This is a genomic window from Bifidobacterium sp. ESL0745, assembly GCF_029433335.1.
Lineage (GTDB): Bacteria > Actinomycetota > Actinomycetes > Actinomycetales > Bifidobacteriaceae > Bifidobacterium.
The window spans coordinates 865,070-922,740 of the sequence record NZ_JAQTHX010000001.1; the positions used below are offsets into that span (position 1 = coordinate 865,070).

The following is a 57,671-nucleotide window of genomic DNA, read 5'->3' on the forward strand; positions in this document are numbered from 1 at the left end:
GACCTGACTGTCAAAATCCCCATGAGCAACGGCGTCGACAGTCTCAACGTGGCCGCTTCAAGCGCCGTCGCCTTCTATGCGACGAGAGTCAAGCAAAACTAGACGTTTCAGTAGTCCTCGGGCGTTTCACGTCGGCTCAATCCGATACAGTGATGGGTAGAAAAGGTCGTGCGCAAAGGTGAACTTCTCGCGGCCGTACAGGTGGCGTGAGAACGGTTCACATTGCATCTGTGCTGGGACCGGAAACCGAACCGGCCGCCCGGACGCGGCACCGGAGGGGGTAGGAAATGGCGAAGAATCCTAAGGTATTGGCAATCGTATTGGCGGGCGGCGAAGGCACGCGTCTGATGCCCCTGACCCGCGACCGCGCCAAGCCTGCGGTGCCGTTCGGCGGCGTCTACCGACTTGTCGATTTTCCCCTGAGCAATCTGGTCAATTCCGGCTATTCGCAGATCGTCGTATTAACGCAATACAAATCACATTCGCTGGATCGGCATATCTCCAAGGTCTGGCGCTTCTCACCCTTGCTCGACGCCTATGTTTCCCCGGTTCCTGCACAGCAACGCCTAGGCAAGCACTGGTATTTGGGTTCGGCGGACGCGGTCTACCAGACCATCAACATCATTGAGGACGAACAACCCGACTACGTGGTCATCGTCGGAGCCGACCACGTCTATCGCATGGACTTCGGCCAGATGCTCAAGCAGCATATCGAATCCGGTGCTGAATTCACTGTCGCCGGCATTCGCCAACCTCTTGCGGCTTCACGTCAGTTCGGCGTCATCGACGTCGACCCGGATCATCCACACATGATTCGCGGTTTCAAGGAAAAGCCCGAGACCACCGAATCAATGCCCAGCCACCCCGACCAGATCCTCGCTTCCATGGGCAATTACATCGCCAACACCGATGCGCTTTTCGCAGCGCTGGCGGAAGATGAAAAGGCCGAAGATACCAAACATGATATGGGCGGCGATATCGCCCCTTACTTCTCCGAACGCCATGAGGCTGGCGTCTACGATTTCAGCGAGAACGAGATTCCCGGAGCCACCAAATACGACCGGGCCTATTGGAGGGACGTGGGCACCATCAGGCAGTTCTATGAGGCCCACATGGATCTGATCGAGTACAATCCGCCGTTTAACCTCTACAACCAGGATTGGCCGATTTATACGCTTTCCGGCAATATGCCGCCGGCTAAATTCGTTCGCTCGGAAACCAATCGCATCGGCAGGGCCACCGAGTCCATCATCTCACCGGGCGTCATCGTTTCGGGCGGCGACGTGCAGCATTCGGTGCTTTCGCCCAACGTCCGCGTCAATTCGTGGTCGCAGGTCGTCGATTCCATCCTTTTCGACGGGGTTATCATCGGCCGCCGCGCCCGCGTCTGCAAGGCCATCCTTGACAAGAACGTCATTTTGGAAGAGAACGCAACCGTGGGCATCGACATGGAGCACGACCTCGCCCGAGGATTCACCGTCAAGGACGGCATCACCATCGTTCCGAAACGCACTGTTATTAAGGACTGAACACAGACAAAAAGGTGTTCTATCATCTCGCCTCAGCGATGCGAATAATTGTTTTTTGACATGAGCTGAAAACTGTGCCGAAAAACAGCCACTCAAATTTCTTTACCGACGGTTTTCGGCACAGTAAGTTTGTTATACCGAAAAACCGTTCATTAATGTCAGCTCAGTGAACTATTTTCTGTATCCAGAATAGTAAAAGCTGAAAACCGGTCGCTGATGACCAAACGACCATATTGAGAAGACTGAAGTAAACCTTGTCAGTACTTCGGCATGTTGTCGAAGTTGAAGCCAATGGCTTCAAGCTGTTCTCGGCCCTCAGGACGAATCATGTCAAGCGTCCAACGCGGTTGCCATGTCCAATCGATACGGAATTCCTCTACAAGTCCAGCCAATGTCGAAGCGCACTCGTCCTCAAGCAGATCGGTCAGCGGACAAGCTGGCGTGGTCAGCGTCATCGTGATGATGGCACGTCCCTTTTCATCGATTTCGATGCCATAGACCAAGCCCAGATCGATGACGTCGATGCCCAGTTCGGGGTCGATGACCTGATGCAATGCCTCGCGCACGTCGGCAGCGGTTGCTTTACCGATGTCGTTGAAGGAGGTCAGCGGGATACCCGTCTCTTCGTCTTTGACGGTGTTGCCAGCAGACCCTGTGGGAGCCTCGGCCTTTTCGGAAGTCGCTTCATCCTGCTTATCAAACTTATCGAGTGAACCCACCGCACTCGGATTGGCGACAGCTGCCTGGCCCTTTTCCTCGCTGCCAAGCGCTTTGACCGCCGAATCAAGAATCGACGACTGCGGCGTGGGAACGAGATTGTCTTGGCTTTCCATATTGCCTCCTGTGCGGTGAAACCACCATTATTATGTCATGTATTCAGTGCGATTGACACAAGCGGATAGCGTAATCACGCCACCTGGCGAATCACAGCCACGACATTCAGTTTGATGCATGCCTCTTGTCCATCAGGCATATGCCAATGATCAACGCGCGCGTCGGTTTATCACATAGTCAAAGCTACTTATCCGCCGCCAACGCCTTGGCCAACGAATCCTTGAGACCAGCCCAGCCCAGCAATGCGCATTTGATACGCATCGGGTACTTCGAGACGCCTTGGAACACCACGGCATCGCCCAGAGCCTCTTCGTCGGCGTCATTATCAAGACCAGCACCGCGTGATTTCATCAGCTTTTGGAAGACGCCCTCAAGCCGCATGGCCTCGTCAACCGTCTTGCCATCGACCAAGTCGACCATCATCGACAGGCTGGCCGTGGAAATGGAGCAACCACTGCCGTCCCACACCAAACGTTCGATCTTGTGCGGCTCCGACTCGGAGACTTCGACATGAACAGTCACCTGGTCGCCACAGGTCGGATTGAACTGGTGGGACTCCCCCGGCGTGCAGTATTCGTGGCTGGCACGCACAGTCGTCTCGCCGGTATCGTTGGTGCCGTCGCTCGGCTCCTTGGTCACGTCCGCGGCGAAATGCTCCTTGCCATGCGGATGTTTTGACGCGTCCAGGATGACCTCCTGATACATCTGTTCGAGATCGTCCCCGCTCATACCAAAATCACTCATTGCTCACACCTCAAAGAACGAACGGACTTTACCGGCCGTTTCGACTAGTTGTTTGGCTTCCTCGACGGTATTGTACACGCCGGTCGAAGCACGGCTCGATGCGAAGAGGCCGAAATGACGATGTACGGGCTGGGCGCAATGGTGACCAACACGCACGGCGACGCCCTGTGCGTCGAAGAACTGGCCAACATCATGGGGATGCACGCCTTCGACATCGAACGACACTGTGCCGATACGATCCTTGTTCTCTAACGGACCAAGCACACGGAAGCCAGGGACATCGTTCAACTTAAGGAGCTCTGCAGTAATAGTCTTTTCGTGAGCCTCGACGTTTTCCATCCCGATTTCACGCATCCAATCGGCGGCGACACCTGCGGCAACAACCTGAGCGACAGGCTGGGTTCCGGCTTCAAAACGTGCTGGTGGTTCCATATACTCCGCCGGCTTGTCCATCCAGGCGAGTTCGACCATCGACCCACCGAAACTGGCCGGCGGGAGGGCTTCCAGGAACTCTCGCTTGCCGTACAAGAAGCCGACGCCGGTAGGCCCATACATCTTGTGCGCGCTCCAGGCGGCGAAATCGACATCCATCTTGTGGAAATCGATTTTCAGATGCGGAACAGACTGACAAGCGTCGAGGATAAAGATGGCACCGACTTCATGCGCCCGTTTGATAATGGGTTCAATATCGGTGATGGCCCCGGTGACGTTGCTGATATGCGTAACCGCGACAATCTTGGTGCGGTCGGTGATGACCTCATCGGCGGTATCGGAACGAATACGTCCATCATCGGTCAGGTCGAACCACTTCAGCGTGGCGCCGGTGCGATAAGCCAATTCCTGGAATGGCAGCAAAACTGAATGATGTTCGGCTTTGGAAACGACGATCTCGTCCCCCGGCTTCAAAGCAAACCTCTTGGCCGCGTCCCCGCCGCGTCCCAGCGAGGCATTGCCAAAGGCGGTGGCCAGCAGATTGAGCCCCGCGGTTGCACCGGCAGTAACAACGATCTCTTCCTGCCCTTCAACAGAGTTGGCACCAACCAACTTAGCAACCTTGGCACGAGCCTCTTCAAAGGCAACAGTGCTACGAGCAGCCAACTCATGCGCCCCACGATGCACCCCGGCATTGATGGTCTCGTAGAACCGACTCTCGGCATCAATCACGCACTGCGGCTTCTGCGCAGTAGCCGCAGAGTCAAAGTACACCAGCTGATGTCCATGGACCTCCTGCCCCAAAATAGGAAACTGCTTCCGCAACTCCAAAAAATCCACCATCATTGCCTCTCATACTCATTTAATTCTATAAAGCTTCGACTCCCGTGGTGGGGAGGGATATACGATGTCCGACACACGCTCTGGGCTTTGGCGTTAAGCGTTCAGTCCAGTGGATTGAACGTAGCCAAAGTGAGCGCAAAACCCGAGCACGAAAGTAAAATCTCCAGATTTTACAGGCCAAGTCTTTACGGTCTGACATCGCATATCCCTCCCCACCACTCATTACGTATCCAACTCAACAATAGTCAAAAAATTCTGACTGAACAGAAATTTTTCTTAGCTATCAAAATTGCTAAACCACGCTGTAACCGTACAGGCGAAGCCTGCAGATTTCGATACTCGATGTATCGAAATCTTCCAAAGCCCTAAAAAAATAACCTGCCAAACAAACGCAACATAAGCGGATTGGGAAAGAATGCCTTGTTGAGGAGTAAAGCTCGGCCTACCGGCCTTGAGGGTTCCGAAACAAGACATTCTTTCCCAATCCGCGACCAACCGACAAAAGCAAGTTAGCTACGAAATGTAACTAGTCATCAAACTAAATCAAGCAAGCGCCGATTCCGTAGACCCCTCCGGCAGATACTGATCATATCCAGTCTCTTCGAGTTCATCCGCCAGCTCAGGCCCGCCAGTCTTGACAAACCGTCCGCCAGCGAAGACATGCACAATATCCGGCTTGATATACTTCAAAATGCGCGTGTAATGCGTAATGAGCATAATCCCGAGTCCGGTGTTTGCCTTGGCGCGGTTCACACCTTCGGAGACAATGCGCAGCGCGTCAACGTCAAGGCCTGAATCGGTTTCATCCATGATGGCGAACTTGGGCTTCAAAAGCTCAAGTTGCAGCACTTCGGCACGCTTCTTCTCGCCGCCGGAGAAACCTTCGTTGACGGAACGGGAAGCGAACTTCTTGTCCATTCTGAGGTTCTTCATCGCGTCCTGCAGTTCCTTGGTCCAGGTGCGGATGGCCGGAGCCTTGCCGTCGACCTCGGTCTTGGCGGTGCGCAGGAAGTTGGTCATCGATACGCCCGGCACTTCCACCGGATACTGCATGGCCAGGAACAGGCCGGCCTTCGCGCGCTCGTCGGGCTTCATCTTCAGCAGGTCCTCGCCGTCAAGCAGGGCCTCGCCGGAATCGACGAAGTACTTCGGGTGGCCGGCCAGCGTGTAGGCCAGCGTGGACTTGCCGGAACCGTTGGGACCCATGATGGCATGCGTTTCGCCGGAATTGACGGTCAGGGTCGCACCCTTCAAGATCTGCTTGCGGCCTTCCTTGGTCTCCACCGATGCGTAGAGATCCTTGATTTCCAATGTTGACATTACTTATCCTCCAATACCGCTTGCATGTCGGCACTTTCGCCGCGCGCGAGCCTGCGGTCAATGACATTCATAAGGTGTTCGGCGATGCTGGGCACGCCTATTTGTTCGATCAGATCAGCGAAGAAACCACGAACTACCAGCTTGCGGGCCTCGGATTCCGTGATGCCACGCGACTGCAGGTAGAAGAGCTCTTCGTCGTCAAAGTGGCCGACGGAGCTGGCGTGGCCGGCACCGATGATGTTGCCGTTCTCGATTTCGAGGTTGGGCTCGGAATCGGCCACAGGACCAGGTGTGAGCACCAAGTTACGGTTGAGTTCGTAGGAATCAGTGTTCGGCGCCTGCGGCTGGATCAGCGCGTTGCCGACCCACGTCGAATGTGCGTCCTTGCCATCCAAAGCACCCTTGTAGACCACGCGGGACTTACACTCCGGATAGTTGTGAACCACCATCGTGCGATGTTCCAGATGCTGGCCGGCCTCGGCGAAGTAGATGCCGAGCATGTTGAGGTCGCCCTGAGGTCCGCCGAATTCCTGATCCATGCGCAGACGCACGACGTCGCCACCGAGGGTGACCACGGCGTGGCGAAGCGAGGCGTTGTCGCCGACGTGGATGCGCTGGTTGCCCACATGTTTGGAGCCCCTGTCCCATTCCTGCACGAAGGTCGTGGAAACGTGGGAGTCCTTGCCGGTGATGATTTCGATGCCCTCGGCAAGACGGGCCAGACCCTGATGACGTACGACGATATCGGCGTGCGTACGGTCGGCAATCTGAAGCACAAGATGCAAAGAATCAAGGTCCGTGCCATGACCTTCGACTTCCACCAGTACCGGCTGATCAAGCTCTCCGGAGATGGAAACGACGACGGTTTTGCTACCACTGTTCCATTCGACGGCCGAAACACGGTCATTCGGCTTCATCACAGTTCCTGAAGGAGCCTCACTACGGTCAATGACCGACTTGGTCACTTTGCTGTTATCAATCGGCGTTCCGTCAATATTACTGACGGTTACCTCAGTCTCACCACTTGGGGTGAAGACGCTGAAGAACTCCTCGATACGTTCGAGCGGCGTATAGCGCCAATCTTCCTGCTTGCGCGTCGGCATCTTGAAGTCCTCGACCTCGAACGAACGACGCTCATTGTCGGCGCTGGACGGCATGGCCGCCGGCATCGCGTAGGGATCATTGGGATCCGCCACTGGAATATTCACTTCTTTTTCGGCCATCGATCAGCCCACCGATCCTTCCATTTGCAACTCGACCAGCCTGTTGAGCTCCAACGCGTATTCCATCGGCAGTTCGCGGCTGATTGGCTCGACGAATCCTCGCACGATCATACCCATGGCTTCCTTCTCCTCCAGCCCTCGGCTCATCAGGTAGAAGAGCTGGTCCTCGGAGACCTTGGAAACGGTCGCCTCGTGCGCCATCGTTACGTCGTCCTCGCGGATGTCGACATGCGGATAGGTGTCGGAACGCGAGTAATCATCGACCAACAGTGTGTCGCAGACCACCGAAGAGCTCGATCCCTTGGCACCGTCAATAACCTTGACCAGGCCGCGGTATGCGCAACGTCCGCCGCCGCGCGAAATCGACTTGGCGACGATGGTGGAGCTCGTGTGCGGGGCAAGATGGATCATCTTGGCGCCGGTGTCCTGATACTGTCCTTTTCCGGCGAAGCTCAGCGACATGGTGGAGGCCTTGGCGTATGGCTCGGCCAGGATGCAGGACGGGTACTTCATACTCGCCTTGGAGCCGATATTGCCATCGACCCATTCCATGGTGCCGCCCTCTTTGACGTAGGCGCGCTGGGTGACGAGATTGTAAACGTTGTTCGACCAGTTCTGCACGGTCGTATAGCGCACGCGGGCGTTCTTGCCGACGATGATCTCGACGTTGGCCGCATGCAGCGAATCCGTCGCGTAGATCGGGGCCGTGCAGCCTTCGACGTAGTGGACGTAGGAGCCTTCCTCGGCGATGATCAACGTGCGTTCGAACTGGCCCATGTTCGGCGTATTGATACGGAAATAGGCCTGTAGCGGGATATCGACGTGAACACCCTTGGGAACGTAGACGAACGAGCCGCCGGACCATGCAGCCGTGTTGAGCGCCGCGAATTTGTTGTCATCATAAGGAATGACGGTCGCGAAATATTTCTTGACCAGATCCGGATACTCGCGCAATGCAGTATCCGTATCGGTGAAAATCACGCCTTCCTTCTTCAGGTCCTCCTGAATGGAGTTGTAGATGACCTCGGACTCGTACTGCGCGGCGACACCGGAGACCAGACGCTTCTTTTCTGCATCGGGAATGCCCAACTTATCGTATGTATTGCGGATATCTGTGGGCAGGTCTTCCCAGCTCTTGGCCGGCTTGTCGATTGGCTTTACATAATACTTGAAATCATCGGCATCGAAATCGGAAAGATCCACGCCCCACTTGGGCATGGGCTTTTCGATGAACGAACGATAACCCTTCAAGCGCATATCGAGCATCCACTGCGGTTCGCCCTTATCGGCGGAAATGGCGCGAACGACGTTCTCGTCAATGCCCTTCTTCGCAGCTTCACCGGCCGCATCGGAATCGTGCCAGCCGTAGTTGTACTCGCCGAATTCCTGGATGATCTCGTCATCCTTTTTGATCTTATCCTCGTTGACACGTTCACGATCAGCCACATACTGGCTCATCTCCGTATCAGACGCGGCGTTTGGTGTTGGTTTTTCTGCCACCGTACGCTGCCTCCCATCATTGACTACACTCAATATAAACGTAACAGAATCGGACTTTTATTACTAGGGTTGTGTAAGAAAGAACGCCGACAACGAAAGTGATTTAATTCACAAGTGTTACATATTGACGATTTCTGCATCATTACACCGATTTGGCTTTGGTACAGGTTTTCCTGACCTGCATCCTACTTATCTTACGTATAGCAGAAAACCCCACCGAGGCGGGGTCTTCTTACGTTCGATTTTGCAGCAACAATAAGCAGCATCACCAACCGATGATGACACTCGGCTCAATTATTGCCGCAGGGGCAGGCTCAGTCCTGTTCAGACTGGCTCTTGCGGGCCTCCTGATGATCGAGCGCGGCCTTCACCAGACCCTGGAACAGCGGGTGCGGCTTGGTCGGGCGGGACTTGAACTCGGGATGCGCCTGTGTGCCGACGTAGAACGGATGCACGTCCTGCGGCAGTTCGACAAACTCAGTGAGCTCGCCGTCGGGGCTTTCGCCGGAAATATCGAGCCCGCCTTCGTGCAGACGGTCCTTATACGCCACGTTGACCTCGTAACGATGGCGATGGCGTTCGCTGACGTGAGTTGTGCCGTACAGCTTGGCGACAAGCGAACCTTCCTTGAGCACAGCCGGATAGGCGCCGAGACGCATGGTATGGCCCATATCCGAATTCGCGAGGATATCCTTCTGCTCTTCCATCGTGGCGATGACCGGGTTCTTGCATCCGGGCTCGAACTCGGAGGAATCAGCATCCTCAAGTTCCAGCACGTCACGTGCATACTCGATGACCATGCACTGCAGGCCGAGGCACAGGCCCAATGCGGGCAGCTTGTGCTCGCGGGCGTAGCGCAGTGCGCCGATCTTACCGTCGATACCGCGCACACCGAAACCACCGGGAACGATGATGCCGTCCATGTCACGCAGCTCAGCATCAGCACCAGCTTCGGACTCGCACAGGTCAGCCGCGACAAGCTTGACGTTGGCCTTGGCATAATTGCCGAAGCCACCGGCCTTGACGGCCTCGATGACGGAAAGGTAGGCATCGGGCAGGTCGATGTACTTGCCGACGATGGCGATGTTGACCTCTTCTTTCGGATGGTGCACGCGCTCGAGCAGATCGTCCCATTCGGCCCAATCCACATCGTGGGCGGACATCTCAAGGAATCGGACCACATAGGAGTCAAGGCCCTCATTGTGCAGGATCTTCGGCACGTCGTAGATGCTCGGGGCATCCACGCAGTTGACCACGCCTTCCTCATCGACGTCACACATCAGGGAAATCTTGTCCTTGATGCCTTGGTTGAGCGGGCGGTCGCTACGCAGCACGAGCGCGTCAGGGGTGATGCCGAGCTGGCGCAGGGTCATCACGGAGTGCTGAGTCGGTTTGGTCTTCAGCTCATGGGCGGCCGGCAGGTATGGCACCAGGGAGACATGCACGAACATGCAGTTGTGCGGGCCAAGTTCACGCTTGACCTCACGCGCCGCCTCGAGGAACGGCTGGGACTCGATGTCGCCGACAGTGCCGCCGATCTCGGTGATGATCACGTCGACATCATCCGCGGCCTGGGCGCGCATGCGACTCTTGATCTCATTGGTGATATGTGGAATGACTTGCACGCACTGGCCGAGATATTTTCCGGCGCGTTCCTTCTCAAGAACGGACTGGTAGATCTGACCGGTGGTGACGTTCGCTTTCTGAGAAAGGAAGACGTCGAGGAAGCGCTCGTAATGGCCGATATCCAGATCGGTTTCGGCGCCGTCTTCGGTGACGTAGACCTCGCCGTGCTGGAACGGGTTCATTGTACCCGGGTCAACGTTGATATAAGGATCGAGTTTCTGCTGCAGAACGCGGAGACCACGGCTACGGAGAAGGCGACCGAGAGAAGATGCTGTCAGGCCCTTACCAAGGGAAGAAACAACGCCACCGGTGACGAAAATATGCTTGGTGACATGTCCATGGGAATTATCATTTTGTTCTCTTGCCATGGAACTTCAGCCTATCAGCCTCTATTGACTCGGCGTGTTCGTAGGCGGGGATGAATGTAATGCTTTTATCGCGCCAGTAGATGAGCCACGGCATCGAGGGCGAGCTTATAGCCGTAAAAGCCCATACCGGTGATGGTACCAGTGGCGACAGGACTGATAACGCTGTATTTGCGGAAGGAATCGCGAGCCGACGGGTTGGAGATGTGCACCTCCATCAGTGGCAGGCCGGCGTCCGTGACCATTTTGGCGGCGTCGGAAAGACCGTAGCTGTAATGGGTGAACGCGGCAGGGTTCATCACCACAGGGGTCTGCTCGTCAACGGCCTGGTGCATCCAGCCGATGACTTCGGCCTCATCGTCAGACTGGCGCACTTCGACCTCCAGGCCAAGTGTCTTGCCCCATCCGGCACAGTCTTTGCGCAGGGTTTGCAAGTCCTGATGGCCGTACACGTCGGGTTCACGCACTCCCAGACGTCCGAGATTCGGCCCGTTGACGACGATTACCTTGGTCATTTGTTGTGTCCTTTTGTGTGATGTGGAGTAAATTTGCCAACACAAGTCGGCAAATGGCTTTTTAAGAACCTTGATATTCCGCTGATCTTTAAAACCTATTTACAGACTTGTGCATCGTTCAACCGCGAATGCGCTGGAACGCCTCGACGAGCGCATCCATCGGCGGATCCTCGAGGTGCATCGGATGACCAACACTGTCGAGAATGACGAAGCGCAGCGTGTTGCCGCGTGCCTTCTTATCTTTGTGCATCAACGCCAGCACCGAATCCCAATCGCCGCCATTCCAGGAAATCGGCAGGCCGAGCGAGGAGAAGATCGAACGATGAAGATCGACGGTTTCCTGATCAATGTGGCCGAGGATACAGGAAAGTTCGGCGGCGTAGACGCAACCGACAGCAACGGCGTTGCCATGACGCCAGCGGAAATTCTCCAGTTTCTCGATGGCATGGGCCAACGTGTGCCCGTAGTTGAGAAACTCTCGCAGGCCGGCTTCCTTCAAATCGTTGGAAACGTGATAAGCCTTGACGCGAACGGTGCGCTCGATGAGTTCGGCGACCACATCCTCAAGCGGCGAACCAAGGAAATCATCACCGTTGAAGTTCCTCAATTCCTCGGCGTGTTCCTGCAAAATGTCGAGAATCTTCGTGTCACGGATGAACCCGGATTTGGTGACCTCCCCAAGTCCCTCGGTAAAGATGTCGCGCGGCAACGTCTTCAACGTGCGCAAATCAGCGAGCACGCCGGCTGGCGTATAGAAGGAGCCGACCAGATTCTTGCCCTCGTCGGTGTTGATACCCGTTTTGCCGCCTGTCGAGGCGTCAACCATCGCCAGCAGCGAGGTCGGGCAGTTGACATAACGGATGCCGCGCATCCAGGTGGCCGCGATAAAACCGGCCAGATCGGTCGCGGCTCCTCCTCCGAGGCCAACGATGGCGTCGGAACGGGTGAAGCCAATCTCACCGAGCCGCTTCCAGATGGTTTTGGCCACGTCGATGGTCTTGCCTTTTTCCGCGTCAGGAATGACCATATCGTAGACTTCATAGCCAGACTGGCGAAGCAGGGCTCGTGCTTGATCGGAGTGACGCTGCACGGGTTGGGTATGGATCAGCGCGACTCGCAGTACGTCATCTCCGAGCATTTCCGGCAAACGGTTCAATGCGCCTTCACCGATGCAGACGTCATAGGGCTCAATGCCCGAACCAGTGACATGAACGATACGTTCCTGAATCATATTGCTCAGCTTCCTTGCCGCCACGCGCGGCGTCGAACCATGGGTGTGCACATGCAGATTGGAGATTTTGCGGAAAACGGGATCACGTTCCTCATAGAGCTTCATCCAGCGTTTGTTGGCGTCACCGTTAAGCATCGGCCGGTTGCCACTGCGGGAAGCCCGTTCCATCGCCTCATGCGTGTCTGCTTCCAGATAGACAAGCTTGCCACCGTCGGCAATGTAATCGGCCAGTACTTCGCGCGTCGATTCCGTCATCGGCGCCCCACCGCCAAGCGCGAGCAGCCCGTCAAATGAGACCAGCAAGTCGGCAATGACATCGGCTTCCAGCTCGCGGAACGCAGGTTCCCCGTATTTTTCGAAATATCGGGGAATCTTCATACCGGCCTCGTGCTCAATCTCGATATCGGCGTCGGCGAAATCAACATCGAGCATCTGCGCCGCCTCACGCCCCACCCGTGTCTTACCGGCACCGGGCATCCCGATGATGACGGCAAGCGGACGATGACCACTCATGATTGCCACACCTTGTCTCTCTGCATTCCGCATTTTCTCTTTCGTATCGAGTCTCGCCTTCGCCGCAATCAAACCCTGCGGGTTCCGGCGAAATGTAGATCAGCGCATGTGCTCCGGCCAGGAATCGAGATAATTCTGGGCATTGCGACGAGTCTCTTCGACACTGTCACCGCCGAACTTTTCAAGCACGAACTTGGCCAGCGTCAGGCGCACCATGGCCTCGGCTACAACGGAAGCAGCCGGTACCGCGGTGGTATCGGAACGCTGGTTGATGGCCTTGGCCTCTTCACCAGTTGCGACATCCACGGTACGCAACGCCCGCGGAATGGAAGGAATCGGCTTCATCGCAGCCCGTACACGAATCGGCTGCCCGTCGGACATACCGCCTTCAGTGCCGCCGGAACGGTTGGAATAGCGCCGGATATGACCGTTGTCATCCACGAACATCTCGTCGTGGGCCTCGGAACCAAATCGCTCAGCCTCAAGGAATCCATCGCCGACCTCGACACCCTTCATGGCCTGAATCCCCATCAATGCACCTGCCAACGCGGCATCAAGCCTGCGGTCGCTTTCCACATACGCGCCCAACCCTGCAGGCACGCCGTAGGCAATGACCTCCACCACGCCGCCCAGCGTATCGGCACGGGACTTGGCCTCGTCAACCTTGGCCATCATGCGCTTTTCCGCGTCCTTGTCAAGTGTGCGCACCGGCGAAGCATCAAGCGCCCCGATATCGGCGGGCGTCGGCAGCGTACTCGTATCAGCTTTTTCACCGCCCAAAGCAACCACATGGGCGACCGTGCGGATGCCGACTGTCTGCTCCAGGAATTTGGCAGCAACCTCACCCAAAGCCACACGCGAAGCCGTCTCACGGGCGCTGGAACGCTCAAGCGCATTGCGGGCGTCGTCAAAACCATACTTGCGCATGCCGGTAAGGTCGGCATGACCGGGACGCGGACGGGTCAGCGGTTCATTGCGTCCGGTCGGAGGCAACTCGTGATCAAGCGGATCCGCGCTCATGACTTCGGTCCACTTCGGCCATTCGGTGTTGGCAATCTCGATGGTCACGGGCGATCCCAGCGTCTTTCCGTGACGAACCCCAGTCAGCAGCCGCACCTTGTCCTGCTCGAACTTCATGCGCGCCCCACGGCCGTATCCCAGACGACGCCGCGCCAACGCATCCACGATATCCTGCGAGCGCACTTCGACGCCGGCCGGAAGCCCCTCAATCATCGCGACCAACGCCTCACCGTGCGACTCCCCAGCCGTCTGCCAACGCAACATGCCTACTCCTTGTCGAACCTTGACGAACCACCTTGAAAACCTTGAATTTTTCGCTTTTCGCGCTTTCCATTCGTCAAATAATGGGTTTATCAACTATCTTACCGATATGGCCTACATTGCTGTACTGCCGAGTCTGATCTGCGGACTGGCGCTTGCGCTCGAAGACATCCGCCGTTTTCGCGTGCCCCGAACGTGGGTGGCGACCGGAGTGTTGACGCAGCTGGCAGTCTTCCTTGCGTTTTCCGTCTTCGAACACAATCCCGCCAAAGTTCTGCTGCCCCTAGGATATGCATTATTTTCCGCTGCTATCCAGTTCTTGCTTTCGCGCTTAAAGCCGGGCGCCCTGGGCTTCGGTGACGTCACCGCATCGTTCCTGACTGGCCTTGCCATAGGTTCATTCGGCCTCATGCCCTATCTCTATTGGTGGCTTCTCATGGGCGTCCTAGGCCTGCTCTGGATCCCCCTCTACCCCAAACTCGTCAAGCCCTCAACCTCTAAGCCCTCATCCTCTCCCTCATCAAAGGCCCCGTTCGTCCCCGTAATCGTAACTTCCGCAATTATTGCAGCGTTTTTGTCCGTTTTATAGTTCGCTTCGCTTCATTCATTATTTAGCTTACGTTCCGAGGTTGGTCGCGGGTTTGGCGGGATATACAATGTTCTGGACACTCAAGGCCGTTCGGCCAAGCCTACGCCAGAACATCGCATATCCCGCCAAACCCGCTTATGTTGCGTACAAAAATATTCTTAGATTTCGTTAAGATTCCCAGCTTACATGAGTGGATTTGGGGGAATATGCGATGCTGAGGCGTAAAGCTTGGCCTACCGGCCTGGAGGGTGCCGAAGCATTGTATATTCCCCCAAATCCACGACCAACCGCCTAAAGTAACTTGGTCACAAACCACACCACGAACTAAACAAATAACTCAGTTGGCACCAGGATTTTGGGTCTTGTATTCCTGACGAATCTGGTTGAATTCAGCTTCGGTGGCGACGAACTTGGTCTCGCCGGTCTGCAGGTTCGTAGTGACGAAATAAAGCCAGTTGCCGGGGGTTGGGGCCATAGCGGCATTGATGGCATCGTCTCCGGGCGAGCTGATCGGGGTGGGCGGCAGACCTTTGTTGATGCGCGTATTGTAATGATCAGCCGGGTCGTTCAACATGGCGTTGGTCAATTGGCTCGGTTTTACATTCGCGCCGTAGGCCACCGTCGAATCCATACCCAACGCCATGCCCTGAGCAAGACGGTTGAGAATGACACGCACGACCTTGCCGTAGTACTCCGGTCGGTTCACTTCGGATTCGGCGATCGAGGCCATATTGAGGATGGTTTCGCGTTCCGGGCCCGCCGGAACCTTCAGGTCATTGAGCTTTGCGACGCGTTTGTCGACAATCTGTTTGAGGATCGAAGCGGCGGTGCTACCCTTCTTTTTCACATCGTAAATGCCGGGTTCCAGCCAACCTTCGAACTTGCCACCGGCTTCAGGGGGCAGAATACCCTGACCGCCGCCGTTGACCACGGCATCGAATTGGGCTTGGTCAATGCCGGAAAGCTGTGCGGCCTGGGCTATGACATCCGCGCTGCGCTCCCCGGACTTTACTTCAAGGAATCCAGTGGCCTTGGTCTTGTCAGAAAGAATTTTCACCGCATCCACGGAAGTCATGTGCTTTTTGAGCTCGTACATACCCGGATAGAGCGTGCTGTTATTGGCGGACACCGTGCTGGCAAACGTATCGGCGTTCTTGACGACATTCGCCTTGACCAGGTTCTTGGCGATCGAGGCAACGCCTTCGCCCGTATCGATGGTGAACCATACCTTGCCGGTTCCCGGCCCCGGATAGTCGGTTGAGACACTCTTGGAATCGTCACCGCCAAAATGACGGGCAACGGCTCGAATGCCGAAGAACCCGCCACAACCCACAATCACAATGACAACGGCCACAATGGCCGCAATAATCAAATGCTGGCGCCGTTGACGCTGCTTTACAAGCCTCCGCTCACGCATTTCATGGCGGGATTTCGGAGGCTTGGGTGGTTCACTTGAAGGCTGGTCATCAGTGCCAACCCACTCGGCGTTGGTGTCGAAAAGCTCGTTGAAGTCTTCGGGCATGAATCCTCTCTCTGTCCTGGAGCGTCAGTTACGCCCGTCCAAAGCCGACTGAAGAATAACAACCGCCGACTGCTGATCGACCACCGGCCTATGGTTTCTGCTCTGAACGCTGGCTTGGCTTAATTGGTGGTGTGCGCTCACCGTAGTGAGACGTTCGTCCTGAAGTACTATTTCAGGAACCTTGCCTATTTTATAATCCTCGCTCTGGACGGCCATTTCAAGCCGTTTGGCAAGGTTTGCAGCCCAACGCCTGGCCTTTTTGGCGCTTTTGCCCGCCTCTCCGCTCAGCAGCAAAGGAAGACCGACAACCACCCGATCAATGTCGGTATGATCGTCGATAAAATCCACCACTTCGTCCAAGGCCCGGAACGAATCACCATTGGACTGGATGTTGCCTTCGGGATGGGCAAAGGAGAGCTCAGGGTCGCTCAAAGCCAAACCGACCCTGGCATCTCCCAAATCCACGCCCAACCACGTCATAGAAGGGTTCAGTCCTTGCGTACGGCCTGACGCAGGGATTTCAGCGCCTCGTCGATCTTGGAAGCATCGGCACCGCCGCCCTGTGCGAAGTCCGGCTTGCCGCCGCCACCGCCGCCAAGCACCTTGGATGCCACACGCACGAGGTCTCCGGCCTTGAATCCGGCCTTGCGTGCGGGATCGTTGGTGGCCACCGCGACCATCGGCTTGCCCTGCTCATTGACACCGGAAAGCGCGATAACCGCCGACTTCTTGTCACCAAGCTTGGCACGAATGTCCATTACGGTCTTGCGCAATGCGTCAAAGGAACCGAAGTGACCGACGTTGGAAGACACCAGTTCCACCGGGGCATCGTCATCCGCCTCTGCCTGTGCAATAAGCGCAGGCACCGCAGCCTCAAGTTGGGATTCATACAGCGAGTTCAGACGCAGATCGGCTTCCTTGACCTTGTTTTCAAGGGCGAGCACGCGGTCGCGCAGCTCTTCGGGACGGACCTTGAGCTCATCGGCCAAGCCGGAAACGGTCTTGTGCTGCTTGTCGTTGAATTCGTAGGCTTTCTTACCCATGAACGCTTCGATACGACGGACGCCAGAACCAACGGAAGACTCGGAAGTGATGACAAATTCGCCGATTTTGCCGGTGGCATCAAGGTGAGTGCCGCCACAAAGCTCACGACTCCACGCGTCCTCCCCAATGGTCACCACACGCACGCGGTCGCCGTATTTTTCGCCGAACAGATGCATGGAACCAAGCTTGATGGCTTCCTTGTAGTCCATTTCCACCATCGTGACCGGCAGATCGTCGCAGGCGCGTTCGACGACGCGAGCCTCGACCTGGTCAATCTGTTCGCGGGTCATGGCGGTAGGCCACTGGAAGTCGAAATGCAGGTAATCGGGGGCCACGAGCGAACCACGCTGGGTCGCCTGCTCACCGAGCACCTCGCGCAGGGCCTTGTGCAGCATATGCGTGGCAGTGTGGGAACGCGCCAAGCCACGACGACGTTCCTCGTCGATGGTGGCGTTGACGTTGTTGCCGACGCTGAGCTTGCCCTCGGTAAGTCTGCAGCTGTGAACGATCAGGTCCTTGATGGGCTTCTGCACATCGTCGACCTCAAGCACCGCGCCATCGTCGGAAATCATTTCTCCTTCATCGGCAAGCTGACCGCCTTGCTCGGCATAAAACGGGGTACGGTCGAGTACGATTTCGACGTTGGCCGGGCCTTCTACACTCGTTACGCTGCCCTTACCTTCCTCGAAAATGCCCAGGATGGTGGAACGGCTGGAATGATCCTTGTAACCAAGGAATTCAATCGGATTCTTAAGGGTCTTCTTGAAGTCGTCGTAGACACTGACATCCACATTATGGCGCTTCTTCAGGGCATCGGCGCGGGCACGGGACTTCTGTTCGTCCATCAGCTCGTGGAAGCCTTTTTCATCGACCTTGACGCCCTGCTCACCAGCGATCTCGAGGGTGAGTTCGATTGGGAAACCGTAGGTATCGTGAAGCGTGAAGGCGTCCTTGCCGGAAACCTCACCGTCTTCGGACTTCTTGGCCTTCTTGACGGCGGTATCGAGAATGGTCGTACCGTTTTCAAGCGTGCGGCGGAACGCATCCTCCTCACCGTATGCGGCTTCGGAAACGTCATGGAACGTGTCGTTCAGTTCTGGATAGCTAGGCACCATCGCGTCCTTGGAAACCGGGAAAAGCGTGGGCAGCACCGGCTCGTTGACGCCGAGCATCTTCATCGAACGCACGGTACGACGCAACAGACGGCGCAGCACATAGCCACGGCCAACATTGCTCGGGCGCACACCATCGCTCATGATCATCAGCGCAGAACGCACATGGTCAGCCACGACGCGGAAGCGGACATCGGATTCCTGGTCCTCGCCGTATTTGTGGCCGGAGATCTTCTCGGCGGCTTCGATGACCGGATAGATTTCATCGGTTTCGTAGATGTTCTGCTTGCCCTGAAGCAAATAAGCGACACGCTCAAGACCGGCACCGGTATCGATGTTCTTGTGCTCGAGCTCGCCGACGATGTGCAGGTCCGTCTTGGACTTGACGTTGTCGACGGCGTAGTTCTCAAAAACCAGATCCCAGATCTCGATGTAACGGTTGTCGTCGGCGCTGGGACCACCTTCCTTGCCATACTTCGGGCCACGGTCGACGTAGATCTCGGAGCAGGGGCCGCCGGGGCCGGGGCCGCCGGTGGTCCAGAAGTTGTCTTCCATGCCAAGGATCTCCATGTGTTCGGGATCCATACCCTCATTGACCCACAGGGAACGTGCCTCATCGTCATCGGTATAGGTGGTGACCCAAAGCGTTTCGGGGTCGAAGCCCAGGCCGCCCTTGTCCTGCGGAGTGGTTAGCAGATCCCACGCATAATGAATCGCCTCAGCCTTGAAATAGTCACCGAAGGAGAAGTTGCCAAGCATCTGGAAGAAGGTGCCGTGACGAGTGGTTTTGCCAACCTCGTCAATATCAAGGGTGCGCACGCACTTCTGGTTGGAGGTCACCCGTTTGCTCGGTGGGGTCTGTTCACCCAGAAGATAGGGAATGAACGGCACCATGCCGGCAATGGTGAACAACGTCGTTGGATTCGGTGAGATCAATGACGCGGAAGGAAGAACCAGATGGCCCTGCTTTTCGAAATACTGTTGGAACCGACTGGCGATTTCAGAGGTGCGCATACTTGCTGCTGCTCCTTGCTTAGTTTGCAACACATTTGTTGCGATTCAATATTTTAAGATAAAACTAAAACTATTTAATTTGGAACCTTCTCGATTCCTTGCCGTTCACATTGGCCTTTAGACCGCCCTTTAATCGAACGTTTTTGCGATCTGTGTAGCGAATCCATTGCCATCGAATCTGTGTCCGATTACCAACATCAGGAATCAGATGAGCTTATCGGCGTATTGGGCGTTGAGCTCCTCTTCTCGGGCAATACGAGTGGCGTTGAACTCGTCAAAAAGGCCGCGCAATGAACGCTGCATCACATGATCCTGATCGGGGCCAAGCACGAACTGTCGTGCCTTATCCGGCGTATTGGAGCGAACATAGGCCTCGGCCTTCGAAACAGCCACCACACCGATGACCACGCCAAGCGATACCCAGAAAATTCGTTTGACCATCGTTACTCCTTGCCGCTTTTCGCCTTGTAGGCTGCAGCCTTGGGCTTTTCAGCAGCATTGGAAGCCGCACTTTTCTCATGCATGAAACTTTGTGCGGTTGATTTCAGCGCGTAGAAGGACGACGCCAATTTGATGACCGGTTTGCCCAAGAACGATCCGTAAAGATCGGTCAATGCGCCGATATTGCCGGCTGTGGTCGAAGCGGCCGAGGAAATCTTGTTGACATCCTCAAGCGACTTGTTGACCTGGCGGACGGTGGTCACGCCTTCGTCAAGCGCCGGGATGGCATGATCACCAGAATCCTTGACGGTCTGCGCAAGCTGGTCAAAGAGCTTGCCCAGCCTGATGAGCGGATAAATCAGGAACCCCGCCAGCACAGCGAATGCTATGGCGGCGATAAGCCCTGCGATGTCCCCAATACTCATGTAAGCCTCTTTCCGATACAGTCCCTTGACATTTCAGCCATAATAAAGTCCAAGGTTACCCAACGCCCGCGACGCTGAATCCCAGGTTCATTGATTGTAGGAAACGACGGTTACCGCCGTTTCGATTGGCTTGCTGGTGTCGAAATCGAGCGAGGTGACGCTGCCGTTCGCCGGACGTTCGGAAAGGTCATAACCTGGTCCGGCAAAGCGATGCATCAGGCTCAAAAGCGTATTACCGTGCGATATCTGCAGGATGTCATCACCATCTTTGAGCGCCGTGTTCGAGGCGATCAAAGCGAATCCACCCTCGATGCGTTTCCAGTATTCCTCATCACTTTCGGCGTCATGGAACGGATCGGCTTCTTTCAGGAAATCCCTCGTACCCTTTAGGCCGTATTGTTCGACGATCTGGTTGTAGGTTTTGGCACCATGTGGGGCTCCTGCGGCCCACCATGCCATGGCCATGTCCTGCCCTTCGAAATACCCGTAGAACTGTTCGCGAAAATGCATATCGGCAACAAGCTGCGGACGGGTGTGGCCAGCCCGCTCATTGACGTCGAGAATGCGTGCGGCGGTCTGCTCGGCACGGGTGGTGTCGGAGCAATAGGCCGCGGCGAAATCGAAACCTTCAAGCTTCGCGGCGGCTTTGTCGGCGTCGGCAAGCCCTGATTGGGTCAGCGGTGAATTCGACCAGCCCTGCAGACGGTTATAGCGATTGAAATAGGTCTGCCCGTGGCGGACCAGATGAAGATGCAACAACATGGCTCCATTATCGCACAGCGCCATGTCTCATATTATGAGTCACGATTTTGTCGTTTCCGGCGCGTCCATCTATGGTTAAGTTACATTTTCAAATGCAGAAGGAAAGGAGCAGTCGACATGATTTCGACATCGTGGCTCCCGTTGCATTTTCTTTGGCGTGGCTGGCGTAGCTGAATAAAAAATCAAGCAAACCAGAATTTAATATCGAACTTTCGCCAAGCGTTTATTAATAATTCGTATGGAATGATCATTGGTTTGCTGTCGTATTGTTTCGACCGCATCGTTTCCATATTGATACGTTCCATCAGCACGTCTGAGATGTTGTGCTGCTGATACCATTTCCACTTGGGCTGGGTTCGAAAGCCGGAAGAGCAACAGGAGAAGCAATGAGCAACGAAAACCACCAAACCTCGCACGGAAAGGCGCTGACCGCGACGATCATCGTCATCGCCCTCATCCTTGTGGGCGGATTTACCTATGAATTGGGTAGACGAGCCGGCATCAAGGAAGCGTCAGGCGGAAAAGCCACCAACCAATCGGTGCAATCGGCACCGAGCGCCAATGGCATGAAACGTGTCGGCATTCTTCAATATGTCAGCCATCCGGCATTGAACCAGATTCATAAAGGTGTGGTCGACGAGCTAAAAAAAGAGGGATTCGTCGATGGTAAGAACATTCAGATTCTTGATCAGAACGGACAGGCCGACCAGAGCAAGCTCGCGACTATGAGTGAGCAGCTGGTCAACAAGAAGTCCGACGTCCTGGTCGGCATCGCCACCCCGGCTGCACAGGCACTGGCCAATGCCACCGGCACCACCCCGATCGTGCTCGGCGCGGTCACCGATCCCGTCGCCGCAGGACTGGTGAAAGACATGAAGGCTCCTGGCAAGAACATCACCGGCGTCTCCGATCAGCCACCCGTCGCCGCCGAAATCAAGCTCGGCAGAGAACTGATGCCTCAGGCCAAGACGGTCGGTATGCTCTACTCCTCCACCGAAGACAATTCCAAGTCGCAAGTCGATACCGCCACCAAGGCAGCCGAAGCGCTCGGGCTGCAGGTCAAGAAATTCGCGGTGCCATCCAGCAATGAGATCGCCCAGACCGTGCAGGTGATGAGCGATCAGTGCGACTTCATCTATACCCCGCTTGACAACACCATCGCCAACGCCATGCCCACGGTGACGCAGGAGGCCAACAAGAAGAAGCGGCCGGTCATCAACTCGGTGGACACGATGGTCAAGCAGGGCGGGCTGGCCACCATCGGCGTCAACCAGTACCAGCTCGGGATCCAGACTGGAAAGATGGCGGCGAACATCCTCAAAGGCAAGAGCAAGCCGGCCACCACACCCGTCTATACCTTCACCACCGGCGACACCATCATCAACAAGGAACAGGCACAGCTGCTGGGCATCACCATTCCCGACGACCTGATGAAAAACGCCAAACTCGTCACCACAGAGGTGGGCAAGCAATGATCATCTCATCGATCGGCCAGGGCATGCTCTGGAGCATGCTCGGCCTCGGCATCTTCATGACCTACCGCATCCTGGGCTTCCCCGATATGACGACGGAAGGTTCGTTCCCGCTGGGAGGCGCGGTGTGCGTCGCGGCGATTACCGCGGGTGTCAACCCGTTCCTGGCCACCCTGCTCGGCGTCTTGGCTGGCATGTGTGCAGGACTGGTGACCGGCCTGCTCTATACGAAAGGCAAGATTCCCGTGGTGCTGGCCGGCATTCTCGTGATGTCAGCACTGAATTCCGTAATGCTTTTCGTGATGAAGTCGCCGAACCTTTCCCTGCTGAACCTGCCGAAGATCCAGGACGTCTTCATCCCACTGAACCTGCCGGAAAACTACGACACTGTTTTCATCGGTCTGCTGGCGGTAACCATCGTCATCGGGCTGATGTCGCTATTCTTCAATACCGAATTCGGCCAGGCCTACATCGCCACCGGCGACAACGAGTCCATGGCAAAATCGCTTGGCATTCACACTGAACGTATGACAAATGTAGGGCTCATGCTTTCCAATGGTCTGATTGCGCTTTCCGGCGCGCTCATCTCCCAACACGACGGCTACGCCGACGTGAGCAAGGGCGTGGGCACCATCGTCATCGGCCTCTCCTCCATCATCATCGGCGAGGTCCTTTTCGGCGAGCTTTCCTTCTTCCAGCGCATGCTCGCCACTGTGGTCGGCAGCATTATCTATCAGCTCCTGATTCTGCTGGTCATCCGGCTCGGCTTCGACACCACGTACCTGAAGTTCTTCTCGGCCGTCGTGCTCTCGCTGTGCATGCTCATCCCGCAGTTCAAGCGGGCGCTGCACCTGACTACAGGATTCGAGAAATACTTCAAGAAGAACGACGTGGTGGCAACCAGCGGAAAGGCGGAAGCATGAAAGACGAAACCATGACCAAGCCGAATGCAACCGACGCCATGTCAACTGCCAGCGAGGCTGAAGCTGAAGCTGAAAACGCTGCCAGCCCTAAAGATATCCGCCTTGCGGTCGAGCACTGCTCGGTGGTCGTCGACAATGGGATGGACGACACCAAGGAAATCCTAAGCGACGCGAACCTCGCGGTGAAACCCGCTGATTTTATTACCGTGCTCGGCGGCAATGGTGCAGGCAAAAGCACGCTGTTCAACGTCATCGCCGGTGGCATTCACCCCACCAAAGGACGCGTACTGCTCAATGGTGAGGACATTACTTCAACTTCACAGGAAACTCGCGCCAAGTACATCGCCCGCGTCTTCCAGGATCCGAAAATGGGTACCGCCCCACGTATGACAGTTGCGGAAAACCTGCTGCTGGCTACTCGTCGTGGGCAACCTAGACGCTTTAAAATGCGCGAAATGGCCTCTAACCATGACCGGTTCTACGAACTATGCAAAGGCATCGGCAACGGGCTTGAGGAACATCTGAACACCCCTGCCGGCAATCTTTCCGGTGGTCAACGTCAGGCGTTGAGCCTCATTATGGCGACCATCACCAAGCCCGACTTGCTACTGCTCGACGAGCATACGGCCGCGTTGGATCCTAAAACTTCCAAACAGCTCATGGCGATTACCGCCAGCACCATCACCGAGCAGCACTTGACCTGCCTGATGATCACGCACCGCCTCGATGACGCGCTGAAGTATGGCAACCGGCTTATCGTGCTGCAAAAAGGCCAGATCGTCCGCGATCTCAACGCCGAAGAGAAGCAGAAACTCAGCATGAGCGACCTGCTCGAGTTCTTCGAGGACGGATTCTAAAGACGCAGAACAGTCGCCATCGAAATCGACCTGTGGATAATCGTTCAGAACTTGGTAACGGTAACAAGTATACGAATGTCAATTCACAGGTCGATTTTTATCCGGTTCACTCTGCCATTTCACAACATCATCAATTTCGTAACATATACAGACCGGACGTTTGACCGCCTATTGATGCATCGTCAAGCGGCATGTGACTTCACTGCCGAGAAAGAAAACCCTACGGAACACTTACTGCCATAAAGTGTAACAGCCAATAAAAAGCCCACTTTCTGACGTTAACTCCGGTTCAACCATTGGCGAAGCACTTGAAAATGTTCTGAAAACAGCGGTCTATAATCGTTTCTTCTTTGCCATACTGGTTTCATGACACGATTTTTCACCCGCTGGATCATCCTGACCATCGCGGCCGCCGCCATGGTGTTGCTCATCCCCAGCATGCAGCCCATCGGCACTCCCCCGATTCTCGGCATCGCCGTATTCGCGCTGTTTCTGGCGCTGGTCAACGCCGTCGTCAAGCCTGTTTTGAACTGGGTGACACAGATTTTGGCGTTGCCGTTTTCAATCATGACATTAGGCGTTATTTCGATCATTCTGCTCTTGGTCGTCAACTGGCTGTGCATGCGGCTTGCCTCGTGGCTCGCAGTATCGCTTTTCGGCGTAGGCGTTTACATTTCTGGTTTCTTCGCATCCATCATCGGCACCATCATCATGTCGATCGTCTCCGCCATTGTCGACGCCGTCATCGGCGAGTGACTTACCGAGAAACTCGAAAACCTAATCCGGAAAATCCTACGGTTTGAATCTTTCCAAAGAGTAATCCAATCTGATAATCCAACCCAACAACGCCAAGGGCCCTGTGAGCTTGAAACTCACAGGGCCCTTGCGGTATGTCCTAAAAGGAATGGGATTCAGAAATCAGCGAGCGTAGAACTCGACGACATACTGAATGTTGACCTCGACCGGAATCTCTTTGGTTTCCGGCTTACGGGTGAGAGTCGCCTTGAGCGAAGGCAGGTTGACGTCCAGGTATCCGGGGACGGCGGGCAGCACATCGCGGTGCACGCCCTCAGCGGCGATCTGGAAGGGAACCATGGTCTGGCTCTTCGGCTTGACCTGAATGGTCTGGCCGGGCTTGACGCGGTAGGACGGACGGTCCACCACGTTGCCGTCGACCATGATGTGACGGTGCACGACATACTGGCGTGCCTGGGCGGTCGTGCGGGCGAAGCCTGCGCGAAGCACCAGGGCGTCGAGACGGGTCTCGAGATCGACGAGCATTGCATCGCCGGTCTGGCCCTTGGTGTGGGTGCCCTTTTCATAAGCTGCACGAAGCTGCTTCTCGGAGACGCCGTACTGGGCGCGCAGACGCTGCTTCTCGCGCAGACGAACCGCATAATCGGATTCGGTGCGGCGACGCGTGCGGCCATGCTCACCAGGAGCGTACGGACGCTTCTCGAAGATGCGCTGAGCCTTGGGAGTCAGTGCGATGCCGAGGGCACGCGAAAGGCGCACCTGACGGCGAGAACGCTGAATGTTGGTCATTGCATTGTTCCTTTGTATTCTGTCGTTATCTGAACGGAACGCGGAATCTTGAAGAAACCGCGCTGAGCCGGGCCTCTCCAGTGCTTCATGGCGCCAAACGCCAACGATGTCCATCACTTACGCGAGGAACCGCCGACCCACTGATGGGCTAAGACTCCAGATAATGCCCGCCTTATGGCAGGCACAAAATGCCATTTTACTCTCAGGCTGTGGACGAGGCTCGCATTTTTCCAGACCTTTGAAAAAATGCGAGTCGGAATCAAACATTCACCGGCAGCTGAATTACCATAACTGTTGAAATATCAGCGTTTCATGAGCATTCGGCAAATTTGACAATGTTCATTTGGCTCACATTTTTATTCTTGCTCAAAAAATGTGAGCCTCGCGTTATCTACAGCTTCTCAATCGGGGCAACGCGGAGCATCAGACGTTTGACTCCGTCGGAACCGAAATCGACGGTGATGATCGAGTTGCGGCCCTTGTCCTGGGTGTCGACGACCGTGCCCAAGCCGTACTGGTCGTGGGTGATCTTGTCGCCGATTTTGAAATCGGAGATGTCGAGCTTATTGTCTTTTTTGAGAGATGACGCCGGAACCGCGCGCGAGGCGGATTTCGGAGAAGTGTGGCGCGTCGTCACTTTCCCGCCGCGGGTAGAACCGGAACCATAGGATGACGAACCATAGCCAGAACGCGAGCCGTATGAGGAACCGCCAGAAGAATGGGAACCGTAACCTGAACGGGAAGAAGAACCGCGGTAGCCGGAGCCGGAACCATATAAGGAGCGGGAACCTGAACGCGAACTTTGAGCAGAACCGGAACGGGAACCGTACGAAGAACCCGAATGAGATCTGTACGACGAACCTGAGCCATACGAACCGGATCGCGAGCCATGCGAAGAACCATAACCCGAACGTCCGGAGCCATATCCGGAACCGTGTGAACCGCCATACGAAGATGATGAACCGGAACCACCGAAGGTGGAACCGGATGAGAAGCCGTCGTCATCTTCCCAACCGCCGAACTCATCGTCGAAATCGCTGTCACCTCCGTCCGAGCTCCAACCGGAATGCATACGCTCTACGCCGGCCTCGCGCCGCTTCCAGTCGATGAGGTTGTCGGGAATCTCGTCAAGGAACTGGCTGGGCAGCATGTCGGCGGTCTGGCCCCACTGCGAGCGCACCGCCGCGCGGGTGACATAAAGGCGCTGCTTGGCGCGTGTAATACCAACGTAAGCCAAACGCCGTTCCTCGGAAAGTTCCTGCTCGTCCTCAAGCGAGCGCGAGTGCGGGAACGTGCCCTGCTCCATACCGGTAAGGAAAACGACCGGATATTCAAGGCCCTTGGCCGTATGCAGGGTCATCAGTGTGACCTTGCCTGTGTCTTCCCCCTCGCTGGGCAATTGGTCGGAATCCGCGACCAACGCCGTGGTCTCGAGGAATCCGGCAAGGGTGGCATCCGGCGTTTTCTGCTCGAATTCGGCGGCCACGGACTGCAACTGCGAAAGGTTCTCGACACGCGACTCGTCCTGCGGGTCAGTGGAACGCTGCAATTCCTCAAGCAGTTTGGATTGGCTGAGCACTTCCGCCACGATCTCGGAAGGCTTGGAATCATGGTCGGCAGCGAATTGCATCAGTCCGCGCATCAGGTCACGGAATTCGGCAAGCTTCGTGCGGGTGCGTGTCGGAAGGTCGGGAATTTCGTCCATGTGCTCGATGCCGCCCCAGAACGGCACGTTGTGTGTATCGGCATAGTCGGCGACCAGAGCCTCAGCCCGTGCTCCAAGCCCGCGTTTCGGCGTGTTCATGATCCGGCGCATGTTGACGCTGTCGGCCGGGTTGGTGATGGCTTGCAGGTAGGCGATGGCGTCCTTGACCTCACGGCGTTCGTAGAACTTCGTGCCGCCGACCAGCTGGTAGGGAATGCCCGCGTTGATCAGCGCTTCCTCAAGCGCCCGCGACTGCGCGTTGGCGCGGTACATGATGGCCATGTCGGCATAGCGGTACCCGTTTTCACTCTTGAGGTTGGCGATCTCGTTGGCGATCCAAGCGCCTTCCTGCTGGGCGTTGTCGGCGGCGTAACCGACGATCGGCTCCCCCTTGCCAAGCGAGGTCCAGAGCTTCTTGGGTTTGCGTCCGGTGTTCTTGGAAATGACGGCATTGGCTGCGTCGAGGATGGTCTGGGTGGAACGGTAGTTCTGTTCCAGCATGATGGTCAGTGCCCCCGGGAAGTCCTTCTCAAAGTCCTGAATGTTGCTGATGTCCGCCCCGCGGAAGGCATAAATGGACTGGTCGGAATCACCGACCACCGTCACCCAAGCCGGCCCTTCGCGTCCGGCTGTCGGCTGGTTCGGGGCAGGCACGGCCTTCTTGTCGTCAACGCCGGAAAGCTCACGTACCAGCTCATATTGGGCGTGGTTGGTGTCCTGGTATTCGTCGACCAGAATGTAACGGAACTTGTGGTGATAGTAATCTGTGACTTCGGGATGGTCGTGCAAAAGCTCGACGGTACGCACAATCAGGTCATCGAAATCGACGGCGTTCGCGGCGGCAAGCCGGTGCTGGTACTCGGCGTACACAACAGCGTAGAGCGCTTCCGTATTGTCGTAACGGCCTATCTGATAGCCCTGTTGGCCGGGTGTGTAGTCCGGCGCGTAGGTCTTGAGCAGTTCCTGCCAACCGACGAGTTTGTTTTTATAGTCGGAAATCTGGCCCAGGATGGCGCGGGGCGTATAGCGTTTCAGATCGATGTTGAGGCTGGTGCCGATGAGCTTGATAAGCCGCTGGCTGTCGGCGGTGTCGTAGATGGAGAAGCCTGAATTGAGGCCGATGGCCTTGCCGTCACGCCGCAAAATGCGCACGCACGCGGAATGGAAGGTCGAAATCCACATGCGTTGCGCGACCGGACCGATCAGCGTCTCCAGACGTTCCCGCATTTCTGCTGCGGCCTTGTTGGTGAAGGTGATAGCAAGAATCTGGCTGGGGTAGGCACCGAAGTGCGAAAGAATCCATGCCACGCGGCGGGTCAGCACACGGGTCTTGCCCGATCCGGCGCCCGCGCCGATCAGCAGCGCCGGGCCGCGATACTGCACCGCCTTGGCCTGTTGCCCGTTGAGGTCGCCGAGAAGTTCCTCGGCGCTTCGTGCAATGAAATCCGGATCCTGTGCCACACCTGTTCCCTTCGAAAAAGCCGCCTGCGAGCGCCTTAGTTTCACTTTTGCGCGCCCACTATAGGTCTTCATTTTTACCACACCCAGTTGTCATCAAATCGCCCACCCTGAACGGAATCCGGCATCAATCGGCCGCAAATCGGACATTGGTGATTTCGGAATATTCACGTTTTGAGTAGCCTATGAGAGCTTATGGGCAGCATCTTTATATCTCTAATGAAATTATTTAAAAGCAACGAATATAAATAGAATATATTACTGACCACAAGTCTGTCTTATGTTCGTCACCTCCCGTGATTATGCTCGTAGACCATATATACGCGTTGCAAGAGGCATCGCCGAGAACTAACCGACGGAAATGAGAGGATGACATGAAGGAACTTGAAGACAGGATTCGTCGGGATGGAACCGTAAAGCCGGGCGACGTGCTCAAGGTCGATGCCTTCCTCAACCACCAGTGCGACGTGACGCTGTTCGACCATATGGGAGCCGAATGGGCGCGCATCTTCGCTGGCAAGAAAATCGACAAGATTTTGACCATCGAGGCCAGTGGTATCGGCATTGCCTGCATCGCGGCGCAGCATTTCGGCAATGTCCCCGTGGTTTTCGCCAAGAAATCGCAATCCATCAACCTTGACGGCGACCAGTATGCCGCCAAAGTCTATTCCTACACCAAGCAAAAGGAATTCCCCGTCATCGTTTCCAAGCGCTTCCTCACCAAAGGAGAACATGTCCTCCTGATCGATGATTTCCTCGCCAATGGCAAGGCCATGCACGGCCTCATCGACATCTGCAACGAGGCTGGTGTGGTCATTGAAGGCATTGGCATCGCCATCGAAAAAGGTTTCCAGCGTGGTGGCAAGGAACTGCGTGGGGCCGGCTATGATGTCGCTTCACTTGCGATTGTCAAAGCGATGGACGGCGAAAGCGGCACCATCGAATTCGACTGAGTTTCCATATTTATTATTCATTCAACTCACTGCGGCCTGCCTGAAAGATATTGTATCCGGCGGCCGCTTTTTTATTATCGATTTGGATGTCTACGTTACGTTCCGGCGCTTATTTATATTTCAGCGCTTATTGCTGGATTCACTGATTCCAAAACGGTATGCGGCCGAACAAATCCTAACAGTTTCATATCGGAACAAACCGCGTCACCTTAGAGAAACACCCTGAACCCCGTCTGCCCACTGCCGGGCGTACAATTTTCAGCTGTCAGCACTATCTCAATTTCACCAGGAAAAGAGACCCTTTGAGCACTGATCAGCACGACATCCAGAACGATGCCAAATCTTCGAATATCAATCCATCACATGATGAACATATGGCTGCCGACAGACCTGCACCGGCTTCATCGAATCCGCAGGCGACTTCATCGAGCAATCACGATTCAGGATTCGCCTCTCATCTGCCTTGGCGAAAACACAGCAGCGGTGACTCTTCCGATAGTTCCAAACAGCCGAAACCCAGTACCGAAGAGGCTCTGACCAATCTTGACGGGCAGATTTCCTTCTGGCGCGGCATCCCCTTCGGTTTGCAGCACGTCATGGCGATGTTCGTCGCCAACCTCGCCCCAATCTTCCTGGTGACGGCCGCCGCGCATCTGACGCCCGCGCAATCGGCAATGATCATTCAGAACGGCCTTCTGGTGGCTGGCCTCGGCACTTGCCTGCAACTCTACCCGCTGTGGCGTGTCGGCAGCCGTCTGCCCATGGTCACCGGCATCTCCTTCACCTACGTCGCCGCGGCCACCGCCATCGTCGGCAAACAGGGCTACGGTGCGCTTGTCGGAGCCGTTATCGTCGGTGGCCTGCTTGAGTTGATACTTGGCTTGACCGCACAATTCTGGAAGAAATACGTGCCGCCGATCGTCTCCGCCATCGTCGTGACTTCGATTGGTTTTTCATTGCTTTCCACCGGTGCCTCATCGTTCGGCGGCGGCGCGGGAGCCAAGGACTTCGGCAGCTGGCAGAATCTTACGCTCGGTCTCATCTCGCTGGTCGCCTGCCTTGCCTTCCAGCTGTTGATGAAGGGTACCGTCAAGCAGCTTTCGATTCTCTTCGGTCTGGTCGTGGGCTATATCGTCGCCATTTTCTTCGGCAAGGTCGATTTCTCCGGCTTCCAGCACCTGCAGGTGGTAAGCATCCCGCATTTCATGCCGTTCGCGCCGACCTTCGACATCGGTTCCATCATTTCCTTCGCCCTGCTCTATGTCGTCTCTTCCGTTGAGGTTCTGGGTGACACCGCCGCACTTTCCCAAGTAGGTCTGAATCGTCTGCCTACCGACAGAGAGACTTCGGGGGCCATCGCCGGCGACGGTCTTATCTCCACCATCTCCGGTTTGTTTGGCTGCCTGCCGCTAACCTCGTTCGCCCAGAACATCGGACTGGTGGCGGTCACCAAGGTCGTCAACCGCAAGGTCATACTTTCCGGCGGGCTCATTCTGATTCTCGCCAGTTTCGTACCGGCTGTCGCACAGCTCTTCAACTCCATGCCGCAGGCCGTGCTCGGCGGCTGCACCATCATGATGTTCGGCAACATCATCCTCTCCGGCTTCCAGATGATCGCGGAGGCGGGCTTCAGCCAGCGCAACACCACCATCGCGGCGCTTTCGCTTACGATCGGCATCGGTTTCACGCAGGTCGGCGGCATTTTCGCCCAGTTCCCGCAACTCTTCCAGTCGATCTTCGCCACCAACTGCATCGCCGTCTCGTTCGTGGTCGCGGTCATTTTGAACGCCGTGCTCCCCAGCGAGGAACATTTCCTGGTCAACACGCATGCCGGTTCCGAAGACAAGAACACATCCGAATGAACGATGCGTCTTATTCAGCAGCAACAACAAATCTGACTGCTGAATAAGACCTTAATTGCCGACATAATTGCGTATTTGCGTCTTTTCCAGCATTAACCACGGTATATCTGCTGGAAAAGACGTAAATAGAACGTTTAAATGCGCTTTTTCCAGCAGATATGCACCTGTTAGTGCTGGAAAAAGCGCATTTTTATTCAATGAGGACAAGCGAGACTCGAAAAATAAGACCGGCGGCCTTACGCATTACGTAAAACTACCGGTCTTATCCATGTATTGCACCACTTATGCCTGTAAAACATTAAACTTTGGCGGGCATGCAATCACCTCACTTTTTGATGCCCATGTACTCGTCGATGATGTCCTTATAGATGCCGATGAAATCGAAGTACATCGCTTTCGGCAGGCTTTCGTTGACACAGTGCATGGTGTTGTTGCCCGGTCCGAACATCACGTAGGCCGTGTCCTTGGGGCTCTGAAGCAGCAGCACGCTGCCGTCGGTACCGCCGGAGACGCCGAACATCGGAATCTCGGCCGGTTTGCCCTGCGCCTGTAGGTGACGCTCCCCCACGGACTTGACGATGTCGACGAGCCTTGCATCTTTGGGTCCGATCACCGGGATGATATCCATGCCCACGGTGTAAGAAACGATGGCCTTGTGGCTCTTGTTGAACTTGTCCACTTCCTCGTCCAAGATTGCCAGGATCTCCTTGTTGCGCAACTCGGGGATGATGCGGATATTAATCTCGGCACTGGCGGATTCGGGGATGGCGTTGACCTGCTGGCCGCCACGGATGACGTCGATGTTATAGACGGTGTCGCCGAGATCGGCGTTGCTCTTGCCAGCCGCCGCGGCCTTGATGCGCTTGGAGATGATATCAAGGAACTCAAGCAGATTCTCCACCGCGTTGATGCCGAGCGCCGGAGTCGAGCTGTGTGCGGCCTTGCCCTTCATATTGATGTTGAGATTGAGTTCGCCCTTGGTGGCGTAAACGATGTTGTATCCGGAAGGCTCGCCGACGAGTAGCGCCTCGACCCCTTTCATATACCCCTGCTTTTCAAGCGCAGCGGCACCCGGCATACCGACTTCTTCGCCTGCAGTCACCAGGAAACGCACGGTGCCGTGCATCTGATCTTCATGCTTCTTCAAGTCGAGCATGGCAAAGACCATGGCGGCAAGCCCAGCCTTCATATCGGTCACGCCTCGTCCGTAGATCAGATCGCCGTCTTCGGTGACCTTGAACGGGTCCGTCTTCCATCCTTCCTGCTGGGCCGAGACGGTATCCATATGGCCAGTGATACCCAGCACTGGCTCGCCGTGGCCAAGTTCGGCGACCAGATTGGCGCGGGTCGGATCCTCTTCCAGCGGCAGAACCTTGCAGGGTACACCGGCACGATCGAAGATGGCTTTGATCTCATCGGCGACTATCTTCTCATTGCCGTTCTCGGTGTGCATCCCGACGAACTTGCGCAGCAGGTCCATGGCTTCGTTTTCATTCATAGTGTTTCCTTTCGAGACAGCGGGCTGTTCCGACTTCATTAAATCACGTTTTCCGTCCGCTCATATTTCGGAAAAGAAAACATGGTTCCGCATCGAAACAGTGATGGGATTCGTTTTGCATCCGGCGTTTCCTCAAGGTGTACACTTCATGAGTTGCTGTTTGACTAAAAAGAAAAGTTGGTGATCATTTATGGAAATCGGTTCAGTTGCCGATTGGGCCACTGCCGTCGCCGAGACCGCAGCGGTTATCGTCGCATTGTTTTTGCCCTATATCGACAGGCGTAAAAAAGACAGGAAAGATTCACGTAACATCAAACTCATGCTGCGAGGACTTGTCACACGAGCACTTCAAGACGACAATCCCAATTCCCTTGAATCGTTTTTGAACGTTGCCGCCTTCACCGATGCAGGCGAACGTGACAAAGAGACCCTTGCCACCGCTCGTCAGATTCTCGAACTGTTCAACATTGACAATACTGATATCGAACAGCGAAACAACGAAATCCGGGCGTTGCTTGAAACCATTCATCCTTAAATTTCTCACGAAAAGAGCAATAAATGGCTGAAATCGGCCGATAACACCATCGCCGATAGCTGAAATTCCATTCAACACAGCCGTGATTCCGACAATCAAAATCAGGATCACGGCTGTGTTTTAGCATAATTTCCCCGAACCACCCATATTGAAAGGAACTCAGCGCTGGCTGGGATTGTGGTTGTCGGGATCCGGATCGGCGAAGGCTTTCAGCGTCGTCATATCAGCGTCGCTGATGGTGAAATCAACCTGCGCATTGGCTTCGATATGTTCATGATGTGTCGCCTTGGGCAATGGCAGCACTCCGTTTTGCAGGCAGAAGCGAATCGCCAGCTGAGCGGTGGAGACCTCATACTTCTCCGCCATCGTCTTAAGTTCCGGCGAACCGAGCAGCCCACCGGTGGCAAGCGGCGAATACGCCTCAATGAGCAGACCGTGGGATTGCGCGAACGTCCGGTTTCTGGGTTCGGTAGCACCAACGTAATACTGAATCTGATTGACCGCAGGTGTCACTTCCGCGTGATCGAGGATGTTCCTAAGATCATGGTCATCGAAATTCGATACACCGATGGCACGCACACGGCCGGAACGGTAGATTCTCTCCATTTCATTCCAAACAGACAGGTTCTCGTCATCCATACGCATCGTCCCGGCGTGACTCCACGGCCATGGGGCATGAATCAGGTAAAGGTCAAGCGTGTCAAGCCCCAGATTTTCCATAGTCTCTTCAAAACGAGGGAACACGGCGTCAGCCTTTTTCACGTCGGCCGGCAGCTTCGAGGTCACGAAAATCTCGTCGCGTTCAATACCAGATTCACGGATGGCACGTCCGACGCTGCGTTCGTTGCCATAGACATAGGCGGTATCGATATGGCGATAGCCAACATCCAACGCCATCCGTACAGAATCGTAAGCCACCTCGCCGTCGGGAATCTGCCAGGTGCCGAATCCGATCTTAGGAATCTTCACACCGTTGTTGAGCGTATAGGTATCGGTAAGAATCGTCATTGCTTCAGCCTTTCATATACGATAATCAGCAATTCCATGGTATCGTGACAGGTCTCCATCAACGTGCCAATATTCTTTGCAAAAGCAGGACGATCATCAGAATAATCAGCATTCTTACCACGCACAATAAAACGTGTTCCTTCGACTTTTCGACGGAAGCAATAACGTTTTGCGGCTTTTGTGGATCGACTTTCGACCGCCGGCCGGCGACAAAGCATACCGCAAAAGACATATAACGACTCGTAGCTATTATTAAAAGAATGGAACTCCAAGTAAGGCTTGCCGATGACACGGCGAAAATGCTCAAAATGCTCAAAGAAAAATATGAGAAGGAAAACGGCATCAAATTCTCAAAGGGCGAGGTGTTGTCGAAAGCGATCAACGACACCTATGGCTCTTGGTCCAAAACGGATTGGAAAACCATTGCACAGGCCAAGGTTCCTCTTCCTCAGAAAAATCCTACACAGAGCGAAAAACGCCCCAAATTTCAGGTTTCGAATACCGTCAAATCGAAAATCGACGAGCTTGAAGAAGGAATCAGAAAAAACGTTGATGCCTCATATGTGACCACAGGGGCCGCCATCAAGTTCGTTCTCAAACTGGCGATCCTTCAAGCCCAAAAGGACAACGACGTTTCAGTTGGGTCAATAATCGACAACACCCTGGCAAATACACTGAAAAAAACAACGGACCGTGAAACCAAGAAAGCCCTTGAGAAATTCGCCGATGAAGTGAAAACAAGGTTAAAAATTGCTGATTTACTATAACCTGAATGATAGGAGAATTGCTGGCTCATAAAAATTGACATCAATGCTCCCCTATGTTAATCTCTTCAATTGTCAGAAGTCAATGAAAGAGGTTAGCAAATGTCAGTCAATATCATCGGTCTCAACGAAATCCAGGATTCTCGATATGCAACGAAGCTGCAAAGCACATTAGGAAACTACCTGGGCTCCTACCTTCTCAACGACAACCATAAGGTGGAAGACCGGGTCGAAGATCAGACCGTGAATCTGCTTAAAGAATGCAACGGTTTCCTTGCCGAAAACCACCTGCCCAAGCTCTGCGAGATCTATGACGTCTTCGGTTTGGAACAGGACGCGTTCATCATCTACCAAGGCGTCGTGAATCACTTGATCGAAAAGCAGCAGGACCAACGCTTCGAAATCACCGTCAGGGAAGTAAAGTAGTTTCTTCAAAAACCGAATAAAAAGAGCCTGGCCTTTAGGTCAACCGCCAGGCTCCTGACAAAGGAGTCCGATGTGGATAACAGCAAAACATGGGTGCGCAAATGGTTGGAATACTGCGAAGAGGAGAGTATCAAACCTTGGAATTTCGATTTCAAACGGTGCTATACCAGTGAAGATATTTCCAGTTTGCAATTGGAGCTCAAGTACAAATACACAAAATCTTTAGACACTGTCGACGCCAATAACGAAGATTTCCGTTTACGCGTAGATAAAAACGGCAACAGTAGAAACAAGCAGCCAATATATGACGCAATCTACAAAAAAAGAGATTGCGACAAGCGAGCTTCCTATATTTACCAGGTTTTAAGATGGCAATCTGACGCAGAAGACCAAATTCGTGGCGATACCATGAACTCCTTCACCACAACGTTTACCCAACTATTGGCAGCCAAAAAGAAAGGTTCTTTCGGCAGAGAAAATGAAAGCGCATGGGAAGCTATATATAAAGCCAAAAATACGCAAATGCCGAAGTTAATAATCATTCTAAAAGAATGGGCAGGTACCAGAGATTGCGAAAAGACACTAGGGAATTTTCTTCAAGACGCACATAATATCGAGGAAAAATCAACAGACAACCTCGTTGGCGAAATCAGTACATTTGCCAGTTTGACTCATTCCATCGGCAATTTCACTGTTCTGCCGTCATGGATGAATACAGGGCGCGGAAGCTATGTCAGCACAACGAAAGATTATTGGGATATTACACTAATGGACGTATACGACTTTCTCACGCAGCTCACCCATGGATCAGCTGTATGCGATGAAATCATCAAAAAATACTATCTGCAACCGTACTTTAAAAGTGATGGAAAAGTAGCAGAACTTTGGAAGGGACACTGCGCCAATAACGTTTTTCCTAAGAATCTTCGAGACTTTCAGCAGTTCTATCACAATGCCAACATTCTGATTGAAGAACGCGGCAAATGGATGACCAAAATCCTTTGCGAAAAAGTGGGCAAGACCGATTTAGACTTCTATCAGAAAGATCTGGCAGTTATAAAGAACCTGAAAGATGAAAATGATAAAAATGAGAACGATAAGAGGGAAAAAGGGCACCCTAAATACTTCGATGAGCTTCCAACCGAAAGGGAAACGTCCAATTAATAGCAATAAAGATTAAGAATTGTTGCTCGACAAAGCAACCGGCTGATTTCAACATCAAGGAATATCAATTCGGTTCTGAAGATTTTGAATCTGGCAGGGTGCTACTCTCTAAAGATTTTCGTAGATGTTGCGATGGCGGATGATGACCAGGCCGGCGGTGAACATCACGAAGATGACGACGAGGACAAGCACGACGATGGGCGTCCACGTGTGGAGCAGACCGTTCAGAGCCCCTAGGGCAACCGGGCCGATAGCAGCGAAGAGATAGCCGCCTGATTGCGCCATTCCAGACAAACGGGCGGTGTCAGCAGCCGAAGTCGTGCGCTTCTGGAAGAAGACGATGCAGATGCTGAATGACGCGGCCGTCGCCAGGCCCATGCATACCGCCGAAATCACGTTAATCGGCAGATTCGCGCCGGGAACGAGGATTCCCAGTATCCCCAGTGCAAAGCCTCCCCCGGCGATGCCGTTGACTATCGCCAACCCGTGCTTACGTTCAGCGATCAGCGGCACTGTCATCGTTAGTGGCATGCCGCTCAACTGGAACAGCGTGGCGAGATTGCCGGCGACCATGGCACTGAAGCCAGCTGCCTGCCATATCGACGGCAGCCATGTCAGAAGCGAATAATACAACATTGATTGCATACCGAAATAAGCAAGAATCACCCAAGCCAGCGGCGAGCGCCACGGCGTCCTGTCCACAAGCGGACGGGCATCCGCCTTCGTCTCGACCGCAGGTTTGCGGGAAGGGCCGGAAAGCCAAATAACCAACCAGGCAACGAGTGCGATTGGCCCCAGCAGGGCAAACAATCCCATGCTGCCTTTGATGCCGATATGAGCAGCGATGATGCCGGAGGTGGCGGTGCCCAACGAGGCGACCAGCACCTGCGCGGTGGTATACAGCGTGGTTTTCCCGGCAATGCTTTTGGGGAAACGTTCCTTGATGACCGCAGGCAGAAGCACATTCCCGCCGGCGATGCCGATTCCAAGCGCCGCGGTGCCGATAAACAACGCCCAGACCGAAGGAATGATACGCAGGTAGCTGCCAAGACTCAATATGACAAGTGCCATCACCAGCACCTTTTCGCTGCCATGCCGCGCTCCGAACCTGCCCATCAGTGGTGAGGCAAGCGCGAATGCGAGAAGCGGAATGGTGGTCAGGAGTCCGGCAAGGGATGTCGGCAGGCCGATTTCCGCTTTGAGATTCGGCAGAAGCGGCGGCATCATCGTAATCGGCATCCGCAGGTTCGCGCCGGCCAACACCAGCCCAAGCACCACCAACCAGGTGCGTTTACGCTTGCTCACCACTGCCCTTTCTTTCTACGCTTATCAAGCTCGAATATATGAATCAGACAACTATTCCTTTATCAAGCCATTATCGCCAAGATAATTTACGAAAGAATCAATAATTTTGGACGTCCTGGTCGTGATGTCGTCTTCAGTAAAATCATCCTTCTGCGCGGCAAAGTCTTGCAGTTCATGGATATTGGTGCCCGCATGTGGCCTGTTATGCGCATCGGTAAAACCAGTATAGTATTTCCGCTTGTCTGCAAAACGGTAATCGGATGCCCTGATATTGATTCTCTTCTCCAAAAGCGCCTTATTGCCCAAAGAATCAAGATTGGCCTGATCGGCCAAAGGCGTCAGCTCATTACGTTTTTTCGCATAGATATGTTCTATTTCCAATTTAGTATCCATCGACAGCAGTGATTGCTGGGGATCGCTATACGCCCACCACGTAAGCATTGATTTTGTTATCGGCCTTCCATTGGTAAACACATACGCATGGAAACGATTGGTGATCTCATCTCGAGTAAATTGATAATTTGAGAATGTCACCGGACTGTGATTGACGATATTGATCATTTCCGGATAGACCGGCGAACGCAAGGCATTGACGCCTGGACGCTCGATCGAATACGCATAGATGAAGGCAATGATTACATTAAGGAAATTATATAAAGACTCCTCATCAAGTTCATTGTTTTCATCCCTGTTGGCAAGGAACCAAACGCTCAAAAGATAGGTCCACATGCCATTCGGCGCATATGACAACACGAACAAACACCGCAAGACACGGTCCGAAAAACCGTCTTGGGTGTCCACTTGTTGCCAGAATCCAAGCAGCGCCTCAAGATCGCTGAGCGTTTCGTCGCTTTTGAGCATGGCATAGGAATCCCGGCTAAAGAAATCCCTTAAGCTCTGTGTGGTGGTATCCCTTATTCCCATTTTTGCACGCCTGAAATACATATACCGCGTAAATAATTCATCCATCGGGGTACCGCGCAAAGGAGTAAAAACGGAACTCGCCCCATCTTCGAGCACCTTCCAACGCTGTACAAACGAGTCCTTCATCCCTTCTGAAGAGAAATACTTATAGAACTGGCTTTTAAAAATATCCGCATCGGATAGAGGGAGACCACGATCATTAAGTGTCGAAAAAATGCGTAGTGCGGTGTCTTGAGACTCCGCTTCTATGGGAAGCAAAATTACATTACGAATAATTCGAGTGGCGAAAATAGCCAGATACGTCGGAGCCGAATTGACCAGCTGACTTATCCTCTCCTGGAAATAGGAAAAGTTTTTAGCATAGTTGCTCGTCCAGCCAAGTTCGACCATGCCGGTTCTCAGAATTTGCAGGAACTCGTTTTTATCGTTGTCGGAGGCAACTTCGGAATCTATTTTCAGTCTCGTCATATCCGGTTCGTCGAACTCATTGGTCTTCCAAACGCAGCAGGCGATGTCACTGTGCATCTTCGTTGAAGGTTTGTCCTTCATATTCGCGAATTTATCGTAAAAAGCGCGAAGCAAAAGCATTATGGTTGTCAGCCGCTGTTGGCCATCTATGATTTCCAGTTGATTGTTTTGGTTCTTGAAAGTGACAATAGGTCCGAGAAAATACTCATCATTTGCATCAAATTGATCACAGTCATCATTGGGGAACGCAAAAGCGAAAAGGTCATCCCATAATGTCGCGCACTCATCTTCTCCCCAAGCGTATGGGCGCTGATAATCAGGAATAAGAAAATCTGTTCTCTTATTGGTCAACAACTCACGAATTGATTTCTGGTCGATATTCAACTTTGACATATCTATTACCCGCTTCACTTTCTACGTGATCAGTCCGAAGTTCCTTGCACGACCCAAGAACAGCTAAGATTCTGAGGCCCAGATGAAATTCACAGGATACAATCCGACAATACTCGCAGCTTATGTCAACAATGCAAAAATTGAGCTTTAGAGACGGGAAACAAGCCTGTACCCACTTCTCTAAAGCTCAAAACCAGATATCTGAACATCACTCCCACTCGATGGTGGCCGGCGGCTTGGAGGTGCAGTCAAGCACCACACGATTGATGCCACGACACTCGTTGGTGATGCGCGTGGAAATCGTGGCGAGCACATCATAGGGCAGACGGTACCAGTCGGCGGTCATCGCGTCGTCGGAGGAAATCGGGCGCAGCACGATCGGAGAGCCGTACGTACGTTCATCGCCTTGCACACCTACGGAATGAACATTGGCGAGCAACACCACCGGGCACTGCCAGATGTCTCGGTCGAGACCGGCCTTGGTCATTTCCTCACGGGCGATGGCATCGGCTTCACGCAACAGGTCGAGACGCTCCTTGGTGACCTCGCCGATGATGCGGATGCCTAGACCCGGACCCGGGAACGGCTGGCGCCACACGATATTGTCCGGCAGGCCGAGCTTGGTGCCGATGGCACGGACCTCGTCCTTGAACAAACTGCGCAGCGGCTCGATCAGCTTGAATTTGACATCCTTCGGCAGACCGCCGACGTTGTGATGCGACTTGATGTTGGCCGCGCCATCACCCCCGCCGGATTCGACAACGTCCGGATAGAGTGTGCCTTGCACCAGGAACTTGACTTCCTTGCCGCGGGCACCGGCCTCTTCGAGCACCTGTTTCTGCGCTTTTTCAAAGGTTCGAATGAATTTCTCGCCAATGATCTTGCGCTTGCGCTCCGGTTCGGTAACACCTTTCAGAGCCGTCAGGAACTCCTCGGAAGCGTCCACTTCGATGAGACGGATGCCAGTGGCATCTATGAAATCATGGCGGACCTGCTCGGCCTCGCCCTTACGCAGCATGCCATGGTCGACGAAAACGCAGGTGAGCTGGTCGCCGATGGCCTTGTGGACCAAGGTCGCCGCAACGGCGGAATCCACACCACCCGAAAGACCGCAGATGACTTCGGCGTCACCGACCTCTTCACGGATCTTCTTGACTTGTGTGTCAATGATGTTGTCGGCATCCCAATCGCTGGGCAGATCCGCGCACTTGTGAAGGAATGTGGAGAACAGTTCGTCGCCAAGCGGGGTGTGCTTGACTTCGGGATGCCACTGCACGCCGTAGAGCCTTCGGGACTCGTCCTCCATCGCAGCCACCGGTGCTCCCTCGGTATGAGCGAGCACCTTGAAACCCTTCGGCGCTTCTTCGACGGCCACACCGTGGCTCATCCATGTCGTCTGTTCTGCGGGTGAACCGGCCAAAACGCCCTCGGCATCGTCAATCACGGCTTCGGTCTTGCCGTATTCGCCAAGCGCCGCCTTGTCGACCTTGCCACCCAACTCGTTGGCCATGACCTGGAAGCCGTAGCAGATACCAAGCACCGGCACCCCAGCGTCGAAGATCTTCTTGTCGATGCCCGGAGCGCCGGGCTCGTAGACAGAAGCCGGGCCACCTGAAAGGATGATGGCCTTCGGGTCCTTGGCCAGCATCTCGTCCACCGGCATGGAATGCGGCACCAATTCGGAATAGACATGCGCTTCGCGCACGCGGCGCGCGATAAGCTGAGCGTATTGCGCACCGAAGTCAACGACAAGCACTGGACCTTTTGCCATGGATTCTCCCTATAAATATTACCGGTATGAAACAGATACAAAGTAGTGTCCATTCTCGTGGTTCAAGGCGACAAAATCAAGTGTTTTCCTGGTTCAAGCGGAACAAACAAAAAACAACAATACAAAAAACAACACGCCGCGTGAACTTTCTGTGAATCGAACATCGATAAGCGTTGATAGACCGAGGTTTTTGGCTCAGTTTCAACGTTTGCAAGTCGTTGCATTACGTTCGAAAATCTCACAAATTTTTTGTAGAATAAAACATTATCTAACAAAAACATCTCAGAAATGCACATAGATGCAAAAAAACGTCCAAAAGGTCTGAGTCGGCACGTAAAATCAACATCGATTGGGCACGAACCCTGAACATCAATAGTAACAAGGGTTTGCGCCTGAAGAAAATAATCAATTGCACACAAATGTGTACAGGAGTACAGGAGCATAAATGACTAGTCCTGTTATTGGCACCCCGTGGAAGAAGCTCGGCAAGCCGGTTTCTGATGAGGCTCTTGAAGGAGTCGACAAGTATTGGCGTACCGCCAACTATCTTTCCATCGGTCAGATTTATCTGCGTAGCAACCCTCTGATGAAGGAACCCTTCACCCGCAAGGACGTCAAGTACCGTCTCGTGGGTCACTGGGGCACCACCCCTGGCCTGAACTTCCTGTTCGGCCACATCAACCGTCTTATTGCTGATCACCAGCAGAACACCGTATTCATCATGGGCCCCGGCCACGGCGGCCCTGCAGGCACGTCGCAGTCCTACCTCGACGGCACCTACACCGAATATTATCCGAACATCACCAAGGATGAGACCGGACTGCAGAAGTTCTTCCGTCAGTTCTCCTATCCTGGCGGCATTCCTTCCCACTACGCACCGGAGACCCCGGGCTCCATCCATGAAGGCGGCGAACTCGGTTACGCGCTGAGCCATGCATACGGCGCCATCATGAACAATCCAAGCCTCTTCGTGCCCGCAGTGGTCGGCGACGGCGAAGCCGAGACCGGCCCGCTGGCGACCAGCTGGCAGTCCAACAAGCTTGTCAACCCCCGCACCGACGGCATCGTTCTGCCGATCCTGCACCTGAACGGCTACAAGATCGCCAACCCATCCATTCTTTCCCGTATCCCCGATGAAGAGCTCCACGAGTTCTTCGAGGGCATGGGCTATGAGCCTTACGAATTCGTCGCCGGCTTCGATGATGAGGACCACATGTCCATTCACCGTCGCTTCGCCGACATGCTCGAAGAGGTCTTCGACAAGATCTGCGACATCAAGGCAAAGGCGCAGACCGACGATATGGATCGTCCGACCTACCCGATGATCATCTTCCGCACGCCGAAGGGCTGGACCTGCCCGAAGTACATCGACGGCAAGAAGACCGAAGGTTCCTGGCGCGCTCACCAGGTGCCACTGGCCAGCGCCCGCGACACCGAGGCCCACTTCCAGGTCCTCAAGGGCTGGCTCGAATCCTACAAGCCGGAAGAGCTCTTCGATGAGAAGGGCGCCATCCGCCCCGAAGTCACCGCGTTCATGCCCAAGGGCGAACTGCGTCTGGGCCAGAACCCGAACGCCAACGGCGGCCGTATCCGCGAGGATCTGAAGCTCCCCGATCTCGACGCTTACGAAGTCAAGGGCGTCAAGGAGTTCGGCCACGGCTGGGGTCAGCTCGAAGCCACCCGTCAGCTGGGCAACTACACCCGCGACATCATCAAGATGAACCCGGATTCGTTCCGTATCTTCGGACCTGACGAAACCGCGTCCAACCGTCTGCAGGCCGCCTATGAGGTCACCAACAAGCAATGGGACAACGGCTATCTCTCCGAGCAGACCGATGAGCACATGGCCGTCACCGGCCAGGTCACCGAGCAGCTTTCCGAGCACCAGATGGAAGGCTTCCTCGAAGGCTATGTCCTGACCGGCCGTCATGGCATCTGGAGCACCTACGAGTCCTTCGCCCATGTGATTGACTCCATGTTGAACCAGCACGCCAAGTGGCTCGAAGCCACGGTTCGCCACATCCCATGGCGCAAGCCTGTCGCTTCGATCAACATGCTGATCTCCTCGCACGTGTGGCGTCAGGATCACAACGGATTCTCCCACCAGGATCCGGGCGTGAGCTCCGTGCTGCTCAACAAGACGTTCAACAACGATCACGTTGTGGCCGAGTACTTCCCCGCCGACGCCAACATGCTGCTGGCCGTCGCCGAGAAGTCCTTCAAGTCCACCAACAAGATCAACGCCATCTTCGCCGGCAAGCAGCCTGCCGCCACCTGGCAGACCCTTGACGAGGCTCGTGCCGAGCTCGAGAAGGGCGCAGCCGAATGGAAGTGGGCCTCCACCGCCAAGAACAACGACGAAGCGCAGATCGTACTCGCCTCCGTCGGCGACGTCCCCACGCTGGAGACCATGGCCGCCAGCGAGAAGCTCAAGGAATTCGGCATCAAGTTCAAGGTCGTCAACGTTGTTGACATCCTGAAGCTGCAGAGCCCCAAGGACAACGACGAGGCCCTTTCCGACGCCGAGTTCACCGAACTCTTCACCGCCGACAAGCCGGTTCTCTTCGCATATCATTCCTATGCCCACGACATCCAGTCCATCATCTTCAGCCGCCCGAACCACGACAACTTCAACGTTCACGGCTACAAGGAGCAGGGCTCGACCACCACGCCGTATGACATGGTGCGCGTCAACGACATGGACCGTTACGAGCTGACCGCCGAGGTGCTGCGCACCCTCGACGCCGACAAGTACGCCCATGAGATCGACAAGCTGGAGCAGTTCCGCAAGGACGCTTTCCAGTTCGCCGTCGACGAAGGATACGATCACCCGGATTACACCGGTTTCGTGTACTCCGACGTGAAGAACCAGGACGCCAAGGCGACCGCAAAGGCTGCCATGAGCACCGGTAGCGACAACGAGTGAGCTGATTCTCATTCGGTTATGCTTGACGTAACCACGTAATAAAAGGGACATCGGGTTTCGACCTGATGTCCCTTTTGTTGTTTATGGACTCGATAGAAACCAATGAACTCGTCACACCTTCGCATAAAATGGAGGTGATCGATATCGTTGTTGATCACAAAGATCGTGCGCATAATGCACAAAGGAGTTACATCGTGACAAACGAAGTCATTTATATCGCAAGTCCTGAAGGCAAGAACGGCCGCAATGTAGTGGCCTATGGTGTTGTGGAAGCCCTCGCCGCGCAAGGTAAGACGGCGGTGTTCCGTCCGGTGGCATGCAAAAAGGAGGACTTCACCGACGAACTGCTCAAGGCGGCCAATGCCGGTCAGTCCATCGACAATGTTCGCGCTATTTGCCCCAAGTGCGCACGCAAAGACAAGAGCACCGCACGCGGTGATATCGTGGCCGCGTACAGCGCCGAGCTGGAACGCACCGATCCCGATGCCATGGTCATCGTCGGCAGCGACGGTTCCGCCGTATACGACCCGGAAGCGTTCACGTTCAACGCCGAAATCGCTTCAGACCTCAAGGCCAAGACCTTCCTGGCCATCTGTACCATTCCCCGTAACGGCGAACAGGTGAAAGCCAGCGTCGACGTCTGCACGGCTGAAGTGGAACAGGCCGGCGGAAAAGTCGCCGGAATCTTCGTCACCGGTTGCACCGATACCAAGGCGGCCGACGCCAAGGAAGCGTTGAAGGACTCCCCCGTACCGGTCTGGACCATTCCCGCCGTAGAGTTCCCATCCGACACCGATCCCGATGCCGCCGACAAGGCCGCCAAGGCGTTTGCCGACAACGCGCCGGCCAATGAGGTCGTGGCTGCCGCCCGTGCCCCATTTGAGGCCCCGACCACTCCGTATGCCTTCCAGAACGACCTGCTGGTCAAGGCCAAGGCCGGCAAGAAGACCATCGTGCTTCCCGAAGGCTCGGAAGACCGCATCATCAAGGCTGCGGATTATCTGCTGCAGCGCGACATCGTCAAGCTTATTATCGTCGGCGATAAGAATGCCATCCTTGCCCGCGGCAAGGAACTCGGCCTCAATTCGCTTGACAAGGCCTCTTACCAGCCGATGGATGATGAGGAAGTCTTGAAGCCGATGGTCTCCAAGCTTTGCGAACTTCGCGCCAAGAAGGGCATGACCGAGGAACAGGCCCGCAAGCAACTGACCGACCCAAGCTACTTCGGCACCATGCTGGTCGTGCTTGGCAAGGCCGACGGCCTTGTCTCCGGTTCGATCAATTCCACTGCCAACACCGTTCGCCCCGCGTTGCAGGTCATCAAGACCAAACCTGGTGCTTCGCTGGTTTCCGGCGCGTTCCTGATGTGCTTCAAGGACCATGTCGCCGTCTTTGCCGATTGCGCTATCAACCTCAACCCGAACGCCGAGCAGCTGGCCGACATCGCCATCCAGTCCGCCGACACCGCACGTGCCTTCGGTGTGGATCCCAAGGTGGGCATGCTCTGCTACTCCACCCTCGGTAGCGGCAAAGGCCCGGATGTCGACCTGGTCGAGGAAGCCACGAAGCTCGTCCACGAGAAGGCTCCGGATCTGCCGGCCGTCGGCTCGATCCAGTTCGACGCCGCCTGGTCGCCCACTGTGGCCGCCACGAAGGCCAAGGGCAACGACGTGGCAGGTCATGTCAACGTCTTCGTCTTCCCGAGCCTTGCTGCCGGCAACATCGCCTACAAGGCCGTACAACGCACCTCCGGCGCCATCGCCATCGGACCGGTACTGCAAGGCCTCAACAAGCCCGTCAACGACCTCTCGCGCGGTGCCTTGGTAGAAGACATCATCAACACGGTAGCCTTGACCGCCGTAGAAGCTCAGCAGTAATGATATAGATTCCTTAGAGTACGGAAAAGTTTGATGATTACATTACTTTAAGTGGTTGGTCGTTGGAGGCTGGGATAAACTTTCACGGGACACTCAAGGCCGTTCGGCCAAGCTTACGCCCGAGAAAGTTCATCCCAGCTTCCAACTCATGTTCCGACAGAATTTATTCGAGTTGTTATTCAAAGAATTGAAATCTCTATTTGATTAGTTGGGGGTTTGGATAAACTTTCTGTGACGTAAGACACGGCCGTGCAAAATCATAGATTTTGTCTTCGCGCGATTTACGCGCTCACTTCGCCTACAGGCAATCCACTGGATTGCCCGCTTAACGGCTCAGCCGCAGTGTCCCGTGAAAGTTTATTCCAACCCCACACGACCAACTACGAGACTGCAGATACAGCTAAAAACAAGCCAAACCTAAACTGAATTCAGGAATATCTTTGTAACAGCTCTTGAGTAAGCTAGAAACTTGGTAGCCGTGGTAACATCCACGGGTCAATTAATCTATTTGGAGGATGCACACAATGGCGAAAACCGTCCTTGTCATCAATTCCGGTTCCAGCTCAATCAAGTATCAGCTGGTGGATCTCGAAAACGGAGAAGCTCTCGCAAGCGGCCTCGTAGAGAAGATCGGCGAACCCATCGATGGCCATTACAAGCACGAATACAAGGGTGAGAAGCACGAGCTCGAGGAGCCCATCAAGACCCACGCCGACGGCTTGAAGCGCGTCCTCGGTTTCTTCAAGGAATACGGCCCTGATCTTCAGGAGTCCGGCATCGTCGCTGTCGGCCACCGCGTGGTGCAAGGCGGCTCCGTCTTCCCGCAGCCGGCGCTCGTCAATGCCAAGACCATCCAGCAGGTCAAGGACCTCGCCGTACTTGCCCCGCTCCACAACGGCCCTGAGGCCACCGGCGCCGAGGTCATGGAACAGCTTCTGCCTGATGTCCCGCAGATTTTCGTCTTCGATTCCTCCTTCTTCTTCCAGCTGCCGAAAGAAGCCAGCACCTACGCACTGAACAAGGAAGTCGCGGAGAAGTACAAGATTCGTCGCTACGGCGCCCATGGCACCAGCCATGAGTACATCGGCTCCGTCGTCCCCGGCATTGTCGGCAAGCCCGCCGAAGGCCTGAAGCAGATCGTGCTGCACATCGGCAACGGCGCTTCCGCCTCCGCGCAGATCTCCGGCCGTCCGATCGACACCTCGATGGGCCTGACCCCGCTTGAAGGTCTGATGATGGGCGGACGCACCGGTGACATCGACCCGGCCGCCGTCTTCCACCTCATCCGCAATGCCCACATGAACGTGGACGAGATCGACGAGCTCTTCAACAAGAAGTCCGGCATGACCGGCATGACCGGTTACGGCGACATGCGTGAGGTCGATCGCCTCATCAGCGAAGGCAACGAGGACGCCATTCTTGCGATGGACGTCTACATCCACCGCATCGTCGGCTACATCGGCAACTACACCGCCCAAATGGGTGGCGTCGACGTCATCACCTTCACCGCCGGCGTCGGCGAGAATGACAGCAACGTGCGTGCCCGCGTCTGCGAGCGTCTCGCGCCGTTCGGCGTGAAGCTTGACAAGGCGAAGAACGATGCCCGTTCCAAAGAACCGCGCATCATCTCCACGCCTGACAGCTCAGTGATCATCGCCGTCATCCCCACCAACGAGGAGCTGGCGATTGCTCACAAGGCCGACAAGATCGCCACCGAAGGCAAGGACAGCTACGGCAACGTCTTCAAGAAGTGAATCTGTTGTGTTTCGTTGGATTTTAAATCCTGCGTAAACGGAAAGGCCGGAACCGAATATTTCAATCGGTTCCGGCCTTTTCATATCCATAATCGGATGTTTCAGGCGTCAAGCATGTTCCGCCACATCCCCGGAAAATCGGGAATGGTCTTGCGCGTGGTGGCAACGTTACGAATGCGGGTATTGGGCACAACCAAGCCGATCATCGCTGCGAAGGTCGCCATTCGATGGTCAGCATACGTTTCCATGATCTTACCATGCAATTGGTCGTGAGCCACTGGTGTGATGGCTAGCCCATCCGGCAATTCCTTGGCTCCGGCACCAATGCGGGTGATTTCCGAGACAAGCGCGGCCAGACGGTTCGTCTCATGACCACGCAAATGGCCGATGCCGACGAGCTCACTGGGACTGTCCGCCAACGTCGCCAAAGCGGCGATGCTAGGCGTTATCTCCCCTGCCGCCGACAGATCGAAATCATTGCCCAGCCCGTGAATCGAACCGTTCATCGACACCGTCAACGTCCCGTTCTTGGGCACAGAACCCTGATTGCGCCGATGTACATCCGCAATGACATCATCAAATGGCTGTCCGTCCAAGGTGACACTTGCACCCATTTTCTGCAGGATATCGGGAAGCAGACCTCCAGGCTGGGTGGTGGAAGTCGGCCAGTTAGGGACGCTCACTCGACCGCCGGCAATCATCGCGGCACCGAGGAATGGCGCGGCATTCGAAAGATCCGGTTCGACCACTACCCCATCCGGCAATTGCAAATCTCGATGTGCCACACACCAGTGGCCGATTTCAGGCATGTCGACCTGTCCACCTGCACCATTGACATCGGCCATGGTCATGCGGATGTGCGGCATGCTGGGAAGCTTGTTGCCGGTGTGCCTCAAATCCAAACCATGCTGCAGACGCGAGCCAATCAACAGCAGGCTGGAAATGAACTGAGATGACGATGACGAATCAATCGCAACCTTTGCCAGCCCAGAGTTCAACGAGCTGTCACAATTACTTGAAAGGCTCAATTCTCCATGATTTTGCTGCCCAGCGTCGGATTTCTCGGTTTTCGGGGGTGTAATAGTGAACGGCAGGAAACCTGCCTTGCCTTCGTATTCAATCGAGGCACCCAACTGCTCAAGCCCATCGAGCACCGGATGCATCGGACGTGCATAGGCTTGCTCATCACCATCGAAACGCACCGGACCATCAGCGAACAGCGCCAGACCCGGCACGAAGCGCATCACCGTACCGGCAAGGCCGCAGAAAACGGTGACATTGCCATTGAACCGGCCATTTGCAGGAGGTGTCACCGTGACGCGAGTTTCCTCATCCTTATCGAATTCGACACCGACTCCGAGCGTTCTCAATGCAGCGGCCATCAGTTCGGTGTCACGCGAGCGCAATAGGCCCGCAATAGTAACGGGCTTGTGCCCCAAGGCGGCCAAAATCAGGTACCGATTCGACAGCGACTTGCTCCCGGGAATCACCACTGTGGCTTCCAACGACCGAACAGCCACAGGCGCAGGCCAAGGGTCAGGCGGATCAACCGCCTCGGCATACGAAGTTGTACCCGCATACCCGGATTTGCCACTTCCTGATAGTCCACGGCCGGACGTGCCACCATCAGCACGATCACGATAACTGCCGTCTTGCTTGTCATCAAAGACTTCAACGCTTGTCATAGAAGAAATTTTAAAGGGACTCCCCTACACCTTTTTCTTCGAGACGTGGAAAATGACCTTGGATATCCATCATCTGCCTTATGCGTTGCCCACCCCAAAGCATCCCACCCGCAACCGTGACATCACATGTCACACGCATATCATGAAATTGGATCAGTTCGACCAAACCCAAGACGCGACCATGAACACGTTTCCATCAATCATCCCCGTAACCGCCGCCCTGCAATTGGTACAGCGCGCCCGACGCCCCGGATTGGGTACGACTATTGGCGAAGGCGTGGGTGTATTCGTCGAATATCCGCTCACGTTCACCGACCTGGTCGTAAGTCAGTTGATGGCCCAGTTGCTCGTATGCCTTGCTTTGTTTGCCAGCCTCGGCATCATGGTAAGAGCCAAATGCCTTCATTTTATCAATGACTGAGCCATTCTTGTCCAGATTGGCCGTCATCTTGGTGACCAGCCGGTGCAAGCGCTGGTCTTGGGGATTGTCCAGCGGCTTCAACACCGCACGGCAGGAATCAAGAGCGCCAATATAAGTGGCATAGGTCGGATCCGACTCATCAAGCTGGGGGAACGTGACGCACACCGATTTGGCTTGGGAAACCGGAAGCATCGTTGGAATGTATGCGCCAACGGTCACTTTTTCCTTGTCGTATGCGGTCACGAAATCCTTGAATGGCCGGTAATCCCCGTTCCCGCTCGCGCTCAATTGGTCGGCGAGCGTCTGATTGGCCTTGTCCGCAGTACTAATTACATCATTGATGTCATCGATATCGGCCTGTTCCAGATTGCCCATGCCTTTGAAACTGCGATCATAGACCGTCGAATCCATCAAGCTCCATCGTTTGGCCACCTCGGCCATGGCATCGGTGATCTTCTTTGCCGTATCCCCCTTGAACGCCTTGCCCGGACCCTTGGGGAAACCTTCATGCACACTCTTTTCCCAGTCCTCGGCGCTTTTCTGCGACTGGGCAACATCATAGGCGCGGTCGAAGGCCCAATCGAGATGCAGCGCATCACGTTTTTTCTGCAAAGCCCAGCTGTACCGGTAGCTATAATCCTGCACTCTGGTGGAAATATCGATACTCTTGTTAAGCTGGTCTTCCTGTTGTTCAACGGATCTGTCGTTTGTCGCACTTGCATGGAGCACAGCGAGCTGCCCGGCGGCCTTGCCGCTTTCTTCCAATGCGCCGGTAACGGAGGAAACGAACGTTTTCATGGCTTCGTCATCTGAGCCGGACAGTGGTTGCAACGCCGCGGTGCATGACGCCGAATGCTTGTCGTAACTTTGTTTCTCGGATTCGCCACCGAATATGTAGGTCCAGGATTCGCCGCAGGCCTTGTTCACCGCAGACAGCGCCTTGGCTTTTCCGACAAAATCGTTCAGGATTGTCTTGTCGGCCTGTGTGGCCTTCGTATAGCGGTCAAGTTGCCGCTTCACTTCAGCGTTGTTCATGATTGGCAGGCTTGCAAAGGCGGCGTTATCCTTGTCGGTTTTGTCGATTAGCGAGGTGAGCTTGGCGATATCCTTATCGCCGGTTTGGGAACCGGTGGCCAGACTCTCCAGACTGTAGACGAGGTGGCGGTGATCGTCATGGATGTCTTCAATCCCCTTGCTCACTTTGTCTACGGGCACGGGATCCTTGTGATGCGTATCAGGGTTAGCGATATGTCGCAATTGGCTGGAACCCTGCAATGATGACGTTATTGTCCTGATGAGCGGATTCGCGGTTACAACCAGCGCCACGACGACGACTATACAGACGATAAATACTACTGCCTTCGATTTCCCAGACCGAAGACGGCGCCCATCCGACGGTGCCCACGCAACCTGATCGGAACCTGGGGCACCGTCGGCAGACACCGAGCTGGATGTCGCGATGTCGTCATCCACGTCAGAGAAAACCTGATCATTGCCTTGGTCAAAAGGCTTTTGCCCTGTATCACGCCCCATAATCAACCCCGTTCAATGACAATCTTCTTTCAACACCGTACCATTCGGCGCTGCAGCTTCCGAAACATGCGAACGCCTAATGTTTCGAGACCATGTTCCAGATGGCTGTAGACAGATCCGGATCACCGCTGTCTTTGTCGTCCGCATCATTCATCCCCTTCGTCAATGTCTGGAGAGGCTTGACCGTTACTTCGCGTTCGTTTTCTTCGGTTTGAGACAGCGTGCGCTCCAGATTGTCGTAACGTTCCTGCTGGTTGGAGGAGAATTGGTCACTCGGCCCGAGCGCTTGTATGGCCGCATAGGCCTCACTGGTCTTGGCGGCATAAGCGTTCCACGACGCCTTATAACTCGCCACGTCAGCGTTTTTCACGTCCGGAATCGCATCGACGGCGGCCTTGCAAGTTGTCAGATAATTGCTCTGCTCCGACCAGGTAGGGTCCATGGGCACGTACAGCGGCGTCTTCCCGCAGATACGATTGGCTTGGGAAGCGGCAGGAGCCACCGTCATGATGTCACGCGCATAGGCGATCTTGCGTTCATAACGTGCTTTATATTGTGTGAATGCTTTTTTCACACCGACGTTGTCCATCGCCGGCAGCTTTTCGAATTCCCCACCTACCTTTTCGACCTTGGCGATGCTCTTGGCCACGGCATCCACGTCGCTTTGCTTGACACTTTGCCTATCCGCCGTGGTCATATCATCAATCAGGTCACGCAATTTGGAGTCCATGTCGTATGTGGCACGATTCAGGTCCTGACGTTTGTCTTCCGCGTCGCATTGGACCTTGCCTTGGCATATCGGCATCGGATGCCTTGCCTCGTTGATTTTGGAAATGGCGACAAGCACGCCGACCACGACTACGACAAGAACGATGACAATCAGCACGACACAAAGAGCAACCTTAAGCACATGCGCGCCCCCGCTGTGACCGTTGCCTCTGGCTGCTTTGCGATAGGCCGCCCGCCGCCTTCTCTCCTCACGTTTGAGCAAACGTTGCGTACCGTCGTCATCGGCAACGTCGGACCAAGAGTCATCAACATCTTCGAATACCTTGGGGTCCGACGACATTGACGTGGACGACATATCACTGGAGAAATCTATTTGGTCATCCTGGCCTTTATCGTTTTTTGCAAACATTTTTCTCCAACTCCACCCGACTTTATCTTCTCTGCCTTCGAAAAGTCCACTATGAAAACTTCTCCGGAAACAAGTCCTGATAATTCATGTTATTGCAAGGCAATAACCTTGGCACCGGCGAAGAGAAACGTCTGATGCCACCAACAAGCGAGGGAGAATCCGGCCGACTGATCGATACCGTCTACGTCTGATCAATTATCCCTCAATAGTAATAAAAGCAAGCGGCAACTGCTCCTAAAAATCTGCGACACGCCGATGGTTGTTGACCCTGACATATTGTCAGGGCATAGCTTTTCTCTTGCGACCGGCAAACCGGCCGCAGACAAGACAACGAAAGAGGAACGGAATGCACGGGACAAACGCAGCTAACACTCGTTGGACACCGGACAAGCCATTCGGCCTGACCATTGGCGAAGTCTCAATGATGTTCCACGTCAGTGTACGCATGCTTCGGCACTGGGAAGACCTCGGTCTGCTCACTCCGGCTCGCGATGCCAGCGGGTACCGGGTCTACTGCCCCGGCGATCTGAACCGCCTCCGCCGTCTGCTCGTCTACAAAGAGCTGGGTGTACCAGCCACGCGCATCGGGCGGCTGCTCGACGCGCCGGCGCCAGTTGTCATCAAGGAACTCAAAGCGGGACGGACCAACCTCGAAAAGAAGCTGCGGCATTTGCAGCAAACCCTTGAAAACATCAACCGGCTCATCGACATGGCAGAGAAAGGAACGACCATGGCAAATGCAGAAACACTCGACCCAAGGCAAAGCGAGGCCAAGGACCGTTGGGGTGACACCAAGCAGTGGATGGAGTTCGCCGAACGGCAGACCACGATGGACGGAAAGACCAAAATGCAGAAAGAACAACGCATGCGCGACGTTGAAGCAAAACTGGCCGACGCCAAGCGTCGGGGCGTGGAACCTGGCAGCGATGAAGCCAACGCGTTTGCCGAAGAACACCGAGCGTCACTTTACTATTACGAGGTCAGCCCATCCATGCAGGTCTGTCTGGGCCGGCTGTACGTCGCCGACCAGCGTTTCAAGAAACACTATGACGACATCGAACCGGGACTCGCCCAGTGGCTTCACGACATCATTGATGCCAACGCCAAGACCCAAGGTATCGATCTAGACAATGTGCAATGGGAGTAGACGGTAGTTGGGGAAATGGAAGGCAAACCAATTAACTGGTTTGCCTTCCATTTCCCCAACTAATACAAAATCTCAAATCATCGATTTATTTAATGAATAATCACAAAAACAAAGCCCATTACTCATCTTCAACAACCACGTTGATGACATCACCATCACCGGTCTCGCCGGTGATCTCATTAATACGATCTTCTTTCTCGGTAAGGAAACGTTTGTGATAGAAGATGTCAGCATATTGCAAAACACTGCTCATCTGTCCAGAATCCACAAGTGCACTAAAACCAGCGGATAGAATCGGCACGGCTTTATCGATCGTCTTAAGAGTTAAACCTCTTCCAATCTGTTCGAACATAGTCTTGAAAATACTGTTTTCCAATCCATTTTTACCCGCTTTTTGTAACGCTTTTTTAGCAGCCACATTCGCAAGTGCTCTCATCTGAACGAGCAATAAAGCAGGACCACCTTTGTCGGCCATCGCAACCCAGCCTTTTTTAGAGGCTTGTTTGATTCCTTGTGAAGCAGAAATTGTCATAAATTTTGCGACAAAATCAGACACATCGGAAGCACCTGTAGCCACACCTTTAGGATTCAAAGCATCTGAAAAGACGCTGCTGGCTATATACAATTCACTGGGATCATTTTTCACGTCATACCCGTATGCCATCGCCACTGTTTGTACGGCACGATATTCAAGAAATGTAATAAATACAAAACTTAAGGGAATTCCCGCCACACCTATCGCTCCCGTTCCAGCACCCTCAGCAACCGCCGCCACAATATTATGCGAGGTGTATTTGTTCGCCGCCTTACTGACGTCATAACTTCTCATAAAACAAATATCATCGAGACAACTTATCGTTTCTTGGTTCAACACAGCATTGAGGTTCTTTACAATAGTTGTCTCATCAACACTGTATTTAGCGGCTTGTTCCTCGAGAGTATGAAAACCTTTTGAAGCTATTTCCATCGCCCTCTTATAGATTTCCTGTTCGGAAATATCATCTTTTAGAGTGGAGGCTTTGTTTTTTATATTTTCCGGTATGCGCTCAACAATCTTTTTACCTGCCTGAGCGATATGTCCTGGAGTCGTCAGCTTTTCAAACCTTTTGTTCAATTCCTCAAACTCATTGCATTCTTTGACATCCAATATTGGATCTGGCACCGTTGGTGTTTTTCTACTTTTCTCTTCCATAACCGACTCCTTTAGCGGTCGAGATGAGTATTTTCTAAAAATGATAACATTTCAAACAGGCATTATAAATGACATTGTTTGAGCAACAAGAAGCATTTCAGTGTGACAATTACACGACTACAAGGGAAAACTTATGACAAGCTCATACAAAGCCATTGATATAGGCCATAAATTCGACAATAGTGAAGACGTTTGCAAATATTTTGATATGGACATCCCATCTATAATCTGCGAGAATAAGCCGATAGTAAGGTGAATCTGACCTTGACCGGACGGGTGATGGAACGTTTGGACAGCGAAGCTGGCAACATCATGATAAACCGTAATACACTAATCAATGTTTGACCCGTTGAGCGTATCGATGACGAAGACAGTCAGCGCCGGCTTGTTTATTAAAAATCCTGGCTTCCCGATTCTACTCGTCATAAACCTATGCGGACAGTATCAGAGCCCAGTCGGCACTAAAACAAGACGACAAATATTATCTTCTGCCTCGACACTCACCATACCGAGGGTGCGGGCGACCTCATCTACGGGTTGAGTTGGGGCGTCGAGTAGGGCTCTCGTTAGTAAGCCTCGGTAGTGCTTGGCCATGTGCGAGATAGTTTTGCTTTGGGAATTGGCGATGCGGACATCCCACCATTGGACATTGTTGTTTGACTGATTTGGCTTTGTGACACGATAAAGTTCGGATCGCAAATCAACCGCGACATTATCGTTATCACCGGAGCTTATTGACGAGTTTCGGATTCCCCTATCATTATCAACTTTTGCTCGATTCGGACTCCACTGCGCAAACTGCTTGCGCCAGAATGACTTTAACGGACCGACGCCGGGAAGCGAGACGTTCATCGAAAGACGATAGGAGGGTATCAAGTCCTCGCCTGTGGTCACGCCGAATAAACCTGAGAAGATCAGCACGTCATCACCCTTGTGCAACTGCGCCGCCTCGTATAGCACGCCTGTATACACCTCGCGCGCCGGTGCACAGGGTGCCGAAAGAATGTCACATTGCGCGACAATTTCATGGGCACCCTTGGCCCCGACCTTCAATATTCTGGCTGCGTCATCACGTTTCGATACTTCAATTAACGCTGAGAGAACCGCTCCTCTGGCTTCGTTCAGTTCTGGGAAAGACAGACGTTCCAAGTCGAACGTCGGGCCTCCCCTGGGTGTGGCCTTGCCTTCGGACGGCGGTAAAAGGAGATGCATGATCCCAAGTCTATCGAACCGGCGATCCCAAACTCAACATGAATCGAGTCCGCACCGTCGAGACAAACGGAACATCGTCTGCAAACACCACATTGAACATTCGAATCAATTAACGAACTTTTGTAAGCCAACAATCAGCCTTTAGAACCGCTACAAACGTTTTCAACACGTTCACTAGTTGTAAATCCAAATCCAATTTAATGATCCCAGAACTTCTGTAAATAAACGAAAATCACAATGTAAAGACTTTACAGACAAAATGTCGCAAAGCCCACAAAACGATATAAAACCATTGTTTTATGCAAATGAAATTGTTATCTTCTTCTTACATTGCCACAAAATAAGGAGTTTCATGACCAACAATCTCAATACCGCGTCCGGCCAGCCTTGGGCCGACAACACCCATTCGCAGACCGCCGGCGTGCGCGGCCCGGTGCTGCTACAGGACTACCAGCTGGTCGAAAAGCTCGCCCACTTCAACCGCGAGCGCATCCCGGACCGCGTAGTGCACGCCAAGGGCGCCGGTGCTTACGGCACCTTCAAGCTCACTCGCGACATGAGCGAATACACGAAGGCGGACGTCTTCAACGGCGTCGGCAAGAAGACCCCGATCTTCCTGCGCTTCTCCCAGGTGGCCGGCGAGCTCGGCTACCCCGACACCCTGCGCGACGTGCGCGGCTTCGCGTTGCGTTTCTACACCCAGCAAGGCAACTACGACATCGTCGGCAACAACACGCCGACCTTCTTCATCCAGGACCCGCTGAAGTTCCCCGACTTCATCCACTCCCAGAAGCGCGACCTGCGCACCCACCTGCGCAATCAGACCCGCCAGTGGGATTTCTGGGCGCACTCCCCCGAGAGCGTGCACCAGGTCACCTATCTGATGGGCG

Annotated in this window: 46 protein-coding genes (2 of these 46 running past the window's edge); 18 read left to right on the top strand and 28 right to left on the bottom strand. The window is 54.5% G+C overall.

The window, feature by feature from the left end; all coding sequences use genetic code 11:
• Nucleotides 1–102, top strand: the final stretch of a protein-coding gene (locus PT275_RS09205) for an RNA methyltransferase (RefSeq protein WP_348519504.1). 996 nt of this gene lie to the left of the window's left edge; only the last 102 of its 1,098 coding nucleotides appear in the window; its start codon lies beyond the left edge, outside the window; it ends in the stop codon at nt 100–102.
• A 185-nt stretch (nt 103–287) separates the two neighbouring features.
• Nucleotides 288–1,529 (top strand): glucose-1-phosphate adenylyltransferase, encoded by a 1,242-nt coding sequence (gene glgC, locus PT275_RS03320; RefSeq protein ID WP_277152302.1) that lies wholly within the window; start codon nt 288–290, stop codon nt 1,527–1,529.
• Between the two features lie 257 nt (nt 1,530–1,786).
• Here the strand turns inward: glgC and PT275_RS03325 are convergent, their stop codons facing one another.
• From PT275_RS03325 to aroC, 10 genes are all read right to left on the bottom strand, one after another.
• Complete coding sequence (locus tag PT275_RS03325) at nt 1,787–2,362, bottom strand: metal-sulfur cluster assembly factor (RefSeq protein WP_277152304.1); 576 nt, start codon at nt 2,360–2,362, stop codon at nt 1,787–1,789.
• 184 nt (nt 2,363–2,546) lie between these two features.
• Entirely contained in the window at nt 2,547–3,107 is a 561-nt protein-coding gene (gene sufU, locus PT275_RS03330) for a Fe-S cluster assembly sulfur transfer protein SufU (protein ID WP_277152307.1), read from the bottom strand.
• A gap of 3 nt (nt 3,108–3,110) precedes the next feature.
• Nucleotides 3,111–4,382 (bottom strand): SufS family cysteine desulfurase, encoded by a 1,272-nt coding sequence (locus PT275_RS03335; RefSeq protein WP_277153643.1) that lies wholly within the window; start codon nt 4,380–4,382, stop codon nt 3,111–3,113.
• A 543-nt stretch (nt 4,383–4,925) separates the two neighbouring features.
• On the bottom strand, nt 4,926–5,702 hold the full coding sequence (sufC, locus tag PT275_RS03340; protein WP_277152309.1) for a Fe-S cluster assembly ATPase SufC: 777 nt from the start codon (nt 5,700–5,702) through the stop codon (nt 4,926–4,928).
• Entirely contained in the window at nt 5,702–6,925 is a 1,224-nt protein-coding gene (gene sufD, locus PT275_RS03345) for a Fe-S cluster assembly protein SufD (protein WP_277152311.1), read from the bottom strand. Before sufD ends, sufC begins: the two co-directional genes overlap by 1 nt.
• Before the next feature lie 3 nt (nt 6,926–6,928).
• A complete protein-coding gene (sufB, locus tag PT275_RS03350; protein ID WP_277153644.1) occupies nt 6,929–8,383 on the bottom strand; it encodes a Fe-S cluster assembly protein SufB in 1,455 nt (484 codons plus the stop codon).
• 356 nt (nt 8,384–8,739) lie between these two features.
• Complete coding sequence (locus tag PT275_RS03355) at nt 8,740–10,419, bottom strand: CTP synthase (RefSeq protein WP_277152313.1); 1,680 nt, start codon at nt 10,417–10,419, stop codon at nt 8,740–8,742.
• A 65-nt stretch (nt 10,420–10,484) separates the two neighbouring features.
• Nucleotides 10,485–10,931 carry a type II 3-dehydroquinate dehydratase gene (locus tag PT275_RS03360; protein ID WP_277152315.1) on the bottom strand — a complete coding sequence of 149 codons (447 nt, stop codon included), beginning with the start codon at nt 10,929–10,931 and terminating at the stop codon, nt 10,485–10,487.
• Nucleotides 10,932–11,049: 118 nt separating this feature from the next.
• Nucleotides 11,050–12,675, bottom strand: a complete 1,626-nt coding sequence (locus tag PT275_RS03365) for a bifunctional shikimate kinase/3-dehydroquinate synthase (protein ID WP_277152317.1) — start codon at nt 12,673–12,675, stop codon at nt 11,050–11,052.
• 99 nt (nt 12,676–12,774) lie between these two features.
• A complete protein-coding gene (gene aroC / locus PT275_RS03370; RefSeq protein ID WP_277152320.1) occupies nt 12,775–13,959 on the bottom strand; it encodes a chorismate synthase in 1,185 nt (394 codons plus the stop codon).
• Between the two features lie 106 nt (nt 13,960–14,065).
• Here aroC and PT275_RS03375 point away from each other — a divergent pair, with 106 nt between their 5' ends.
• Nucleotides 14,066–14,545, top strand: a complete 480-nt coding sequence (locus PT275_RS03375) for a peptidase A24 (protein WP_277152322.1) — start codon at nt 14,066–14,068, stop codon at nt 14,543–14,545.
• 337 nt (nt 14,546–14,882) lie between these two features.
• On the opposite strand, the gene mltG is transcribed toward PT275_RS03375, so the two are convergent.
• From mltG to PT275_RS03405, 6 genes are all read right to left on the bottom strand, one after another.
• Nucleotides 14,883–16,067 carry an endolytic transglycosylase MltG gene (mltG, locus tag PT275_RS03380; RefSeq protein WP_277152324.1) on the bottom strand — a complete coding sequence of 395 codons (1,185 nt, stop codon included), beginning with the start codon at nt 16,065–16,067 and terminating at the stop codon, nt 14,883–14,885.
• A 24-nt stretch (nt 16,068–16,091) separates the two neighbouring features.
• Nucleotides 16,092–16,547 (bottom strand): Holliday junction resolvase RuvX, encoded by a 456-nt coding sequence (gene ruvX / locus PT275_RS03385; RefSeq protein WP_277152326.1) that lies wholly within the window; start codon nt 16,545–16,547, stop codon nt 16,092–16,094.
• A gap of 8 nt (nt 16,548–16,555) precedes the next feature.
• Nucleotides 16,556–19,237, bottom strand: coding sequence for an alanine--tRNA ligase (gene alaS / locus PT275_RS03390; RefSeq protein ID WP_277152328.1), 2,682 nt, complete (start codon nt 19,235–19,237; stop codon nt 16,556–16,558).
• 204 nt (nt 19,238–19,441) lie between these two features.
• The gene (locus tag PT275_RS03395; protein ID WP_277152330.1) at nt 19,442–19,678 is read right to left on the bottom strand and encodes a hypothetical protein; all 237 of its coding nucleotides are present in this window, start codon (nt 19,676–19,678) and stop codon (nt 19,442–19,444) included.
• A gap of 2 nt (nt 19,679–19,680) precedes the next feature.
• Nucleotides 19,681–20,103, bottom strand: coding sequence for a DUF948 domain-containing protein (locus PT275_RS03400; protein ID WP_277152332.1), 423 nt, complete (start codon nt 20,101–20,103; stop codon nt 19,681–19,683).
• A gap of 87 nt (nt 20,104–20,190) precedes the next feature.
• Complete coding sequence (locus tag PT275_RS03405; protein ID WP_277153645.1) at nt 20,191–20,865, bottom strand: histidine phosphatase family protein; 675 nt, start codon at nt 20,863–20,865, stop codon at nt 20,191–20,193.
• Between the two features lie 386 nt (nt 20,866–21,251).
• Here PT275_RS03405 and trpX point away from each other — a divergent pair, with 386 nt between their 5' ends.
• The 4 genes from trpX to PT275_RS03425 all read left to right on the top strand — a co-directional run bounded on the left by trpX (nt 21,252) and on the right by PT275_RS03425 (nt 24,873).
• The gene (gene trpX / locus PT275_RS03410) at nt 21,252–22,340 is read left to right on the top strand and encodes a tryptophan ABC transporter substrate-binding protein (RefSeq protein WP_277152334.1); all 1,089 of its coding nucleotides are present in this window, start codon (nt 21,252–21,254) and stop codon (nt 22,338–22,340) included.
• Complete coding sequence (locus tag PT275_RS03415) at nt 22,337–23,260, top strand: ABC transporter permease (protein WP_277152336.1); 924 nt, start codon at nt 22,337–22,339, stop codon at nt 23,258–23,260. The genes trpX and PT275_RS03415 overlap by 4 nt, the downstream gene beginning before the upstream one ends.
• A complete protein-coding gene (locus tag PT275_RS03420) occupies nt 23,257–24,117 on the top strand; it encodes an ATP-binding cassette domain-containing protein (protein WP_277152338.1) in 861 nt (286 codons plus the stop codon). Before PT275_RS03415 ends, PT275_RS03420 begins: the two co-directional genes overlap by 4 nt.
• A 366-nt stretch (nt 24,118–24,483) precedes the next feature.
• On the top strand, nt 24,484–24,873 hold the full coding sequence (locus PT275_RS03425; protein ID WP_277152340.1) for a phage holin family protein: 390 nt from the start codon (nt 24,484–24,486) through the stop codon (nt 24,871–24,873).
• 162 nt (nt 24,874–25,035) lie between these two features.
• On the opposite strand, the gene rpsD is transcribed toward PT275_RS03425, so the two are convergent.
• Together rpsD and PT275_RS03435 are read right to left on the bottom strand one after the other, a co-directional pair.
• Nucleotides 25,036–25,662 (bottom strand): 30S ribosomal protein S4, encoded by a 627-nt coding sequence (gene rpsD, locus PT275_RS03430; protein WP_277152342.1) that lies wholly within the window; start codon nt 25,660–25,662, stop codon nt 25,036–25,038.
• A gap of 391 nt (nt 25,663–26,053) precedes the next feature.
• Nucleotides 26,054–28,828: a UvrD-helicase domain-containing protein gene (locus PT275_RS03435; RefSeq protein WP_277152345.1), complete on the bottom strand. Its 2,775-nt coding sequence runs from the start codon at nt 28,826–28,828 to the stop codon at nt 26,054–26,056.
• A 371-nt stretch (nt 28,829–29,199) separates the two neighbouring features.
• Here PT275_RS03435 and PT275_RS03440 point away from each other — a divergent pair, with 371 nt between their 5' ends.
• Nucleotides 29,200–29,778 carry a xanthine phosphoribosyltransferase gene (locus PT275_RS03440; protein WP_277152347.1) on the top strand — a complete coding sequence of 193 codons (579 nt, stop codon included), beginning with the start codon at nt 29,200–29,202 and terminating at the stop codon, nt 29,776–29,778.
• A gap of 302 nt (nt 29,779–30,080) precedes the next feature.
• A complete protein-coding gene (locus PT275_RS03445; RefSeq protein WP_277152349.1) occupies nt 30,081–31,640 on the top strand; it encodes a nucleobase:cation symporter-2 family protein in 1,560 nt (519 codons plus the stop codon).
• Between the two features lie 325 nt (nt 31,641–31,965).
• On the opposite strand, the gene PT275_RS03450 is transcribed toward PT275_RS03445, so the two are convergent.
• Nucleotides 31,966–33,138 (bottom strand): ArgE/DapE family deacylase, encoded by a 1,173-nt coding sequence (locus PT275_RS03450; RefSeq protein WP_277152351.1) that lies wholly within the window; start codon nt 33,136–33,138, stop codon nt 31,966–31,968.
• 190 nt (nt 33,139–33,328) lie between these two features.
• On the opposite strand from PT275_RS03450, the gene PT275_RS03455 reads away from it, so the two are divergent.
• The gene (locus tag PT275_RS03455; RefSeq protein WP_277152353.1) at nt 33,329–33,673 is read left to right on the top strand and encodes a hypothetical protein; all 345 of its coding nucleotides are present in this window, start codon (nt 33,329–33,331) and stop codon (nt 33,671–33,673) included.
• Between the two features lie 159 nt (nt 33,674–33,832).
• On the opposite strand, the gene PT275_RS03460 is transcribed toward PT275_RS03455, so the two are convergent.
• Nucleotides 33,833–34,681: an aldo/keto reductase gene (locus tag PT275_RS03460; protein WP_277152356.1), complete on the bottom strand. Its 849-nt coding sequence runs from the start codon at nt 34,679–34,681 to the stop codon at nt 33,833–33,835.
• A gap of 260 nt (nt 34,682–34,941) precedes the next feature.
• On the opposite strand from PT275_RS03460, the gene PT275_RS03465 reads away from it, so the two are divergent.
• The 3 genes from PT275_RS03465 (at nt 34,942) to PT275_RS03475 (ending at nt 37,035) form a co-directional block, all read left to right on the top strand.
• Nucleotides 34,942–35,448 carry a hypothetical protein gene (locus tag PT275_RS03465; protein WP_277152358.1) on the top strand — a complete coding sequence of 169 codons (507 nt, stop codon included), beginning with the start codon at nt 34,942–34,944 and terminating at the stop codon, nt 35,446–35,448.
• 99 nt (nt 35,449–35,547) lie between these two features.
• Nucleotides 35,548–35,871 (top strand): hypothetical protein, encoded by a 324-nt coding sequence (locus tag PT275_RS03470; RefSeq protein WP_277152360.1) that lies wholly within the window; start codon nt 35,548–35,550, stop codon nt 35,869–35,871.
• A 72-nt stretch (nt 35,872–35,943) separates the two neighbouring features.
• A complete protein-coding gene (locus PT275_RS03475; protein ID WP_277152363.1) occupies nt 35,944–37,035 on the top strand; it encodes a hypothetical protein in 1,092 nt (363 codons plus the stop codon).
• 108 nt (nt 37,036–37,143) lie between these two features.
• Here the strand turns inward: PT275_RS03475 and PT275_RS03480 are convergent, their stop codons facing one another.
• The 3 genes from PT275_RS03480 to guaA all read right to left on the bottom strand — a co-directional run bounded on the left by PT275_RS03480 (nt 37,144) and on the right by guaA (nt 41,896).
• Complete coding sequence (locus PT275_RS03480; protein WP_277152364.1) at nt 37,144–38,340, bottom strand: MFS transporter; 1,197 nt, start codon at nt 38,338–38,340, stop codon at nt 37,144–37,146.
• Between the two features lie 51 nt (nt 38,341–38,391).
• Nucleotides 38,392–40,125 (bottom strand): DUF262 domain-containing protein, encoded by a 1,734-nt coding sequence (locus PT275_RS03485; protein WP_277152366.1) that lies wholly within the window; start codon nt 40,123–40,125, stop codon nt 38,392–38,394.
• Between the two features lie 208 nt (nt 40,126–40,333).
• Nucleotides 40,334–41,896 carry a glutamine-hydrolyzing GMP synthase gene (guaA, locus tag PT275_RS03490; RefSeq protein WP_277152369.1) on the bottom strand — a complete coding sequence of 521 codons (1,563 nt, stop codon included), beginning with the start codon at nt 41,894–41,896 and terminating at the stop codon, nt 40,334–40,336.
• A 445-nt stretch (nt 41,897–42,341) separates the two neighbouring features.
• On the opposite strand from guaA, the gene PT275_RS03495 reads away from it, so the two are divergent.
• From PT275_RS03495 to PT275_RS03505, 3 genes are all read left to right on the top strand, one after another.
• The gene (locus PT275_RS03495) at nt 42,342–44,822 is read left to right on the top strand and encodes a phosphoketolase (protein WP_277152371.1); all 2,481 of its coding nucleotides are present in this window, start codon (nt 42,342–42,344) and stop codon (nt 44,820–44,822) included.
• A 194-nt stretch (nt 44,823–45,016) separates the two neighbouring features.
• Nucleotides 45,017–46,699, top strand: coding sequence for a phosphate acetyltransferase (gene pta / locus PT275_RS03500; RefSeq protein WP_277152373.1), 1,683 nt, complete (start codon nt 45,017–45,019; stop codon nt 46,697–46,699).
• A 524-nt stretch (nt 46,700–47,223) separates the two neighbouring features.
• The gene (locus PT275_RS03505) at nt 47,224–48,453 is read left to right on the top strand and encodes an acetate kinase (RefSeq protein WP_277152375.1); all 1,230 of its coding nucleotides are present in this window, start codon (nt 47,224–47,226) and stop codon (nt 48,451–48,453) included.
• A gap of 101 nt (nt 48,454–48,554) precedes the next feature.
• Here the strand turns inward: PT275_RS03505 and PT275_RS03510 are convergent, their stop codons facing one another.
• The 3 genes from PT275_RS03510 to PT275_RS03520 all read right to left on the bottom strand — a co-directional run bounded on the left by PT275_RS03510 (nt 48,555) and on the right by PT275_RS03520 (nt 53,230).
• Nucleotides 48,555–50,138 (bottom strand): 3-phosphoshikimate 1-carboxyvinyltransferase, encoded by a 1,584-nt coding sequence (locus PT275_RS03510; protein WP_277152378.1) that lies wholly within the window; start codon nt 50,136–50,138, stop codon nt 48,555–48,557.
• Nucleotides 50,139–50,334: 196 nt separating this feature from the next.
• Nucleotides 50,335–52,092, bottom strand: a complete 1,758-nt coding sequence (locus PT275_RS03515; protein ID WP_277152381.1) for a hypothetical protein — start codon at nt 52,090–52,092, stop codon at nt 50,335–50,337.
• 76 nt (nt 52,093–52,168) lie between these two features.
• The gene (locus PT275_RS03520) at nt 52,169–53,230 is read right to left on the bottom strand and encodes a hypothetical protein (RefSeq protein ID WP_277152384.1); all 1,062 of its coding nucleotides are present in this window, start codon (nt 53,228–53,230) and stop codon (nt 52,169–52,171) included.
• Nucleotides 53,231–53,576: 346 nt separating this feature from the next.
• Here PT275_RS03520 and PT275_RS03525 point away from each other — a divergent pair, with 346 nt between their 5' ends.
• Nucleotides 53,577–54,377 (top strand): MerR family transcriptional regulator, encoded by an 801-nt coding sequence (locus tag PT275_RS03525; RefSeq protein ID WP_277152386.1) that lies wholly within the window; start codon nt 53,577–53,579, stop codon nt 54,375–54,377.
• Nucleotides 54,378–54,495: 118 nt separating this feature from the next.
• Here PT275_RS03525 and PT275_RS03530 read toward each other — a convergent pair whose 3' ends face one another.
• Nucleotides 54,496–55,569: an EcsC family protein gene (locus PT275_RS03530; RefSeq protein WP_277152388.1), complete on the bottom strand. Its 1,074-nt coding sequence runs from the start codon at nt 55,567–55,569 to the stop codon at nt 54,496–54,498.
• A 444-nt stretch (nt 55,570–56,013) separates the two neighbouring features.
• Nucleotides 56,014–56,781: a peroxide stress protein YaaA gene (gene yaaA / locus PT275_RS03535; protein ID WP_277152391.1), complete on the bottom strand. Its 768-nt coding sequence runs from the start codon at nt 56,779–56,781 to the stop codon at nt 56,014–56,016.
• A 352-nt stretch (nt 56,782–57,133) separates the two neighbouring features.
• Here yaaA and PT275_RS03540 point away from each other — a divergent pair, with 352 nt between their 5' ends.
• On the top strand, nt 57,134–57,671 hold the 5' portion of the coding sequence (locus PT275_RS03540) for a catalase (RefSeq protein ID WP_277152394.1). It continues 917 nt past the right edge of the window; the window shows 538 of its 1,455 coding nt (coding positions 1–538); the start codon lies at nt 57,134–57,136; the stop codon falls past the right edge of the window.

What these genes read in the sequence shown, in the direction of transcription:
- PT275_RS03415 (WP_277152336.1), top strand. Translation starts at nt 22,337, where the DNA reads ATGATCATCTCATCGATCGGCCAGGGCATGCTCTGGAGCATGCTCGGC.
- sufB (WP_277153644.1), bottom strand. Translation starts at nt 8,383, where the DNA reads ATGAGCCAGTATGTGGCTGATCGTGAACGTGTCAACGAGGATAAGATC.
- PT275_RS03505 (WP_277152375.1), top strand. Translation starts at nt 47,224, where the DNA reads ATGGCGAAAACCGTCCTTGTCATCAATTCCGGTTCCAGCTCAATCAAG.
- rpsD (WP_277152342.1), bottom strand. Translation starts at nt 25,662, where the DNA reads ATGACCAACATTCAGCGTTCTCGCCGTCAGGTGCGCCTTTCGCGTGCC.
- PT275_RS03465 (WP_277152358.1), top strand. Translation starts at nt 34,942, where the DNA reads ATGGAACTCCAAGTAAGGCTTGCCGATGACACGGCGAAAATGCTCAAA.
- sufD (WP_277152311.1), bottom strand. Translation starts at nt 6,925, where the DNA reads ATGGCCGAAAAAGAAGTGAATATTCCAGTGGCGGATCCCAATGATCCC.
- trpX (WP_277152334.1), top strand. Translation starts at nt 21,252, where the DNA reads ATGAGCAACGAAAACCACCAAACCTCGCACGGAAAGGCGCTGACCGCG.
- guaA (WP_277152369.1), bottom strand. Translation starts at nt 41,896, where the DNA reads ATGGCAAAAGGTCCAGTGCTTGTCGTTGACTTCGGTGCGCAATACGCT.
- PT275_RS03455 (WP_277152353.1), top strand. Translation starts at nt 33,329, where the DNA reads ATGGAAATCGGTTCAGTTGCCGATTGGGCCACTGCCGTCGCCGAGACC.
- PT275_RS03510 (WP_277152378.1), bottom strand. Translation starts at nt 50,138, where the DNA reads ATGACAAGCGTTGAAGTCTTTGATGACAAGCAAGACGGCAGTTATCGT.
- PT275_RS03355 (WP_277152313.1), bottom strand. Translation starts at nt 10,419, where the DNA reads ATGGCAAGAGAACAAAATGATAATTCCCATGGACATGTCACCAAGCAT.
- PT275_RS03495 (WP_277152371.1), top strand. Translation starts at nt 42,342, where the DNA reads ATGACTAGTCCTGTTATTGGCACCCCGTGGAAGAAGCTCGGCAAGCCG.
- PT275_RS03360 (WP_277152315.1), bottom strand. Translation starts at nt 10,931, where the DNA reads ATGACCAAGGTAATCGTCGTCAACGGGCCGAATCTCGGACGTCTGGGA.
- PT275_RS03325 (WP_277152304.1), bottom strand. Translation starts at nt 2,362, where the DNA reads ATGGAAAGCCAAGACAATCTCGTTCCCACGCCGCAGTCGTCGATTCTT.
- PT275_RS03395 (WP_277152330.1), bottom strand. Translation starts at nt 19,678, where the DNA reads ATGGTCAAACGAATTTTCTGGGTATCGCTTGGCGTGGTCATCGGTGTG.
- sufC (WP_277152309.1), bottom strand. Translation starts at nt 5,702, where the DNA reads ATGTCAACATTGGAAATCAAGGATCTCTACGCATCGGTGGAGACCAAG.
- PT275_RS03420 (WP_277152338.1), top strand. Translation starts at nt 23,257, where the DNA reads ATGAAAGACGAAACCATGACCAAGCCGAATGCAACCGACGCCATGTCA.
- PT275_RS03530 (WP_277152388.1), bottom strand. Translation starts at nt 55,569, where the DNA reads ATGGAAGAGAAAAGTAGAAAAACACCAACGGTGCCAGATCCAATATTG.
- PT275_RS03485 (WP_277152366.1), bottom strand. Translation starts at nt 40,125, where the DNA reads ATGTCAAAGTTGAATATCGACCAGAAATCAATTCGTGAGTTGTTGACC.
- PT275_RS03515 (WP_277152381.1), bottom strand. Translation starts at nt 52,092, where the DNA reads ATGGGGCGTGATACAGGGCAAAAGCCTTTTGACCAAGGCAATGATCAG.
- sufU (WP_277152307.1), bottom strand. Translation starts at nt 3,107, where the DNA reads ATGAGTGATTTTGGTATGAGCGGGGACGATCTCGAACAGATGTATCAG.
- yaaA (WP_277152391.1), bottom strand. Translation starts at nt 56,781, where the DNA reads ATGCATCTCCTTTTACCGCCGTCCGAAGGCAAGGCCACACCCAGGGGA.
- aroC (WP_277152320.1), bottom strand. Translation starts at nt 13,959, where the DNA reads ATGTTGCGTTGGCAGACGGCTGGGGAGTCGCACGGTGAGGCGTTGGTC.
- PT275_RS03405 (WP_277153645.1), bottom strand. Translation starts at nt 20,865, where the DNA reads ATGTTGTTGCATCTTCATCTGGTCCGCCACGGGCAGACCTATTTCAAT.
- ruvX (WP_277152326.1), bottom strand. Translation starts at nt 16,547, where the DNA reads ATGACGTGGTTGGGCGTGGATTTGGGAGATGCCAGGGTCGGTTTGGCT.
- PT275_RS03460 (WP_277152356.1), bottom strand. Translation starts at nt 34,681, where the DNA reads ATGACGATTCTTACCGATACCTATACGCTCAACAACGGTGTGAAGATT.
- PT275_RS03450 (WP_277152351.1), bottom strand. Translation starts at nt 33,138, where the DNA reads ATGAATGAAAACGAAGCCATGGACCTGCTGCGCAAGTTCGTCGGGATG.
- PT275_RS03440 (WP_277152347.1), top strand. Translation starts at nt 29,200, where the DNA reads ATGAAGGAACTTGAAGACAGGATTCGTCGGGATGGAACCGTAAAGCCG.
- PT275_RS03400 (WP_277152332.1), bottom strand. Translation starts at nt 20,103, where the DNA reads ATGAGTATTGGGGACATCGCAGGGCTTATCGCCGCCATAGCATTCGCT.
- PT275_RS03335 (WP_277153643.1), bottom strand. Translation starts at nt 4,382, where the DNA reads ATGGTGGATTTTTTGGAGTTGCGGAAGCAGTTTCCTATTTTGGGGCAG.
- mltG (WP_277152324.1), bottom strand. Translation starts at nt 16,067, where the DNA reads ATGCCCGAAGACTTCAACGAGCTTTTCGACACCAACGCCGAGTGGGTT.
- alaS (WP_277152328.1), bottom strand. Translation starts at nt 19,237, where the DNA reads ATGCGCACCTCTGAAATCGCCAGTCGGTTCCAACAGTATTTCGAAAAG.
- PT275_RS03375 (WP_277152322.1), top strand. Translation starts at nt 14,066, where the DNA reads ATGGCCTACATTGCTGTACTGCCGAGTCTGATCTGCGGACTGGCGCTT.
- PT275_RS03525 (WP_277152386.1), top strand. Translation starts at nt 53,577, where the DNA reads ATGCACGGGACAAACGCAGCTAACACTCGTTGGACACCGGACAAGCCA.
- PT275_RS03520 (WP_277152384.1), bottom strand. Translation starts at nt 53,230, where the DNA reads ATGTTTGCAAAAAACGATAAAGGCCAGGATGACCAAATAGATTTCTCC.
- glgC (WP_277152302.1), top strand. Translation starts at nt 288, where the DNA reads ATGGCGAAGAATCCTAAGGTATTGGCAATCGTATTGGCGGGCGGCGAA.
- PT275_RS03425 (WP_277152340.1), top strand. Translation starts at nt 24,484, where the DNA reads ATGACACGATTTTTCACCCGCTGGATCATCCTGACCATCGCGGCCGCC.
- PT275_RS03470 (WP_277152360.1), top strand. Translation starts at nt 35,548, where the DNA reads ATGTCAGTCAATATCATCGGTCTCAACGAAATCCAGGATTCTCGATAT.
- PT275_RS03365 (WP_277152317.1), bottom strand. Translation starts at nt 12,675, where the DNA reads ATGAGTGGTCATCGTCCGCTTGCCGTCATCATCGGGATGCCCGGTGCC.